Below are 57671 nucleotides of genomic sequence, written 5' to 3'. Positions count from 1 at the left end.
GGATTTCACGATTTACCGACATGGCGCGTCAGGCCGCCGCCTACCGCGACCGGCGCGTCCTGCTCGCCGGTGACGCCGCGCATGTGCACGCGCCGATGGGTGGACAGGGGCTCAATATCGGCGTGCAGGATGCGGTGAACCTGGGGTGGAAACTGGCACAAGTGATCATGGGCATTTCACCTGACGGTCTGCTCGACAGCTATCACGCTGAACGCCATCCGATCGGTGTCCGCGTGCTGCGCAACACGTTGGCGCAGGTCGCGCTTCGCCGCACCGACGACCGCAGCAAGGCGCTGGACGAGTTCGTGTCCGAACTGCTTAGAATGGACGAACCGCGCAAGCGCCACGCCGGCATGATGTCCGGGCTGGACATTCGTTACGGCCTTGCCGAAGGCCATCCGCTGCTCGGACGCCGCATGCCGGATCTCGATCTGATCCTGCCTGACGGTGAGGTTCGGGTCTTCGCCCTACTGCACGAAGCCCGGCCGCTGCTGATCAATTTTGGTGGCCTCGGTACCATCGATAGCACTGGATGGCCCGACCGGATTCAGCGGATCGACGCGACTTACAACGGCGCGTGGGAGCTTCCGGTGCTCGGAACCGTTCCGGCGCCGGCCGCGGTTCTGGTACGGCCCGACGGATATGTGGCGTGGGTTGGCGAGCGAACGCAGGTAGGGCTGACCGAGGCGCTGACCAAATGGTTCGGCGCGACTGCTGCGTGAACAGATGGCGTCTAAGCGGTAGCAGCATCGGGACTGCGTCCCCTCCCCCGCTTGCAGGAGAGGGGAACCGAAACCGCTACCGCCCTACCCCGCCGGCTGGAACGAATCCGCGCGCGCCATCGCCCAGGCGTCGCGGTAGCGGCGGTCCTGGGTGCCTTCGAGCAATTCGCCGGGGCGCAGCGCCGGATAGAGCTGTGCGAAGGTGCGGACGTCGGTGGTCGAAGACCGCTGCGAGAAGTGGATCGGCCGCAGATCCTTGGTGTGCTCGAGGCCGGCGGCCGCGAGCAGCTCGGTCAGCGCATGCAGCGTGTTGTGATGGTAATTGTACACGCGATCGATCTTGTCGGGCACGTAGAGCGCGCGGTTGCGGATCGGGTCCTGCGAGGTGACGCCGGTCGGGCAGCGATCGGTGTGACAGCTCAAGGACTGGATGCAGCCGAGCGAGAACATGAAGCCGCGCGCCGAATTGCACCAGTCGGCCCCGATCGCCATCGCGCGCGCCATGTCGAAGGCGGTCGCGATCTTGCCCGAGGCGCCGATCTTGATGCGGTCGCGCGCGCCGATGCCGACCAGCGCGTTGTGGACGAAATTGACGCCCTCGCGCATCGGCATGCCCAAATGGTCCATGAATTCGAGCGGCGCGGCGCCGGTGCCGCCCTCATTGCCGTCGACCACGATGAAGTCGGGATAGAGCCCGCTCTCCTTCATCGCCTTGCAGATCGCCAGGAATTCCCAGGGATGGCCGATGCACATCTTGAAGCCGGCCGGCTTGCCGCCGGACAGTTTGCGCATTTGGGCAACGAATTCCATCATCTGCAGCGGCGTCGAGAACGCCCTGTGATAGGCCGGCGAGATGCAGTCCTCGCCCATCGGCACGCCCCTGATCTTGGAGATCTCCTCCGACACCTTTGCGGCCGGCAGCACGCCGCCATGGCCGGGCTTGGCGCCCTGGCTGATCTTGAACTCGACCATCTTGATCTGGTCGTCGCCCGCGACGCTTGCGAAGAGCTCCGGATTGAAGGTGCCGTCGCGGTTGCGGCAGCCGAAATAGCCGGAGCCGACCTCCCAGATGATGTCGCCGCCCATCTCGCGGTGATAGGGGCTGACGCCGCCCTCGCCGGTGTCATGGGCGAAGCCGCCCTTCTTGGCGCCGGCATTCAGCGCCCGCACCGCGTTCGGGCTGAGCGCGCCAAAACTCATCGCCGAGATGTTGAAGACCGAGGCCGAGTACGGCCTGGTGCAGTCGGGACCGCCGATAGTAATGCGGAATTTCTGGTCGGCATGCGGCTTCGGCGCCACCGAATGGTGCATCCACTCATAGCCCTCGCGGTAGACGTCCTCCTGGGTGCCGAATGGCCGCTTGTCGAGCACCATCTTGGCGCGCTGATAGACCACCGCGCGGGTGTCGCGCGAGAACGGCATGCCGTCCTTCTCGCTCTCGAAGAAATACTGCCGCATCTCCGGGCGGATTTCCTCGAGCAGGAAGCGGACATGCGCCGAGATCGGATAGTTGCGCAGCACCGCGTGGCCCTTCTGGGTGAGATCGCGGATGCCGAGCAATGTCAGCGCGCCGAAGATGATCAGCGGGATCAGAACGATCTTGAACACTTTTGGATCGAAAATCCCGACCAGCAGCAGGAGCGCGGTGACGACGGCGCAGATTGTCAGCACGATGAAGCGTGGCGAGAACGGAAGCAGTATCGTGTCCATGGAAACCCTCAACCGGTCTGCCTGAAATCCCCTGTCGGCCGCGAGCCTAATCCAACTCGCGGAACAAGTGCTACACGGTTATACGGCCGAGCAGTCACAGATGTGACAACCGCCCGGATGGGCGGGTGTCCTCGTCATGATCGTTCAAGTTGAGCCCATCTGTTGCAGTGCAACGAGGGGGAGCCGCGCGAAGGCTGCACTCCCTCTCCCGCTTGCGGGGGAGGGTTGGGGTGGGGGTGTCTCCACACGCGAGGCTCTTTACGTGGAGAGAGCCCCCACCCGCATTGCATCTACGATGCAATGCGACCTCCCCCGCAAGCGGGAGAGGTGAAGAGGAGAATGCGCCGTTCGCCTAATGGTCGTGCGGCTGTAGCTCGTGCGGGATATGGCCCGCCTTCAGGCCATCGCTCTCCAGCCAGGCGTTGGTGGTGTCGAGGGCGCGTGCGATATGATCCGAGGTCCGGGAGAAATCGTAGGGCGAGCCGACCAGCGGGCAGAGCGGCGGCACGACGAAATACTCGACATCGGGGCCGATGTTCTCGAGCTCGTTGACAAGCTGCCGCGCGATCAGGAGCGTCAGCGCATGCAGCGCATTGGCGAGCGCGCCGACCGGCGGCGCCTGGTTGGCGCAGGCATGCCCGGTCGGCAGCACGATCAGGCGCTTCGCCCCATGCTTCACGGCGACGCGGACCGGCGTGTTGCTGGAGATCGCCCCATCGGCCAGGAAACGATCGCGGTAATGCACCGGCGTGAACGCACCGGGGATCGCGGTCGATGCCACGATCGCCTCCGCCGTCGAGCCTTCCGACAGCACCACGCTGTCGCCACTGATGATGTCGGTGGTGACGATGTGGATCGGAATCCGCGCGTCCTGAAGATTGCGGAACGGGATGTAGTCGTCGATCAGCTTGCGAACGCCGTCATGCGGGATCAGGAAGTCGCGCCGCCACAGGAAACCCACCAGCGTCCGCCAGGTCACCGGAAACACGTCGTTCCGGTTCAGGCCGCGCCAGATCTCGGCGAGCCGCGCGACGCCCGCGACCGTCGGGTCGCCGGCGTAGAACGCACCGTTCAGCGCGCCGACGCTGGAGCCGACCACCATGTCGGCGGCCACACCGTGGGCAGCCAGCGCCTGCAGCATGCCGACCTGGACCGCGCCAAAGCTGCCGCCGCCGGCAAACACAAAGGCGGTCTTCGGGGCATCCGGATCGGTGATGGACAAGGTGCAGCTCCCTCACTCGCCGCGTTCGGGAAACGGCTGCGCGGCGTTGGGGGCGTTATAGCAGCGCGAGAATGAGCGATGCTACTCACACCAGTGTCGTCCTAGCGAAAGCCAGGACCCATAACCACAAATGCAAAAGGCTGGAGCCCGATGGGGCCCCAGCCTTCGTCAAATCAGTTGCGGTGGTAATGGGTCCTGGCATTCGCCAGGACGACAATCTTAACGCTCGACGGCCTTAGCGCTCGACGAACGCCTTCTCGATCACGAAGTGACCGGGGGTATTGCCGCTGCCTTCCTTGAAGCCGCGGGTCTCGAACAGCTGCTTCAGCTCTTCCAGCATGCCCGGGCTGCCGCACATCATGATGCGGTCGGTCTCGATGTCGAGCGGGCCCTGATGCAGGTCGGTGAACAGCTGGCTGGAGGTGATCAGGTCGGTGATGCGGCCGCGGTTGCGGAACGGCTCGCGCGTCACGGTCGGATAGTAGGAGAGCTTCTCGGACAGCAGCGGGCCGAACAGCTCGTCGTCGCGCAGCTTGGCGACCAGCTCCTCGCCATAGGCGAGCTCGGAGACCTGGCGGCAGCCATGGACCAGCAGGATCTGCTCGTAGCGATCATAGACCTCGGGGTCCTTGATCAGGCTCGCGAACGGCGCAAGGCCGGTGCCGGTCGACAGCAGCAGCAGCCGCTTGCCGGGAATCAGATTGTCGGTGATCAGCGTGCCGGTCGCCTTGCGGCCGACCAGGATGGTGTCGCCCTCGCGGATCTTCTGCAGCTTGGAGGTGAGCGGGCCGTCCTGCACCTTGATCGAGAAGAACTCGAGCTCTTCCTCGTGATTGGCGCTCGCCATCGAATAGGCGCGCAGCAGCGGCCGGCCGTCGACCTCGAGGCCGATCATGGCAAACTGGCCATTCTGGAAGCGGAAACCGGAATCGCGGGTCGCCCGGAAGCTGAAAAGCGTATCGGTCCAGTGCTGAACGGAAAGAACTTTCTCTCGATAGAACGCGCTCATGTGTTTTCGTTTTCTCGACTGACCAGATTTAGAATGGTTTGATTTCTAGACTGCTCGCGACGGCGCAGAAGTGGCCGAAATCACTGAAGATCTCGCGTGTCCATTGCGCCTCTGCGTGAGATAGTCAAGATCAACTGGCGTGCAATTGCGATCCCGGAATGGCAGTCGTTCGATTTCGCGCAGAGGTTCAACCACGACATCGTTAACGCGTGGTGCTGCACGTAATTTACTTGCTGATATCCACGCCGATCTGGCAATTAATTGCTACGAAAACTTAGGCCGAAGGGAAAATGATCTCGTGGTCCTGATCAGCCAGCGAATCTTCCTGGAAACCATCAAAAAATATTGTCTGGCGCGCGAAATCGCGGTCGAGGTGCGGTCCGGCGGCTGGCTGGTCATCATGACCAGGGACAACGAGCGGCGGCTCGCGATCGGCTACGACGTCGGGCTGAACAGCGCGGTCGCGCATCAGGTCGCCAACGACAAATCGGCCTGCGCCGAGGTGCTGACATCGGCCGGCGTATCAGCCGTTCCGCACACGCTTTTTCTCGGCGCGAAGCTCAGCAGGCACATCCCGGGATCGGGCTCGCTGGAGGCGATGCAGCGGCTGCTCGACGAGCATCCGCGCGGGCTTGTCGTCAAACCCAATGAGGGGACATCCGGCGAACTCGTCTTCCGCGTCACAACGCGCGGGCAGCTGGAGACCGCGGTCGCGCGCATCCTCGCCGCGCATCCGAGCCTAGCGATCTCGCCCTATGTCGAGATCGAGGACGAGGTGCGCGTCGTGCTGCTCGATGATCGCGCGCTGATCGTCTACGGCAAGACGCGCCCGTCGGTGATTGGCGACGGCATCCACTCACTGCGCGCGCTGGCGCAGGCGGCGGCGACGGCCGAGCAGCTCAAGGCCCTCACCGAGGATTTCGATGCCGCCGCGCTCGACGCCACTCCACCCGCCGGCGAGCGGCGGCTGCTCAACTGGCGGCACAATCTCGATGCCGGCGCCGAGCCCGTGCTGCTCACTGACGACGCGACGCGCGAGGCCTGCGTCGCGCTCGCGATCAAGGCCGCGCAGGCCGTCGGCATCCGCTTCGCCTCGATCGACGTGGTGCGCGCCGACGGCGCGTGGCAAATCCTCGAGGTGAATTCCGGGGTGAAGATGGAAGCACTGGGCCGCCGGCATCCGGCGCTGGTCGAGGCGGCGTATTCGGCGGCGCTGGATCAGGTGTTCGCGTAACTTCGTCGTCCCGGCTCCCGTGCGCAATTGCGCACCAGGCCGGGACGACACTGGTGTTTCCGCTACTGGTTCTCGTCGAGCACCTTGAAGGCCTCTTCGAGCTGCGGCGAGATCGCGACGTTGAGCTTCTCGCCGGTCGGCAGGCGGGCGACGAACCACTTGTTGTAGAGCGGGACGATGTCGCGGTTCGAGGCGAGCCTGCGGAACGCGCGCTCGACCACCTCCTTCATCTGCGGCTCGCCCTTGCGGTACATGATGCCGTAGGGATCGTAGGACAGATAGTCACCGGTGACGCGGAACTTGTCCTGCGACTTGTGCCGCGCGATCAGGCCGTAGAGCAGGATGTCGTCGGTCGCGAACGCATCGGCCTTGCCGTCCACCAGCATCTGGTAGGACTGCTCGTGGTCGGGCGAGGTGACGATGTTGAGGCCGAGCTTCTGCTTGGCGTCGACATTGTGCATCGCCTGCTCGTTGGTGGTGCCCTTGGTCACCACCACCGTCTTGCCCTTCAGGTCGCCGACCTGGGTGACGCTAGATGCCTTCGGCACCATCAGCTTGGTGCCGGCCACGAACATCAGCGGCGAGAACGCGACCAGCTTGCCGCGCTCGGCATTCGCCGTGGTCGATCCGCATTCGAGATCGATCTTCTTGTCGACGACCGCCGGAATGCGGTCGTCGGAAGTGACCTTGACGTAGTCGACCTTGAGGTTGGCGTCGTCGACCTCGGTCCCGATCTCCTCGACGATCGCATCGCACAGCTCGAGGCTGTAGCCGATCGGACGGTTGGAGTGGTCGAGGAACGAGAACGGCGGCGAGCTCTCGCGATAGCCGATCCGCACCGTGTGCGTGGCCTTGATGTTGGCGAGCGTGGGGCTGAGCCCCTCGCCCGCCGGCTGTGCGGACACCGGTGCGGCGAGCAGGCTTGCTGCCAGCAGACATGCCGGCAGCAGTAGCCTCTCAGCCCGTATCGGCCTCCAGCGGGCGCGATGCATGAATGCCTCCCGTCAATGGCCGGCCATCACGGCGCCGGGTACCGCGTCCTGCGGCACCGCGTCGTCGGGCCCGAGCTCGTGCTCGGCCTTCAGCTCGCCCTCCCACTTCGCAACCACCGCCGTCGCCAGCGAGTTGCCGATCACGTTGGTGGCGCTGCGGCCCATGTCGAGGAAGGTGTCGATGCCCATGATCATCAATAGCCCGGCCTCGGGGATGTTGAACTGCGCCAGCGTCGAGGCGATCACCACCAGCGAGGCGCGTGGCACGCCGGCCACGCCCTTCGAGGTGATCATCAAGGTGGCCAGCATCGCGAGCTGCGTGCCGAGCGACATCTCGATGTGGTAGGTCTGCGCGATGAAGATGCTGGCGAAGGTGCAGTACATCATCGTGCCGTCGAGGTTGAAGGAATAACCGAGCGGCAGCACGAAGGCCGAGATGCGTGAGGAGGCGCCGAACCGGTTCAGCCCCTCCAGCGTCTTCGGGTAGGCCGCCTCCGAGGAGGCGGTCGAGAACGCGATCATCAACGGCTCGCGGATCAGCCGCAGCAGATGGCTGTAGCGTGGCCCGATCGCGATGAACCCGACGATGACCAGGATGCTCCACAGGATCAGCAGCGAGAGATAGAAGCCGCCCATGAAGACCATGAGCTTCCAGAGCACGCCGAGGCCGTTCTTCGAGACGGTGGCCATGATCGCGGCCCACACCGCGAGCGGGGCGAACAGCATCACATAGCCCGTGACCTTGAGCATGATGTGCGCGAGGTCGTCGATCAGGCCCATGATCGGCTTGGCCCGCTCAGGCATCGCGCCGAGCGCGACCGCGAAGAACACCGCGAACACCACGATCTGCAGGATCTCGTTCTGCGCCATCGCGTCCGCAATCGAGGTCGGGATCAAATGGGTCAAGAATTTTTCAAAGGAGAAAGCCGACACCGGCAGGCCGGTCGACTGCGCCTTGTCGGGCAGCGTGCCGGGGAAGTTGGCGCCGGGCTGCAGCAAATTGACCATCACGAGGCCGAGCAGCAGCGAGACAAATGATGCGGTGACGAACCAGCCCATGGTCTTGGCGAAGATGCGGCCGAGACGGGCGCCGCTTCCCATATGGGCGATGCCACCGACGAGGGTTGCGAACACCAGCGGCGCGATGATCATCTTGATCAGGCGCAGGAACAGCATCGCAATCAAATTGACGTCTGCTGCGATCTCGGCGCGACTGTCAGGAAAATAGTTGAAGACAATCGTCCCCATCGCGATGCCAAGGACCATCGCAATCAGGATGTACTGCGTAAACCTGTTCGACATTCTCTTACCCCCGTAAGTTCCCGACGAACGGCAAGTGTGGCAGATTTACGCAGCTAAGCAACACGCTTCGCGCCGAGCGGGCCTTTGCCGAAATGTTCCCGTTGTGGAATGCCAGCGCGAGGACTAGCGTTCATGCAGCGCACAATCTGTGCAGAGAGCTGCGCGCACCGCAGTCAAACTGCATGCGAAACGAACAACGCGAGGGGAGACATCGCCAATGAACGACACCGTCAATCGCCAGATCCTGCTTGTTGAAAAGCCCACCGGCAAGCTTGGCCCCGAGCATTTCCGTCTGACCAAGGGTGCGATCCCCGAGCCGAAGGACGGCGAGGCGCTGGTGCGAACGCGCTACATCTCGCTCGACGCCGCCAACCGCGCCTGGATGCACGGCGCCACCTACCGCGCCGCGGTCGAGGCCAACACCGTGATGGCCGGCGGCGGCATCGCCGAGGTGGTGGCGTCGAAGGACCCCGGCCTGAAGCCGGGCGACATCGTGTTCGGCGACACCGGCTGGCAGGATTTTGCCGCGGTGCCCGCGCGGCATCTGACCAAGATGCCGAAGCTCGAGCCGATGACGCATCTGCTCAGCGTGTACGGCATCGCCGGCCTGACCGCCTATTTCGGCCTGCTCCATGTCGGCAAGCCCAAGGAGGGCGAGACCGTGGTGGTGTCGGCCGCCGCGGGCTCGGTCGGCTCGATCGTCGGGCAAATCGCAAAGATCAAGGGCTGCCGTGTCGTCGGCATCGCCGGCGGCAAGGACAAGTGCCACTGGCTGACCTCAGAGCTCGGCTTCGACGCCGCGGTCGACTACAAGGACGGCGCCACTTACAAAGCGCTGCGTGCCGCCGCGCCGAAGGGTATCGACGTCTACTTCGACAATGTCGGTGGCGACATCCTGGAGGCGTGCCTCGCGCAGATGAACAATCGCGGCCGCATCGCCTGCTGCGGCGCGATCTCGCAATATGACGGCGTCCCCTCCGCGCACGGCCCGCGGGGCGTACCCGGCCTGATCGTGGTGAAGCGGCTCGTCATGCAGGGCTTCATCGTGATGGACTACATGGACCAGAGTCAGGCCGCCCTCGCCGACCTGCAGTCCTGGGTCGCCTCGGGCAAGCTCAAGGTGCAGGAGGACGTGATCCACGGGATCGAGAACACCCCGCAGGCGCTGATCGGGCTGTTGGCCGGCGAGAACCGCGGCAAGCGCATGGTGAAGGTGTAAGCGGCAGAGACGCTATTGATCCCGTCATCCTGAGGAGCGCGTAGCGCGTCTCGAAGGATGCACGGCCCCGCTGGTGGCCGTTCGCCCTTCGAGACGGCCGCTTCGCGGCCTCCTCAGGGTGACGGGGAGAGATTTGAGTGCGCTGGCCCTAATGCACCGTGCCCGGCGCCTGCGGTGCGGCTTGCGGCGGGGCGACCTTGCCCTTCTTCGCCTTGCGCCAGTTCTCGAACGTCTGCACCACGACGAAGAATGCCGGCACGAACAGCACGGCGAGGCAGGTCGAGGCGATCATGCCGGAGAACACGGTGATGCCGATCGACTTGCGGGCGTTGGCGCCGGCGCCGGTCGCGAGCACCAGCGGCAGCACGCCTAGGATGAAGGCGAACGACGTCATCAGGATCGGCCGGAAGCGGGCGCGCGCCGCATCGATCGCCGAATCCAACACCGACCGCCCGTCGCGCAGATGGTGCTCGAGCGCGACCTCGACGATCAGGATCGCGTTCTTGGCCGACAGCGCGATCAACAGGATGATGCCGATCTGGGTGTAGAGATTGTTCTCGATCCGCAGGCTGAGCAGCACCAGTGTCGGGCCGAGCAACGACAGCGGCACGGCCAGGATCACCGAGATCGGTGCGTACCAGCTCTCATATTGTCCGGCGAGCACGAGGTAGACCAGCAGCAGCGCCAGCGCGAACACATAGTAGATCTGGCCGCCGACCTCCTTCTCCTGGTACGACATCGCCGTCCATTCGAAGCCCGAACCTGGCGGCAGCGTCTTTGCCGCGATCTCCTCCATCAGCGTCATCGACTGGCCGGACGAATAGCCCTGCGCCGGCAGACCGATGATGGTGGCGGACGGATAGAGGTTGTAGAGGCTGATCAGCGACGGCCCGACCGACGGCGTGATCTTCGCCACCGTGCCGAGCGGGATCATGTCGCCATTGCTGTTGCGCACCATCATGTTCTCGATGTCGCGCAGCGACAGGCGGTATTGTGCCTCGGCCTGGGTATAGACCTGGAACGTGCGGCCGAACTTGGTGAACTGATTGACGTAGCTGGCGCCAAGATAGGTCGACAGCGCTGCGAAGATCTGGTCGGGGGTGACGTGCAGGATCTGCGTCTTGACCCGATCGACCTCGACGTCGAACTGCGGCACCATTGAGCGGAACGACGACTGGACGCGTTGCAGCGCGCTCTGGGTCTGGGCATTGGCGACGATCGCCCCGGTGACCGCCTGCAGCTTGCCGTAATCGGCATTGCCGTCACGCAGCTCGACCTGCATGGCGAAGCCGGCGGCGTTGCCGATGCCCTGGATCGGCGGCGGCGGGATCACCAGGATGCGCGCCTCCGGGATCACCGCGAGCTTGTCGTTGAGCCCGTAGACCAGCGAACGCAGATCCTCGCCCGGCCCGCGCGCGCTCCAGTCCTTCAGGATCAGATAGGCGACGCCGGCATTGGCGAGGCTTGAGGAGTTGTCGAGTGCGGAGATGCCGGCGATCGAGACCACCTGGTCGACACCGGGCGTCTTGCGGGCAATCTCCGTGACCCTGTCGAGCACCTGCTGGGTACGGTCGAGCGCTGCGCCGTCGGGCAATTGCACCGCGGCGAGCAGATAGCCCTGGTCCTCGATCGGGATGAAGCCGGTCGGCACCCGCGACAGGCCGTAGCCGGCGAGCCCGATGATAACAAGCGCGACCGCGACCGAGGTCTTGGCATGCCCGGCAATGCCGCCGACGACGCGTGTATAGCCACGCTCCAGCCGGTCATAGACGGCGTTGAAGCCGCGATAGAAGAAGTTGCGCTGCTCGGGCGGCGCGGGGGGACGCAGCCACAGCGCGCACTGCGTCGGCTTCAACGTCGCGGCATTGACCGCGCTGAGCAGCGCGGTGGCGGCGATCACCAGCGCGAACTGCGCATACATCCGCCCGGTCAGCCCCGGCAGGAACGCCGCCGGCAAAAACACCGAGATCAACACCAGCGTGATGCCGACGATCGGCGCGAACAATTCGTCCATCGCCTTGATCGCCGCGTCGTGGCCCGACATGCCGCGCTCGATATTGTGCGCGGCGCCCTCGACCACGACGATGGCGTCGTCGACCACGATGCCGATCGCCAGCACGATCGCAAACAGCGTCGAGAGGTTGATGGTGAAGCCGAGCGCGGCCATGCCTGCGAACGCGCCGATGATGGTGACCGGCACCGTGGTCGCCGGCACCAGCATCGCTCGCCAGTCCTGCAGGAAGATCAGGATCACGACCAGCACCAGCAAGCCGGCCTCGATCAGGGTCTTGTAGACCTCCTCGATCGAGGCATTGACGAATTTGGTGGTATCGAACGGCGTGTCGTATTGGATGTCCTGCGGGAACTGCTTGGCCAGCTCCGCCATCTTCTTCTCGACCGCCTTCTCGACCTGCAGCGCATTGGCGCCCGGCGACTGGAACACGCCGATGCCGGTCGCCGGCTTCTGGTTCAGCGAGAAGATCTGGCTGTAGGTCTGCGCGCCAAGCTCGACCCAGCCGACGTCGCGGACGCGGGTGACGTCGCCGACAGTGCCGGTCTTGACGATGATGTCCTCGAACTGGCTCTTGTCGTCGAGGCGGCCGTTGACATTCAGCGTGTACTGGAACGCCTGCCCCGCCGGCGTCGGTGGCGCGCCGACCTGGCCGGCGGTGACCTGCTGGCTCTGCTGCTGAATCGCCTGGATGACATCCTGCGGCACCAGCCCGCGGACCTGCAGCTTGTTCGGATCGAGCCAGACCCGCATCGAATACTGCCCGGCGCCGAACACCGTGACGTTGCCGACGCCTGATAGCCGCGACAGCTCGTCCCGGATGTTGATGGTGGCGTAGTTCGACAGAAACAGGCTGTCGTAGGTCCTGTTCGGCGAGGTCAGCGTCACGAACAGCAGGATCGAGGTCGACTTCTTCTGCACCGTGACGCCCTGGTTCTGCACCGCGGACGGCAGCTGCGCCAGCGCCGAGGAGACCCGGTTCTGTACCAGCACCTGCGCGAAATTGAGATCGGTGCCGATCTTGAAGGTCACCGTCAGCGTATAGGTGCCGTCGGCGCCGCTGTAGGACTGCATGTACAGCATGTCCTCGACGCCGTTGACCTGCTGCTCGATCGGCAGCGCCACGGTGTCGACCACCGTCTTGGCCGATGCGCCGGGATAGCGCGTCGTCACCTGCACCGTCGGCGGCACCACGTCGGGATATTGTGCGACCGCGAGATTGTACAGCGCTACGCCGCCAAGCAGGATCATCAGGATCGCGATGACGTTGGAAAGGACCGGGCGCTCGATGAAGAATTTCGAGATCATGGCGCGTCCCTATTTGGCCGGTGCCGGCGCCACGTCACCCTTCTGCACCTGCGGATCGACCTTCTGCCCGGGGATCGCACGCAGCAGCCCGGCGGTCACGACGCGATCGTCCGCCTTCAGCCCGCTCTCGATGACGCGCAGGCCCGCGTCGAGCGGGCCGGTGGTGACCTTGCGCTGCTCGACCACATTGTCGGCGTTGACCACCAGCACGTAGCGGCCGGCCTGATCGCTGCCGATCGCGACGTCAGGCACCAGCAGCGCGTTCTCCTGCTTGTTGAAGGGCACGCGAACCCGGACGTAGAAGCCCGGCAGCAACACGCGATCCGGATTGGGTATCAAGCCACGGACGGGAAGCGTTCCGGTCGACTGATTGACGGTCGGCGAGACGTAGTCGAGCTTGCCCTTGTGCGGATAGCCGGTCTCGGTCTGCAGGCCGACCTCGACCGGCAGCTGTCTGATGTCGTTAACCGTCATGCCGAGGCGGCGTGCTTCGTCGCGGACGCGCTGCACGTCCTGTTCACTGACGTTGAAATTCACATAGATCGGGTCGAGCTGCACGATGGTGGCAAGCTGGGTGGGCGACGCCACGCCGACCAGTTCGCCGACCGAGACCAGATGGTTGCTGACGATGCCGTCGAACGGCGCCGCCACATTGGTGTAGCCGTAATTGACCGCGGCGATCTTGGTGTTGACCTGGGCCTGCTGCAGACCGGCCTGCGCGTTGTCCCGCGTCGCGGTCGAGGTTTCCAGCGTCGCCTGTGAGACCGCCTGGCGCTGCACCAGATCCTGCTGCCGCTTGAAGTCGGACTCAGCCTGCTTCAGCGTCGCCTGCGCACCGACCTCGGCCGCCTGCGCCTGCTCGAGCTTCAGCTTGTAGGTCTCCGGCTCGATCGTGAACAGGGTGGTGCCGTCCTTCACCTGAGCGCCGTCCTGATAGTTGATCGACTGCAGGAAACCTTGCACGCGCGCGACCAGATCGACGGTCTTGATCGGCGCTGTGTTTCCGGTGGCGTCCAGATAGCGCGTGATGGCGCGCTGCACCGGCGGCGCAACCTCGACCTTGGGTGGCGGAGGCGCAACAAAACTGTTTTGCTCGCAGGCACTTAAACTGACAAAGGCGGATATGACGAAAGCTGAGCGCGTCAGTGGCGCGTTTCGCAGCCGCACAAAATTGCTCTGCATGAAATGTGCCGATGCGCGCGCATGCCTCATTTCCGAGCCTCAATTCAAATGACTTAATTGAAAGATAGAGATGTCGAAGCGAACGAAAAAAATCAGCCTGGTTCTTTCATAGCAACAATCCGCTTGCAGCGGAACTCGAAACCGAAAATGATGCCGCTCGCGAAGGTTGTTAGAGCAAGACTTTTCAGAACGCAGTTCAGTTGAGCCGGAGGCTTTCGGCGCGACGAGAGGATTTAGTCAGATGATCAATGCGTTGACACGAGCAACGAAGCTATCCGCATGGCTTGCGCTGGCGGCAATGATGAGCACCGCACCGGCGATGTCGCAGGCACCGAGCCAGGCGCAGCGCGACGCCATCAAGTCACAATGCCGCAACGACTATATTGCACACTGCTCCAGCGTTCCGCCGGGCGGCGAAGCGTCACTGCAATGCTTGCAGAAGAACATGGCAAGCCTCGCACCGGGTTGCGCCAGCGCCGTGAAGGCCGTGGAAGCGCCGGCCGCGGCGCCAAAGGCGGATACCGCGCCCGCGGCGGCCAAGACCGATGCAGCCAAGACCGACGCAGCCCCGGCGACGGCGGCCAAGCCCGCCGCTGAGGCCGCCGCACCGAAGGCGGCCGGGACGCCGTCCAACGCGCAGATTTCCGCGATCCGCAGCGCGTGCCGCTCCGACTATCCCAAGGTCTGCGCGGGTGTGCCGACCGGCGGCGCGCCGGCGCTGCAATGCCTCGAGAAGAACAAGGCAAAACTCTCGCCGGCCTGTGAGAAGGCGGTGGCCGGCGGTGGCGCCGCGCCGGCCGCCGGCGCTGCTGCGACGACGGCTGCGCCGGCCGCGGCACCGGCGGCAGCGCCGGCCGTGATCGTGCTGCGGCCGATGCGCCCGCGCGAAGAACTGTTCGTGCTGCGCTCGGCCTGCGGCGCCGATGTCCGCTCGATCTGCGGCGGCGTCCAACCCGGCGGCGGCCGGATCCTGCAATGCCTGGCGACCAATGCCGGCTCGCTCTCGCCGGAATGCCGCGACGTGCTGGCGCCATTCGCGGCGCGGTAATCCTGTTGTCACGTGACTGACCGCAAAGGGAGCCAACGATGCTGCGTATTGTCCTGACCGCCGCGCTGCTCTGCGGCACGACCGCCGTCTACGCCCAGGAGCTGACCACAGCGCAACGCGACGCCTGCATGGGCGACTACGAGAAGTTCTGCAAGAGCGTGACGCCCGGCGGCGGGCGCATCATCGCCTGCCTCGCCAAGCAGAGCGACAAGCTGACGCCAGCCTGCAAGAAGGTGCTGGCGGAGGCCGAAAAGAAATAGCCGCGCAGGCGGTGAGACGACATGTGCCCGGCGATTGCCGGTCACGGAGCCGCAGCACCTTGTTGATCAATCACAGGCCAATCAAGCCTCACCCCGGGAGAGGGAATATTGTGCGTTCATTATTGCTGATCGCCGCGACCCTGTTGTCCTTTGCCGCGACCATGACCTTTGAATCCTCCGACGCCAACGCGGTGGTTTGCGCCCGCGGCGTCTATCGCGCCGGATGCGCCGGCTATCGCGGCGGCGCCGTCGTCGTCCGCAAGCCCGTCGTCGCCGGCTGCCGCTGGGTATGGGTCGGCGGCGTGAAGGTCCGCCGCTGCTACTGAGCCTTTCAGCGCCAACAGGATAGTCGCCTCGCGCATTTTCCCTCTGGCGTTCCCGCCGGAGGGGGATTAGTGTGGAGCCAAATAGTAAGTACACTGTCAATCTGGGAGGCAGACGTTGCGGATCGCCGTGATCGGCGGAGGGCCCGGCGGGCTCTATTTCGCCTATCTCTGGAAGAAGCGTCACCCTGACGCCGAGATCGATCTGTTCGAGCAGAACGCCGCCGGCGCCACCTGGGGCTTCGGCGTGGTGTTCTCCGAGCAGGCGCTGGACTTCCTGCGCGCCGACGACCCGGAGACGGTCGACGCCATCGCGCCGCGGATGGAGAGCTGGAAGAACATCACCCTCAATCTGCGCGGCGAGAGCGTCGAGATCGACGGTGTCGGGTTTTCATCGATCGGCCGGCTGGAACTGCTGACCATCCTGCAGCAGCGCGTGCGCAGCGTCGGCATCACGCCGCGCTTCGACACCACGGTGCAGTCGGTCGACGAGCTCAGGGGTTACGACCTGATCGTCGCCGCCGACGGGCTGAACTCGATGGTCCGCCGCGGCTTCGAGGCCGCGTTCGGCGCGTCAGTCACGCATTCGACCAACAAATTCGCCTGGTACGGCACCACAAAGCCCTTCGCGACGCTGTCGCAGACCTTCGTGGCGACCGAGCGCGGCAGCTTCAATGCGCATCATTACCGCTACGCAAAGGACATGAGCACCTTCCTGGTCGAGTGCGACGCCGCGACCTGGGCGGCCTACGGCTTTGCCGACAAGAGCATCGAAGACTCGCAGGCGATCTGCGAAGACGTGTTCGCCGCGACGCTGGACGGCCACCGGCTGATCTCGAACAAATCGGTGTGGCGCAATTTTCCGTGGATCTGGAACGAACGCTGGTCGCACGGCAACATGGTCCTGATCGGCGACGCGCTGCATTCCGCGCATTTCTCGATCGGCTCGGGCACGCGGCTTGCGATCGAGGACGCCATCGCGCTGACCAAGGCGCTGGAGACCGAGACCGGCATCGCCGCCGCGCTTGGGCGCTACGAGAGCGAGCGCAAGCCGATCGTGAAGAAGCTGGTCACCGCGGCGCGGACCAGCGCCGACTGGTACGAGCATTTCCCCGCACACATGAAGCGCGATCTGATGGATTTCGCCTACAGCTACATCACCCGCTCCGGCCGGATCGACGACGCGCGGCTGCGCGCGATGTCGCCCGCCTTCATGGCCCGCTATGAAGCCGCAAAGGAACACTCATGACAGGGATCGCCGACCAGGTTCCACTGGACAATCCCGGTGCGCGCGAGATCGGCTTTGCGATACCCAAGCGCTACAATGCGAGCCGGATCCTGTTCGACAATCTCGCCAACGGAAATACTGACCGTCTGGCGTTGATCGGCCCCGCCGGGACGCGGACCTATCGCGAGCTCTGCGCCGATGCGGCGCGCTGGGGCCACGCCTTCCGGTCGCTCGGACTGAAGCGCGGCGACCGCGTGCTGTTGTTCCTCGACGACACGCCGGCCTATCCGGCCGCATTCTTCGGCGCGGTGCGCGCCGGCTTTGTGCCGCTGTTGATCAACACGCTGACGGCATCAGAGCTGCTGCAATTCTACCTGTCCGACGCCGGCGCGCAGGTCGCGGTGACGGATGCCGAATTCTGCACGCGCTTCAACGCGGAGGCCTGCAAGGACACCCCGCTGCGTACGCTGATCGTGGTCAACGGCGCTGCCGGCGAACATGCCGTGCCTGAGATGCGCAACGCCGGCGACTGGCTGCAAGACTTTCCGGGCGAGCTCGACGAGGCCGACACGCACCGCAACGAGATGGCGTTCTGGATGTATTCGTCGGGCTCGACCGGCCGTCCCAAGGGCATCGTGCATCTGCAGCACGACATGGCCTATAGCGAGCTCGCCTTTGCCCGCAACGTGCTGAAGCTAAAGCCCCGCGATATCTGCTTTTCGGTGCCGAAGATCTTCTTCGCCTATGGCTTCGGCAATTCGATCACGTTTCCCTTTTCGGTCGGCGCCGCCACGCTGCTGCTGCCGGGCCAGCCGAAGCCTGCGGCGATCTTCGCGGCGATCGCGCAATACCGGCCGACCGTGTTCTTCGGCCTGCCGACGCTCTACATCTCGCTGACCAAGGCCGAAGGTGCGGACGCGACCGATTTCTCCTCGCTGCGGATGGCGGTCTCGGCCGCGGAGGTGCTGTCGGCCGATGTCTTCAACGGCTGGAAAGAACTGACCGGGCTCGAGATCATCGAGGGCCTCGGCTCGACCGAGGTGCTGCACATCTATCTCTGCAACCGCGCGGAAAAGAAAAAGCTCGGCGCCGCGGGCCTGCGCGTGCCCGGCTACGAGATCATGCTGCGCGACAGCGACGGCCGCGAGGTCGCCGACAATGAGGAAGGCATCTTGTGGGTGCGCGGCGATTCCGCGACCCAGCTGTACTGGAACCGGCCCGACAAGACCGCCGAGACCGTGCGCGAGGACGGCTGGATCTACACCGGCGACCGCTTCGTCCGCGACAGCGACGGCTTCCACTTCTTCCGCGGCCGCGCCGACGATCTGATCAAGATCTCCGGCCAGTGGGTCTATCCGCTCGAGGTCGAGCTCTGCCTCGCCGATCACCCCGACGTCCGCGAATGCGCCGTCTACGCCGCCGAACTGCCGGACCGCCGCATGACGCTGCGCGCGGTGGTGGTGATGAACAAGGGCGGCTTCGATACCGATGAGGCAACGCGGCGGCTGCAGGACTACGTCAAGGCGAAGCTGCTGCCGTACAAATATCCGCGCGAGGTGAAGTTCATCGACGAGCTGCCGAAGACCGGCACCGGCAAGATCGACCGGCAGGCGGTGATGCGGATGTGAGGGCCGCGACGCCACCACTTGCTCGCTGTCGTCCCGGCGAAGGCCGGGACCCATAACCACAAATGTTTGTTATGCGAATGCTGGGTCCCCAGCTCACTGAAACAACAACCATTCGTGGTTATGGGTCCCGGATCGCGCTCGCTCCGCTCGCTTGTCCGGGACGACGGCGGGGGAGCTAGCTGCTGCCCAGCCCCGTCCCGCCATACAGCCACGCGATATCGTCACACCACTCCTCTTGCGACTTCGCGCTCATGATCGCGTTGCGGATGCGGGCGTGCTCGCCGGCGGGATGGTAGACGTGTTCGCCGATCGCGCGTGACATCAGCTGCACGCGCGCGGTGCGCGGGAAGCGCCTGATACGATAGGCATCGAGTGCCGCGGCCTGATCATCGTGATGGGCCAGCATGTGCGACAGGCAGACCGCGTCCTCCATCGCCTGGCAGGCGCCCTGCGCGAAATATTGCAGCATTGGATGCGCGGCGTCGCCGAGCAGCACGACGCGGCCGTCGATCCAGCGCTCATCGGGATCGCGGTCGCACAGCACCCAGAGCTTCCAGTTGGTGCCGTGGCGGATGATGTTCTGCGCGCGCTCATGGACGTGGGTAAAGCCCCTCATCACCTCGTCCTCGGAGACCGGCTTGCCGGCGACCGGCTCCGGTGCATCGTTGTGATAGGTGACGACGAGGTTGAACACTTTCCAGCCCGAGAGGGGATAATGCACGATGTGGCATTTCGGGCCGGCCCACAGCGTGGCGGCGTTCCAGCGCAGATCCTCCGGCATCTGCTCGGTCGGGATCACGGAGCGATAGGTGGTGTGGCCGGAGACGCGCGGCGGGCCGTCTGCCGTGACCTGCTTGCGGATGTTCGACCACAACCCGTCGGCACCGATGAGGAGACGGCCGTCGATGCGCTCGTCGCTGACGAGCTTTGCAGTGACCGATGAACCATCCTGTTCATAGCCGACAACCTCGCTGGAGACCCGGAGCTCGATCAGCTCGTGGTTCTGGCAGGCGCGCAGGAACACGCCATGCAGATCACCGCGATGCACCACCGCATAGGGATTGCCGAACCGCGCCCGAAAACTGTCGCCGAGATCGATATGGGTGATCTCATCGGCGGTCAGCGCATCCATCAGCCGCAGCTGGTCGATATAGACGGCCATGTTGCGCGCGGCCTCGCCGACGCCGAGATAGTCGAAGGCGTGGAACGCGTTCGGCCCGAGCTGGATGCCGGCGCCGATCTCGCCAAGCGCAGCTGCCTTTTCCAGCAGGATCGAGCGGATCCCCTTCTGCGCGAGGCCCAGCGCCACGGCGAGGCCGCCGATGCCGCCGCCTGCGATCAGGACCGGCTTGCTGTCTGCCATCAGCCCGACCTCCCCAAATGTTCGAGCGCGTCCTCGGCGCGCAGCGGCACCCGCGAAGACTCGTTATTGAGGTCGACAAGCTGAGTGAGCAGCCCAAGGAGCGTCTTGCGATCGGCCGGCTTCAGCGGCTGCAGCATCCGCGCCTGCGCCCTGCCGACCGAAGGCATGATGTCGCTGAGCACCGCAGCGCCGGCCCTGGTGAGATAGAGCAGCTTGACGCGCTTGTCCTCGGGCGACGGCTTGCGGGCGATGAATTCCTTGGCCTGCAGCCGCTCGATCACATTGCCGAGCGTAGAGCGGTCGAACGCGATCACCGCGGAGAGCCGGGTGGCGTCGATGCCGGGATGGGTCGAGATCGTGACCAGCGCGGCGTATTGCACCGGCGTCAGGTCGAACGCCTTGCACTCCTCGATGAACAGCGCGACCGCGATCTGCTGCATCCGTCGGAACAGATAGCCGGGCGCGGTGTAGACCGCGTCCATGGTGACGGGCGTTGGCTTGCTATTCGGCATCGGGTTGTTTGTCCGGGGCGGCGTCGGCGAACGCCTTGACCTGCTTCGCCGCGGCCTCTGCCTTGAGCAGGCGCGGATAGGCTGAGAGATCGACGCCGAAGCGCCGCGCATTGGCAAGCTGCGGCACCAGGCAGAGGTCGGCCAGCGTCGGCTGGTCGCCGAAGCAGAACGGTCCCGCCTCCTCCGCGATCAGGGTCTCGCAGGCCGCCAAGCCCTCGCGATTGGCCCAGGCCGCCCACTCCGTCACCTGTTCTTCGGGCAGGCCGAGCTGCCGCAGCCGCGCCAGCACCTTCAAGTTTTGCACCGGGTGGGTGTCGCAGGCGATCGCCTGCGCGAACGCCCGCACCTTGGCGCGCCGCAGCGGATCCTTCGGCAATAGCGGCGGATTGGGATTGGTCTCGTCGAGCCATTCGATGATCGCGAGCGACTGGGTGAGGATCGCGCCGGCGTCGCTTTCCAAGGTCGGCACCAGCCCCTGCGGATTGATCGCGAGATAGGCCGGCGCGCATTGCTCGCCCTTGCGCAGATGATGCGGCAGATGCTCTGAAGTGAGCCCCTTCAGATTGAGGGCGATCCGCACCCGATAGGACGCGCTGCTCCGGAAATAGCCATGCAGCTTCATCGGAACCTCCCTTGCATTTCGTCATTGGCTTGTTTCATTGACGCTAGCCATATTGTGAGTATACTGTCAATTAAATTGAACCGACAAGAATGATGGGAGGCTTGCCATGGAAGCCGTGCAGAAGACCCCGGAGCGCGAGGCGTTCTACAAGAAGATCGACGGCCAAAACCTCTCGGCACTGTGGAACGTGATGAACGATCTGATCACGCCGGAGCCGAAGAGCGCCTGCCGCCCTCACCTCTGGAAATTCGATCAGATCCGCGACTACATGAACGAGGCCGGCAGACTGATCACGGCCAAGGAAGCCGAGCGCCGCGTGCTGGTGCTGGAAAATCCCGGCCTGCGCGGCCAGTCCAAGATCACGACCTCGCTGTTCGCCGGCGTGCAGATGGTGGTACCGGGCGACATCGCTCCTGCCCATCGCCACGCCCAGTCCGCGCTGCGCTTCGTGCTCGAGGGCAAGGGCGCCTTCACCGCCGTTGACGGCGAACGCACCGCGATGGCGCCGGGCGACTTCGTCATCACGCCATCGATGACCTGGCACGACCATTCCAACGAAACCAGCGAGCCGATGTTCTGGCTCGACGGGCTCGACATTCCGATGGTGCAGTTCTTCGACTGCTCGTTCGCCGAAGGCGCCAAGGAGGATCAGCAGTCGATCTCCAAGCCGGCCGGTGCCAGCTTCGCGCGTTACGGCCACAATCTGCTGCCGATCGATCAGAAACGGACGTCGAAGACTTCGCCGATCTTCAACTACCCCTATGACTACACCCGCGAGGCGCTGGAGAAGGCCAAGGTCAGCGACGAGTGGGACGCCTGCCACGGCCTGAAGCTGAAATTCTCCAACCCCGAGACCGGCGATTTCGCGATGCCGACCATCGGAACCTTCATCCAGCTGCTGCCGAAGGGTTTCAAGACCGCGCGCTATCGTGCGACCGACGCGACCGTGTTCGCCGCGATCGAGGGCAAGGGCCGCACCCGGATTGGCGACCAGACCTTCGAGTGGGGTCCGCGCGACCTGTTCGTGGTGCCGAGCTGGCACTGGGTCACCCACGAGGCCGATGCGGACTCGGTGTTGTTCTCGTTCTCCGACCGCCCGGTGCAGCAGAAGCTCGACCTGTTCCGCGAGGACAGGGGGAATGCGTAAATTCGTCGTCCCGGGCAAGCGAAGCGCGGCCCGGGACCCATAACCACAGGGCTCGGTTGTTAAAGGCGCTGGGGCCGCAGCCGTTTCCGACAACCATGCCCTGTGGTTATGGGTCCCGGCCTTCGCCGGGACGACACCTTGTGTGTGGTGAACAGAATGGCCCTCACCGCCAGTGCAGCAGCCGCGTCTCCAGCCAGTTGATCAGCTTCCCGACCGCGAGCCCGAAGAGCGACAGGATCACGACGCCGGCGAGCAGCTGATCGGTCTGCATCAGATTGCCGGCCTGCAGCACGAAGGCGCCGATGCCGTATTGCGCACCGATCATCTCGGCGCTGACGACGAGCAACAGCGCAACCGATGCGGTGATGCGGAAGCCGGCGAGGATCGAGGGCAGCGCGCCCGGCCAGATCACGCGGCGCACGATGGCGTGGAACGGCACGTTGAAGCTTTGCGCCATCCGGATCAGATTGCGCGGCACCGCATCGACGCCGCTATAGACCGAGATCGCGGTCGAGAAGAACACACCGAGCGCAATGGTCGCGATCTTCGGCTCCTCGCCGATCCCGAGCCACAGGATCAGGAGCGGCAGCAGCGCGATCTTCGGAATCGGGAACAACGCCGAGATGAAGGTGATGCCGACGCCGCGCGCCATGGTCGACAGCCCGATCGCAAAGCCGACGACAACGCCGGCAACTGTGCCGAGGATCCAGCCGGTGCCGATCCGCATGATCGACCACGAGAGGTGCTGCCACAGCGCGCCCGACATCGCGAGCTTGGTGATCGCAACCGCGATCGCCGACGGCGCCGGCAGGAACAGCGGATTGACCAATCCTGCGCTGCCCGCGAGCTGCCACACCGCAATGACAAGCGCGAGCGCGATCCAGCCGGCATAGCGGCTGCCGCCGGGGGTAAAGCCGGCGCCGCGGAATGCGACCGGCCGCGTTGCTTCCGCCGACTGGTCGTTCGTCTCCTGCGGCGCGCGGTCAAGCATGCTGAACCTCGCGCTCGGCATCGATCGCCTCTTTCCGGATCAGCGACCACAGCTCCCCTTGAAGCGCGGCCAGCGGCCCGCGCGCGTCCGGCGCACCGCGTTCGGCACGCGTCATCGGAATGGTCACGATCTCCCTGACGCGGCCGGGGCGGCGTGACAGCACAACGACGCGGTCGGCGAGCCGCACCGCTTCCTCAAGGTTATGCGTGACATACACCGCGCCCATCGCGCCATCGGCGAGCAGGCCCACGAAATCCTCCATCAGGAGCTCGCGAGTCTGCGAATCCAGCGCCGATAGCGGCTCGTCCATCAGCAGGATCGCTGGTCGGACAGCGAGCGCACGCGCAATGCCGACGCGCTGACGCATGCCGCCGGACAGCTGTTTTGGGTAGGTCGCACGGAAATCGGAGAGACCGGTGCGGCGCAGCGCATCGTCGATCACGGCGCGGCGCTCGCCGGCGCCGAGGGGCGTGTGCAACAGCGGAAACGCGACGTTCTCCTCGACCGTATTCCACGGCAGCAAGGCAAAATCCTGGAACACGAAGGTCAGCGGATTGAGGCTGCCGGCCGGCGGCGCGCCGCGCAGCTCGGCGGCGCCCGCGGCTGGCCGCAGCAGGCCGCCGAGGATCGACAGCAGCGTGCTCTTGCCGCAGCCGGAGGGACCCACGATCGCGACGATCTCGCCGGCCGAGACCTGGAAGGAGACATCGTCGAGCACGTCGAGCGCGCCGAAGCGATGGCTGATATGGTCGGCGATCAGGTCCATGTCACCCGACTCTCCGCTGTTAGACCGTCATCCTGAGTAGCGCGAAGCGCGTCTCGAAGGATCGACGGCCAGGATGCATAGGGGCCGTGCATCCTTCGAGGCTCGCTTCGCTCGCACCTCAGGGTGACGGGTTGGGTGTTGTGCGCGCGGTCCGACATCAATCCGCCTTCACATGATCCTTGGCGATGATCGCACTGGCGTCAAACCCCTTGTCGACGAAACCCTGCTCCTGCAGCCATTTGATCTGGTTGTCGACGTTCTTCACGTCGAGCTTGCCGTCGGGGTCGATATAGGCGCAGTTGCCGACCACCTGCTCGACCGGCAGGTTGGTGTATTTGGCGATGATCTCGAGCAGCGGTTTTGTCCGCTCGTTGATCGGCGCCACGCCGTCCTTGATCGATGTGAGGATCACGTCGTGATATTCGTGGTCGGCACGGGTGAGCGCGGTGAGCAGCCTGGTCACCAGCGCTGCGTTGGTCACCGTCTTCGGCGAAGCGAAGATGGCGCCGAGCTGCCACGGCGTCTCGTCGCCGACCCAGCCGAGGAATTTCGCACCATTCGTGTCCATCAGCGTCCGCGCGGTCGAGACCGGCAACAGCGCCGCGTCGACCGTCTCGCCCTTCAGCGCCGCCGCCGCGTTCGACAGCGACTGGAGCGGCACGACCTTCACGTCGGACAGTTTGAAGCCGTATTTGTCGGCGAGCAGGCCGAGCGAATAATGGAAGCTGGAGCCGACCTGGGTCACCGCCACGCGCTTGCCAGCCAGATCCTTCGGGGTCTTGAGGCCCGCCGCGTAGGCGTTGTTGCTGGCGAAATAGCCGATCAGGGGATAGCCGGCCTTTTCGCGGCTCATGCCGCCGATCACCTTCAGCGTGCCCTTGCCGGCGAGGTTATAGAGGCCCGCGGTGAAGGCGGTGATGCCGAAATCGATGTCGCCCGAGGTGGTCGCGACCGCGATCGGCTGCGCTGCATCGAAGAATTTCAGCTCGACGTCGAGGCGGGCGTCGCGGAAATAGCCCTTGTCCTGCGCGATGAACACCGGCGCCGAGGATGACAGGCGCAAGACGCCGATCTTCGCTTTCAGGAGATCGTCGGCCCGCGCGATGCCGCTCACAGCCCAGACCAGCAGACCCGCGAGTGCGAGCCGCGCCCATCCCTTCATTGCCTTCCTCCGCCTAAAGTCCCTCGGGCACGGCCTGATCGCGGCCGATGAACGCGCCATGCGTGCTGAGCTGTTGTTGCAACTTTTCGACGGAAATGTCGCGCGGAATCGTGTTGCCCGACAGCGCCAGCGCCGCCGCGGTTCCCGCCGCCTCGCCCATCACAAAACAGGCGCCGGAGACGCGCGCGGCCGACTGCCCTTCATGAGTCATCGAGGCGCAACGGCCGGCGACCAGGAGATTGTCGATGCCCTCCGGCACCAGCATGCGATACGGCAACTCGTTGTAGCCGCGGCTCTCCGGGATCGGCGGAAACTCGAAGATCACGTCACCCGGCACGTGCTGTTCCTTCGGCCAGCCGTTGACGCCGATCGAGTCCTCGAACGAGGCGCAGCCCAGCACGTCCTCGCCTGACAGCATGTAGCCGCCGATCACGCGCCGCGTCTCGCGGATGCCGAGCTGCGGCGGCAGATCGACGATGTAGGAATTCTCGAAGCCGTGCACCGTGCGCAGGAACGCGAAGGCCTCGATCGCCTGGCGGCGGCCCTCGATCTCGCCTCGGGTCATATCGTCGGGGTCGATGCCCGAGATGGCGCCGCCGTCGCTTCGTGTCACCTGCGTGAAATTCACCCGCCACTCGATCTGCGATTTCTGCGGCCGCACGATCGCGGACTTGCGCGGGAATTTATGCGTGCCGGCGGCCTCGGCCTCCGCCATCAGCGCCGGGATGGTGCGCCACGCATCGCCCGCTTTTGCCGGATCGATGCCGTTGAGGCGGAACATCATCGAGGGGTAGAGCATGCCGCCTGCGTTGTCGCCGACTTCATAGGGTGCGCCGGCCCACACCGCGAGATCGCCGTCGCCGGAACAGTCGATGAAGATGCTGGCCACGACTGCCTGCCGGCCGGCCTTGGTTTCCACCATGAGCGCGCGAATCCGCGCGCCGTCCATCACAACGCCGGCACCGAGTGCGTGGAACAGAATGTCGACCTTGTGATGCGCCAGCAGATCGTCCGCCGCGATCTTGTAGGCCGCGGTGTCATACGCCTGCGCAAGGATCTTGCCGAGGATCAGATGCGGCGCGTTCAACCCGCCGAGCCGATCAATCCGTGCCAAGAGATCGGAGGCGATGCCCTGCACCACCCGGTGCATCTCGCCGAAGATGTTGGCGTGCAGTCCGCAGAAGTTGGTCACACCCGCCGCGGTGCCCATGCCGCCGAGGAATCCGTAGCGTTCGATCAGCAGCGTCCGCCGTCCGGCCCGCGCCGCGCCGGCGGCGGCCGCGATCCCGGCGGGTCCGCCGCCGAGCACCACCACGTCATATTCGCCATAGAGGGGGACCTGCCGCGCAGGTTCTTCGATCGTGCTCGCTCGCATCATTTCCGCCCTGAACAACGTTGATTGGGCCAACTATGAATTGATGCGGATTGCAGTACAATCCACTAAATTATGTAATCAGCTTTCTCGAATCGAGAAAGGCAAAGTAAAGGCAAGAGCAGATGGATACGCTGGTCAACCTTGAGGCCTTCCTCGCCACCGCCGACGCCGGCGGCTTCTCCGCCGCCGCGCGCAAGCTCAACGTCGCGACCTCAGTCGTCGCCAAGCGCGTCACCCAGCTCGAGGAACGGATCGGCACCGCGCTGTTCCATCGCTCGACCCGCCAATTGCGGCTGACCGAGGCCGGGCAGCAATATGTCCATCGCGCCCGCGGCGTGGTTGCCGATGTCGGCGATCTCTTGTCGCGGATGGGCGAGAAGCAGCGCGACCTCACTGATCACCTCCGCGTCAAGGCGCCGACCTCGCTGACGGTGGCGCGGCTCGCCGACGCCTTCACGATCTTCCAGAGACAGAACCGCAGCGTGAAGCTCGAGATCGTGATGATCGACCGCCCGGTCGATCCGGTGACTGAGGGTTTTGACATCGCGATCGGCGCATTCCCGCATTCCTTCGGCGGCGTCGTCGACGAGCCGCTGTGCCGGCTGCCGCGGCTCGTGTGCGCCTCGCCTGTGTATCTGAAGAAGCACGGCACACCGAAGCATCCGCGCGACCTGGTCGATCATCGCTGCCTCAGCTTCCTGCCGACCGGACCGGAATGGCCGTTCGAGGGGCCGCGCGGCCGCATCAATATCCAGCTGCGCCCGATTCTCTCTTCGAACGAGGGCCGCGTGCTGACGCAAAGTGCGGTCGCCGGCAACGGCATCGCCCTGCTCTCGCATTATCTGGTCGCGGACGCGCTGCGCGACGGCGCCTTGCAGCCGGTGCTCACTGAATTTCCGATCCCGGAACTATGGGTGAAGGCCGCCGTTCCGGAACGCCGCATCAATGCCGCCGCGGTGCAGGCGCTGCTGAAGACATTGAAAAAATCGCTGGCGCAATCGCTGTGACCCGACGACAGCCTTGCCCCTCGCACGCGGACCTGAGACAAGACCACGAAAGGATCGCCCGCTTGAAGCTCCTGATCTCAGTTTCGCTCGGCCTCATCATTGTCGCGACGCCCGCGGCGGCGATCGAGACCTGCCGCTTCATCGAGGCCAAGGCGGAACGCGAGGCCTGCTACCACCGCCAGGAGCAGGAGCTGGCGGCCCGGCGCAAGCCCGAAGCGCCTGCGACGCAATCGAGCGAATCGAAGACGTTCGATCAGCTGCAACAGATGCGCCGCGACGACGCGGAGGTCTACCGCAGCATCCGCGGCATCTGCAACGGCTGCTGAGCGGCGCGGCGGGTCTTACGCCGTGCCGCCACCCCAGCGGCCGGCGCGCTTCTCGGCGAAGGACGCGAGCCCTTCGGCCGCTTCGGCGGTCTGCCGCTTGGCCGAATGCAGATGGACGAGACGCTTGTAGGCCTCGTCGTCCACCGCCATGCCGCCGAACGAGCTTTCCATCGCGAGCTTCTTCGTCTCGGCCATCGCATCCGGTGCGTTGCCGAGCAGCTGCTCCACGACCTTGGCGCCGGCGCTTTCGAGATCGGCGAGCGGCACCACTTCATGCACGAGGCCGATGCGGCGCGCATCCTCGGCGCCGAAACGTTCGCCGGTCAGCGCATAGCGCCGCACCTGTCGGACGCCGATGGCGTCGCACAGCTGCGGGATGATGATCGCCGCGGTCAGGCCCCAGCGCACCTCGGTGATCGAGAACAGCGCGTTATCCGCCGCAATCACCACATCGCAGGCCGAGATCACGCCGGTGCCGCCGCCGAAGCAGCCGCCCTGCACCAGCGCGACGGTCGGGACCGGCAGCGTGTTGAGGCGCTGCACCGCCTCGAACGTGGCGCGCGACGCTACCTCGTTCTCCTCTGATGATTTCGGCCGCACGCCGTTGATCCATTTCAGGTCGGCACCGGCCTGGAAATGCTTGCCGTTGCCCTTGAGCACCACGACGCGCACCGGCTTGGTCGAGAGATCGTCGATCGCGGCCAGCACGCCCGCAATCAGCGCGCCGTCATAGGCATTGTTGACCTCGGGGCGATTCAGCGTGACGGTCGCGACCCCGCGCGCATCGAGGCTCCACAGGACTGGGCTGGCCGACATAACGTTTCTCCCTGGTTCGGCATTGCTCTTGCCTTGTACTAGCCTTGCACTATGGCGAGCGGAGATGCCTTGATCCATCACTTTCGAGCGCGCGCGACCGCGCCACGTGCATGACGGGTTGCGCGATGCCCCGCGCTTGTGGAAACTGACGCGGCACGTTGCAAGGAATTGTTCCACTCATGCGCATTTGCATTTTCGGCGCGGGCGCCGTCGGCAGCCATTTCGCGGTCCGGCTGGCACGCGCCGGCCACGATGTGTCCTGCGTGATGCGCGGGCCGCATCTCGACGCGGTCAGGACCAACGGATTGACGCTCGAGGTCGGCGGCACCAGGGTCACCGCAAAGGTAAAGGCGTCGGCCGATCCCGCCGAGCTCGGGCCGCAGGACGTCATCATCAGCACGCTGAAGGCCACCGGCATCGGCGCGCTCGCAACCGGGCTGTTGCCGCTGCTTCAGCGCGACACCGCGATCGTGTTCGCGCAGAACGGCATTCCCTGGTGGTACGATCTCGGCCTGCCGCCAAAACATCCCGCCATCCCCGATCTCGGCTTTCTCGATCCCGGCGGGCGTCTGCGCAGCGCCGTCCCGAAGGAACGGATCATCGGCGGCGTGATCTTCTCGTCCAACGAGGTGATCGCGCCCGGCGTGGCGGCGAACCTGTCACCGGATCGCAATCGCCTCCTGATCGGCGAGTGCGACGATCGGCAGAGCAAGCGCATCGCCCAGCTGCGTGCGGCGCTCAATGACGCCTCGATCGAATCGCCCGAGGTCACGGAAATCCGCGAGACGATCTGGTCGAAACTGCTCACCAACATGTCGATGTCGGTGCTCTGCCTGCTGACCGGGCTGACCGCACGTGCCGTCCGCGACGATCCGACACTGCAGGACGTCATCCCGCGCCTGCTCGACGAGGCCAATGCCGTGGCGACGCGCTACATCCCTGCGGTCAAGCGCGTCACCCGCAGCGGGCCGGCGCCCGACCACAAGCCCTCGATCCTGCAGGATTACGAGCTCGGCCGCGCCATGGAGATCGACGTGCTGGTGCGCGCACCGGGGGCGTTTGCCCGCGCTGCTGATCTCTCGACCCCGATGCTCGACCTGATGGCCGCGCTCGCGATCCAGAAGGCGCGTGACAAGGACCTGTATCAGGGCTGACAATCCGCCCCACCACGATAACAAGCAGGGACATCAAACCATGCACGTCAAGGACAAGGTCTGCGTCGTCACCGGCGGCGCGAGCGGGATCGGCGAAGCGGTGGCGCGCGCCTATGCGGAGGCCGGCGCCCGCGGCGTCGTGGTCGCCGATCTCAAGACCTCGCGCGACCGGCTCGCCAGCGTCGCCGGCGATATCGACGGGCTTGCGGTCACCGCCGATGTCGGGCTCGAGGAGGACATCAGGGCGCTGATCGCCGCGGCCGAGGACAAATATGGCCCGGTCGACGTGTTCTTCTCCAATGCCGGATTGTCGCGCAAGGGACAGGAAGGCGCGTCCGATGCCGACTGGGATGTGAGCTGGCGGGTGCATGTGATGAGTCACGTGTTCGCGGCGCGTGTGCTGGTGCCCGGCATGCTGGCACGCGGCTCCGGCTATCTCATCAACACCGCATCGGCCGCGGGGCTACTGGCCTCGCTGAACTCGATGCCTTACGGCGTGACCAAGAGCGCCGCGGTCGCGCTCGCCGAACATCTCGCCATCCAGTATGGCGATCGCGGCATCCGCGTCTCCGTGCTCTGTCCGCAATCGGTGCAAACCGGCATGACGACGCCGGGTCCGAGCGCGGCGCGCGTCGACGGCGTGCTGCAGGCACCAGAGGTGGCGCGGATGGTGATCGAGGCGATGGCCGAGGAGCGCTTCCTGATTCTCTCGCATCCGCAGGTGCAGGAATACATGCAGCGCAAGGCCACCAATCGCGAGCGCTGGCTCGCCGGCATGCGCCGCCTGCGCGACCGGATCTATGGCGGTGCGGTGCCTTAGGCAGTCTCACCGTCATTGCGAGCAAGCGAAGCAATCCATACCGGTGCTTGTAGAGAAGTGGATTGCTTCGTCGCTTCGCTCCTCGCAATGACGAGGTCACTCCTTTGGAGCTAGCGCGAATCCTTCGAGCAATCCGATGTACTTTTTCGCCGCCGGCGAAGCGTAAGCGCCTCGGCGTGACGTCGTGAGCTTGAGACCGGCGAGCGCTTCCGCCTGCTTCACGGCGGCGGCGACGCCATCGACCACGGGAACGCCGAATTGCACCGACAGCTCATGCGCAAGATCGGCCATGCCCGCACAGCCGAGCACGATGGCGTCGGCCCCCTTCTCCAGCGCCCGCGCAATCTCCGCCTGCAGCTTTGGCCTGGCGCCCGAGCCCGGCTTCTCGAGATCGAGCACTGCGACGTCGCAGGCAGTGACCACGGCGCGGTCAGCAAAGCCGTAGCGGCGGACCAGCTCTTCCAGCGGCACGATCGAGCGCGGCAGCGTGGTGACGATGCCGATGCGTTTAGCGATCTGTCCGGCCGTGACCAGCGCCGCTTCGCAGATGCCGACCACCGGGTAGCGCGCTGCCGACCGCGCGGCATCGAGCCCGGTGTCGTCGAAGCAGCCGATGATGCCGGCGGCCGCATCGGGCGTCTTCAACAGCGCCTCGATCAGGCCGGGAACGGCAAACGCCTCGTCGTAGAAGCCCTCGATCGAGGCCGGCCCCATCGACGAGGTGACCGCCACGATCTCGGTGCCGGATGCGGCAACCGCCTGCGCGGCGGTGGCGATGGTCGCGGTCATCGACACGGTGGTGTTGGGATTGACATCAGGATCTTTGTCATGGGTTACGACTCACGAATGCTTGGCCACCCACGCCGCGAACGCATCGAGCAACTCGGCCATCACCTCGCGGTCGTTGCGGCCGGAGCGCTTGAGGACATGGAAGGAGTGATCGGCCTCCTGCACCAGATGCAGCGTCGCACGGCTACCCAGCGCCTTCACCACAGGCTCGAGCAGGTCGAGCTCGGCCAGCGCATCGCGGGTGCCCTGCAGGAACAGCATCGGGACCTTGACCTCGGCGAGATGTTTGGCCCGCTCGCTCGACGGCTGGCCGGCGGGATGCAGGGGGAAGCCGAGAAACACCAGCCCGCGCACGCCGGCGAGCGGCGCTTTCGCCTGCGCCTGCGAGGTCATGCGTCCGCCGAACGACTTGCCGCCGGCGAACAGCGGCAGTTCGCCGCAACGCCGCGCAGTCTCCGCCACCGCGGCGCGCACCGTTGCCTGCGCGACGGCGGGCGGATCGGGCCGCTTGCTGCCCTTCTCCATGTAGGGAAACTGATAGCGCAGCGTCGCGATGCCGCGCTCGGCGAGGCCGACCGCAATCGACTCCATCGAGGCATGCGCCATGCCGGCGCCGGCGCCATGCGCAAACACATAAGCCGCACGCGGCTGCGCCGGGCGCAGCAGCAGCGCGGACACCGTGCTGTCGTCCGAGATCGTGATCGTGAGCGGTTGCGCGCCTGACGCGTTCAAGATGATATCTCGAAGAATTGTTGCGCCGTTAGTTCTAGCCGTAGGCCTTGATGCGCGCAAATGCCGCCGCGACGACGCCGCAAGTGAGATGGCTCACAGCCGATCAACATTTCCTTTGCAACATTGCCTTTGCAACATTTCCGTTGTTAGACCAAGAGCCGCCACTGTAGGATGGCGCGCAGCATGACACACGCAGAACGCGAACTTGTTTTCGGCGATTTTTAACATCTCGTCCATATGACGCGCGGGTACCACGAATTGGGGGACGGGGCATGCCTCGCAAGACGATCTTCTTCATCGGACTGCTGATTGTCGCCGGCGTCCTCTACTTCAAGGACGATATCGAAACGGTGGTGAGCGGCTTCCGCGTCAAGGTCGTCGACTACCAACCGCCGGCAAAGAGCGTGTGGCTGGATCAGAATGTCAGCGCCGAGCGGCTGCGCTGGTTCTATCACGCCGACCAGGGCACCCGGACCTTCGGCATTCCCCATGAATGGTTCATGGCGCTGGAACAGCCGACGGTGTGGCCGCTGTTCACGGCGGCGCCGCGGCTCAGCGAGACCAATTATCTCGGCCGCTTCGGCTTTATTCCCGACACCGTGATCCCGGGCAAGCCCGATGCGCTGCCGATCGGCTTCGCGCAGGGCACTCCGATGACGGATGCCAACGGCGCGCCCTGGCGCAACCCGCACAGCAAGGCCGACATGACCGGGGTCGGACTGACCTGCGCGGCCTGTCACACCGGAAGCTTCACCTATCGCGGTACCGAGATCGTGATCGACGGCGGACCGGCCAACACCAATCTGTTCGAATTCCAGAAGAGCGTCGGCGTCTCGCTGCTCTTGACCCGGTTCTGGCCGGGCCGCTTCTCGCGCTTTGCCGACGAGATCCTCGGCAAGGATGCGAGCCTCGACGAGCGCATGGCGCTGCGCGGCCAGCTCGATCTGGTGCTGAAGCAATACGCCAACATCAATTCGTTGGAGACCAAGGTCGCCGCCAACAGCGTCGAGGAAGGCTATGCGCGGCTCGACGCGCTGAACCGGATCGGCAACCAGGTGTTCTCGATCGACCTGAACAATCCGGACAACTACGCCTCGCATTCGGCGCCGGTGCATTTCCCGCGGATCTGGAACGCGCCATGGTTCAGCTGGGTGCAATATGACGGCTCGATCATGCAGCCGATGGTACGCAACGCCGGCGAGGCGCTCGGCGTCAGCGCCGAGCTCAATCTGCTCGACGAGTCCCGAGGCCTGTTCAAATCGAGCGCGCGGATCGACGTGCTGCACGAGATGGAGCGGATGATCGCCGGCGAGCCGCCCAGCGAGGACAAGGGCTTTGGCGGCCTGGCGTCGCCGAAATGGCCGGAGAAAATCCTGCCGCAGATCGACATGCCTCTCGCGACGATAGGCGGCGGGCTCTACAAGACGCATTGTCAGGGCTGCCATGGCCCGGCGATCAACAGCAAGGCGCTGCCGTCGGGCGAAGCCTTTGCGCTGTTCAAGGACAAGAAGCGCTGGATCAAGAACGACGCCGGCCAGCCGCTGCTCGACGTCGAGATGATTCCGATCAGCCTGATCGGCACCGACAGCGCGCAGGCCGAGGGCCTTGCGAGCCGCATCGTCGAGACGCCGGCCAATCTGAAGATCAAGGACGGCAGTTTCGGACCCGCGCTCGGCGACCTCGTCGAGAAGGCCGTCAACTATTGGTACGACCAGAACAAGACTCCGCCGGAGGATCGCAAGCGCATCAACGGCTACCGGCCGAACGAGATCCAGGCGCCGCTCGCCTACAAGGTCCGGCCGCTCAACGGCATCTGGGCGACGCCGCCCTACCTGCACAACGGATCGGTCCCGACCATCTACGCGCTGCTGTCGCCGGTGAGGGAGCGTCCCTCGACCTTCTATCTCGGCAGCCGCGAGTATGATCCCAAGGATCTCGGCTATGCCTGGAAGGACAAGATCAAGAACGGCTTCGTGCTCGACACCACCAAGCGCGGCAACAGCAATGCCGGACACGAATTCTCGAACGAGAAGCGCACCGGTGTGATCGGGCCGGAGCTGACGGAAAACGAGCGCCGCGCTTTGATCGAGTTCATCAAGACGCTGTAAGCCCCGAAGGGACTGCGCCCCCTCTCCCGCGAGGCAGGGCCACTGCAGATGCGCTCGATCCATCCACAAGCTCGTCATGCCCGGCCTTGTGCCGGGCATCCACGTCTTGGCTTCCGCGTGAGAAAGACGTGGATGGCCGGGACAAGCCCGGCCATGACGAGCTCGCTCGGCTCACTTCTGAGGCTTGCTCTCAACCCGTTCCTCACCCCTTCGGCGCGGGCTGCCGGCGCGCCGGGCGGGTCATGGCTTCGAGCTCGAGCAACTCGTTGAGCTGCGCCTCGGTCAGGAGCTTTTCCTCCAGCACGATATCGGCGACCGAGCGGTTCTCCTTCAGCGCACGGCGCGCCACGCGCGATGAGGCCTCATAGCCGAGCGCCGGCGCCAGCGCCGTGATCAGGCCGATCGAGCCCTGCACCAGGCTGCGGCAACGTTCGCGATCGGCTTCGATGCCGTCGACGCATCGCTTGGTCAGGGTATCGATCGCCGCGGTCAGCATCCGCAGCGAGCTCAGCACGCAGTAGCCGATGGTCGGCTCGAACGCGTTGAGCTGGAGCTGGCCGCCTTCGGCGCACATCGTCACCGTGAGATCGTGCCCGATCACGAGGAAAGCGACCTGGTTGACCACCTCGGGGATCACCGGGTTGACCTTGCCGGGCATGATCGACGAGCCGGCCTGCACCGCAGGCAACCGAATCTCGCCGATGCCGGTGCGCGGCCCCGACGACAGCAGGCGAAGGTCGTTGCAGATCTTCGACACCTTGACCGCGACGCGTTTCAGCACGCCCGAGAACAGCACGAAGGCGCCGAGGTCGGAGGTCGCCTCGATCAGGTTCGAGGCCAGCACCATCGGCTGGCCGGACAGCCGCGACAATTCCTCGACCGCAAGCGCGGCGTAGCGCGGGTCGGCGTTGATCCCGGTGCCGATCGCGGTGGCGCCGAGATTGACCTCGCGGAACAGCGAGGAGATCTCGTTCAGCCGTGCGACGTCTTCCTTCACGGTGGCGTGGAAGGCGTCGAACTCCTGACCGAGCGTCATCGGCACCGCGTCCTGGAGCTGGGTGCGGCCCATCTTCAAAACGTCGGCAAATTCCACCGCCTTGCCCTTGAAGGCGTAGGCGAGGTCATCCAGCGCGCGCACCAGCGGCTGGGTGGCAAAAATCACCGCGAGCCGCAGCGCGGTCGGATAGGCGTCATTGGTCGATTGCGCCATGTTGACGTCGTCGTTCGGATGCAGCGTGTGATAATCGCCAGGCTTCTTGCCCATCAATCGCAGCGCGACGTTGGCGATCACCTCGTTGGCGTTCATGTTGGTCGAGGTGCCGGCGCCGCCCTGGATCGCATCGACGACAAAAGACTCGGCATAGACCTTGTCGGTCGCGATCAGGGTGCAGGCCTTGTCGATCGCATCGGCCTTTTCGGGCGAGAGATAGCCGAGCCGCTTGTTGGCGCGGGCGGCCGCCTGCTTCACCAGCGCCAGCGCGCGGACGAATTCCGGAAAGTGGCCGACCGGCACGCCGGTGATCGGAAAGTTCACCACCGCGCGCTTGGTATGGATGCCCCACAGCGCGTTGGCCGGCACATCGTCCTCGCCGAGCAGATCGTGCTCGGTGCGGGACTGCGCCTGCTCGATCGGCACGGTGCGGACGGTTGCGATCGCAAGCTCGCTCACGCCGCCGCTCTCGCCGGAGGGTGGCGCGGCGCCCGCGGTGTTGGCGGTCTCAACCTTCGATTCGGCCATCGGTCCCTCCGTTACCTCTTGCAAATCCTGTCGTCAGCGACACCGGCCATGATGCGCCCGACAGGCATCGAAAGCCAATGCCTGTCGGCAGAGTGTTGCACACCGGTGAACGGAACGACGCGTGAAAAGCAGCATTGGTGCGCGCCGAACCGGGAATAGAGGACTTGCCTTATCCGTCACGATAACAACAGCTTATAGCTCCATCCCGCGGTTCGCGCCGCGGCAGATGCGGCTGCTTTCTCCGCGGCGCCATCGCGTGCTAGATCAGCATCGACTGGCGCAAGGGCGCTGCCGACATTGAACGAACCAAGGGCCAAAGCCGTGTCCAACAACAACGAAGCGATGACCATCAAATTCCGCTGTCCGGCGGAGCTCGAGGGCAAGATTCCGCCGCCGGTGCCCGCGTCATTAGGCCTTCCCGGATGGCTCAAGGCGATGCCGACGCAGTCCTTCAATGCGATGAGCAATCGCGAGGAGGATACCGTCAAGCGCTGCCCGCCATTCGTCGATGCGATGACATCAGGTTTCCTGTTGCCGCTGGTCTGCGATCTCAAGGTCGAGAATGGCGCGATCACATGGGACAACGACCTTCCGGCCGGGGGCGAGCTCGAATTCCCGCGCTCGCCGGTCGGATTCCACGACGAAAGCCAGGTGGTCGGCTCGCCGCTGTTCGAGGCCGACCGCTTCGTCATCAAGTTTGTCAATCTGTGGACCATCGAGGCGCCGGCGGGCTACTCGCTGTTCTTCACGCATCCGGTCAATCGGTTCGACCTGCCGTTCACCACACTGACCGGCCTGGTCGATTGCGATCTGTTTCACGACAGCTGGATTCATTTCCCAGCACGCTGGCACGACACCAATTTCAACGGCGTGTTGCCCAAGGGCACGCCGATTGCGCAATGCTTCCCGGTGAAGCGCGAAAACTGGGTCCCGCAGACCGCGGCGATGACGCCGGATGAAACATCGCGCGCACAGGAACTGTCCAAGAGGATCGCCCGCGAGTCTGGGCTCTATCGTCGGCAATTCCGGACGTAGATCGGCGGGCGAGACCGCGTCGCAGTCGGCTTCGGTGCAACCTGGCACGACTATCGATTCCGTCATCCTGAGGAGCGCGTAGCGCGTCTCGAAGGATCGACGGCCCCCAGCCGGGCCGCGCATCCTTCGAGGCTCGCCCAGCGGCGCAATTGCGCGCAAAGCTCGCACCTCCAGTGACAAAGGCGAAGCCTTTGCGCGGGGACGACGGGGTGGGTTCGGATTCGAATGTCAAACAGCGTGTTCGGTGTCATCACCCGCGCATGCGGGTGATCCAGTATTCCAGAGACGCTAGTGCTTGAGCCGAGGGGCCGCGGCGTACTGGATCGCCCGGTCGAGCCGGGCGATGACAGTGTGGGTGGGACGCAGGTTCGCATTCTCGCGACATGATTGCCCGAGCTTTGCATCTCGTTCCGCCCTCTCCTTGAACAGAGGGCGCAGGGAAAGCCGGGTGCCGATCGCACCCATGGGCCCCGAGCAAAGGGTAGAAAGCTCGGGGGTAGGATCACAGGTGTAACCGGAAACACTCCGGCTTTCCCTGCGCGATGGGTTACGGCTTATTTCGTGCTCTCCCCGGCGAGACTGGGCTTGTTTGTCACCGCCTTCGCAACCACGCTTTCGCGTCTTGCGAGAGGACACCTGCCGCTAGGGCGTCAGGACCACACGACTTCACCGTCCGCTTCAGTCACGTTCGTCAGTTGTGACATCAGCGTCCACCGCATCTCACCGCAACACCCGTGACGACCGCGAAGCGCCCCTCGATCGGGTGAGACGGCTGTTGCTATAGCATTGAGTTGCACTTCTGATAAAGCGAAATATTTTTGCCGTGGGGACTTGCGCCGTCGGGCAACTCAGTGGCAGGGGTGCCGCGCCCACCCGGCCCCATCTTCGATCAGGGGAGCGTCTCCCGATGGATCGGGCGCGGTCAAGCATTCGTTCTCGCTTAGGTTAGATCATCACGCATCGGTGTCCGCCTGACGACAGCAAGCGATGTAAGATGCCCGGCGCGTCACCTGAAGTTGAAATGACGGCGGCAACAAGGTTGCCGCCGCGGTGTGGGAGCGGAATATGAAGACCTTCGTTCTGCTGGCTTCAGTGCTTGCTATCCTCGCTGCACCGCTCACCGTTCGAGCGGAACAGCCGCCGATCCTCGACAGGACCCTGTTCTTCGGCGACGACGACATCGCCGGCGAGCGGATTTCGCCGGATGGGCAGTTCGTTTCCTTTCTGAAGCCCTATAAGGGCACCCGCAACATTTGGGTGAAACGAACCGGCGAGCCGTTCAGCGCCGCGCGCCCCCTCAGCGCCCAGACCAAACGGCCGGTCAGCGGCTATTTCTGGAGCCAGGATTCGAAATTCATCCTGTTTGTTCAGGATGCCGGCGGCGATGAGAATTTCAACGTGTACGCGATCGATCCGACGCTCGCAGCCGACCCGGCAACCGGCGTGCCGCCGACACGCGCGCTGACCGACCTGCAGCATGTTCGAACCGTGATCTACTCCGTGCCCAAGACCAAGCCTGACATCATCTATATCGGCCTGAACGACCGCGATGCCCGCTGGCATGACCTGTACGAATTGCGTCTGTCGACCGGCGAGAAGACGCTGCTGCGCAAGAACACGGAGCGCATCGGCAACTGGGTGTTCGATCACGACGGCACGATGCGGATGGCCGTGCGCCTGACCGCAACGGGAAACAAGGAGTTCCTGCGCATTGATCCGGATGAATTCAAGCTTATCTACAGCTGCGACGTGCTGGAATCCTGCGGCCAGTCGGGTTTCGACGCGGAGAACAGACTGGTTTACCTGGTGACCAACCGGGGACCACTGAATCTGACTGAACTGGAAATGCTGGATCCGGCGACCGGCGCCACGACGACGGTCGAAAGCGATCCGCAAAAGCGCGTCGATTTCGGTGGTGTCATCCTCTCCGTCGCGGATCATCGCGTTCTTTTCACGAAGTACGAGGACGACGGCGTTCGGCGGTACTTCAAGGATTCCGCATTTGAGACGCAGCTTCGCTGGCTGGAGTCGCAACTTCCCGGCAAGGAAGTGCGCCTTGGCGCTCGAACCACGGACGAGAGCCTGTGGATCGTCAGCGCGCACAGCGACACCGATCCGGGCGACATCTATGTGTGGAATCCGGGAGCGCAGACCCTGGCGCTGCAATACCGCGTCCGCGAGGCAATACCGCGTGCCGCGCTTTCGGAACGCCGGCCCTATCATTACAAATCGTCAGACGGGCTTGATATTCCAGCCTATCTGACACTGCCGAAGGGCTTGCCGGCGACGAACTTGCCCTTGATCGTCAATCCGCACGGCGGTCCCTGGGCGCAGGACATGTTCGGCTACAACGGCTTTGCTCAATTCCTTGCCAACCGCGGCTACGCCGTGCTGCAGCCGAACTTCCGAGGTTCAACCGGATACGGCAAGGCTTACCTCAACGCCGGAAACGGCGAATGGGGCCGAAAAATGCAGGACGACCTGACCTGGGGCGTGAAGGCGTTGGTGGCCGATGGAACGGTGGACCCAAAGCGGGTCGGCATCGTCGGCATCTCCTACGGCGGCTATGCGACGCTCGCCGGCGTGACGTTTACACCCAACCTTTACGCTGCAGCCGTGGATATCGTGGGGCCATCCAATCTCGTCACGCAACTCGACCTGATGCCGGCATATTGGGAAGCCGGCAAGAAGGCGATGTACACGCGCGTCGCAGATCCGACGACCGCGGAGGGCAGATCCCTTCTGATCGCCGCATCGCCGCTCACACGGGCGAGCGATATCGTGACGCCGTTGATGGTGGTCCAGGGCAAGAACGATCCGCGCGTCAATATCCGGGAGAGCAATCAGATCGTCGCCGCCGTCCGCGACAACGGAAAGCCCGTCGAATATCTCGTCGCCCCCGATGAGGGCCACGGCTTTGCACGACCGATCAACAATCTTGCAATGATGTCGGCAATCGAAGCGTTTCTGGCAAAGTATCTCGGCGGCCGTTACCAGGACGATGTCCCGGCCGACGTCGCGGCCAAGCTCAAGGAAATCAGGGTTGATCCGCTGACGGTCAGCGGCGCGGTTACCTCAAAGGAACCCGGCGCCGAACCGTCGAAGTAACAGCCTCAGGTCTGGCGGAGTTGATCTTATCTCCGCCGCTGCCCCAAAGGCCCAGGGCCGACATACATTCATGTCGGGTTCTACATCGCCGTTCGAAAGTGAAGCGGTCGCGAGTTTACGGGTGCAGGCTCCAGCAAAACTACCTGGGCTCGCCGAGGAATTTCGCAAACCCGCTGGGACGGAAGAAGAAGCGGCCATGCGATGACATGGTCAGCGCGGCCGTCGTGCGGCCGATCATTTGCGGCCGGCCGCGCAACGCCAGACGCAGATTGGCTTCGCCGCCGGCGCGGTCGCCCATTTCCAGAAGACAGGCGGAGTAGCTGAGGCGCGTCAGGGGGTCGTCGGGGCGCTGCGCCAGCACCTGACGATAGAGCTCCGCGGCGGCCGCGTAGTCGCCATCGAGCAGCAGCACACGCGCGAGCGCGGGCAGGATTGCGGGATGTCCCGGCGCCACAATGCGCAGCTTCTCCAGAATCTCGCGCGCTCGGTTGCGCTGATTGCAATCAGGCAGCAGCTGCGCGAGCAAGATCTGCAACTCGAGGGTCCCAGGCGCGAGAGCGATCGCGCTTTCGATCACGGCAACCGCCTGGTCGATGCGACCGGCCGCAGCCAATTGCCCTGCCAGTTCCTGAAATGCGGGAAGGAACGGTGGCCGCCGCGCGGTGGTTCGCCGCAACACATCGATCGCCTCGTTGCGGCGGCCGGCGGCGCCGAGCGCCGCGCCGAGCAGCGTCTCGATGCCGGCATCCTCGACGCGGCGGGCGGCTCGCTCGAGCGGCGCGATCGCCTCCTCGTTGCGGTTCTGCGCCATCAGCGCCCGCGCCAGGATCGAGGCCGCGCCGACATCGGTCCGGTTTGCCTTCAACACCTCCCCTGCCAGCCGCTCGGCCTCGACGACCTGCCTCATCTGCAACGCGACCACGGCGCGTTGCAGAACCGGGGATGGGCCGGGCCCACGATTGGCGGAAGGAGGCGGAGGTTTCGGCATGCGGCTCTCGATCAAATGGTCATCTCAGCCGTTACCATTGGCGCCGACGGAGCGTCCAGCGAAAGTCGCGTGAACGGTACCGGCGCCGGTCGAACACGGCACTTGGCACTACCCGGTTCCGCCCGGTTTTTCGACTGCTTAACCTATTCGATCTAGCCTGAATTGCCGTAACAGGGCCCGGCTTGATGTTCGCAACAACCCTCGAAACAATTCAGTCGACCGCGTCGAAGCGAACCGCCTACACACGTGGAATCCTCGCGCTGCTGGCCATCGCCATCGTCCTGAAGGCGGTGTGGTTGTGGCAGGTGGGGCTGGGGCATGGCCGCGAACTTGTCGACTTTGCCGCCTTCTACATCACCGCAAAGCTGGTCTGGCTCGGCGACATGGACCAGGCCTATCAGTTCGCGAAGCTCATCGTCATCCAGCGAGAGGCATCAGGCGGGCACAACGGCTTCATGTCGTGGACCTATCCGCCGCAATTTGGCCTGTTGCTGGCTCCGTTTGCGCTGATCCCGATCGGGCTCGCCTATCTGTTGTTCGCGGGCTCGACATTGGCGCTTTACTTCGCCGTGCTGCGTCGCCTTGCCGGAAGCCAGTTCGTGCTGGTGCTGATTGTCTTCTTTCCGACGATCGGGATCACGCTCGCATGCGGACAGAACGGTTTGCTCACGGCCGCGCTGATCGGGATGGTCTGCCTGTTCTTCGAAGAGCGGCCAGTCGTCGCCGGAGCGGCGCTTGGTCTCATGATCATCAAGCCGCATCTCGCCATAGCGTTAGCGGTCTACGCCATCCTGCGGCGCTCCTGGATCGTCGTGATGACGGCGGCCGCCGTCGTGCTGATCAGCTCGGCAATCTGCACGGCGGTGTTCGGCGTGGAGATCTGGAGCGCGTTCCTGCAAAGCGTACGCGATTCGTCGGTGTTCCTGGAGCAAGGCAACTATCCGATGCATCGCATGATCTCGATCTATGCGGCGTTGCGAACGGCGGGGTTGTCGGCGTCGGGATCGTTTATCGCCCAGGGCATCGTCGCCGTGCTGGCGCTCGCCGTCGTTCTCATTGCGGTCTACCGGACGATGCCCGCGCGTGAGAGCCTCGGCCTGACCGCAATCGTTTCGGTCTGCATCAGCCCTTATGCCTACGACTACGATTTCCTGGTCTTCAGCGTCGGCCTTGCGCTGTTGCTGCCGGCGCTGCTGGCAAACGCGCGGGAGTGGGAACGGGGAATCATCTACGCCTTGCCGATTCCGATCGGGGCGACCGGCTACCTGCAGGCGACGCAGATGGCGGCCTCCCACCAGCGCGCAGACTGGCTCGATGTGCTCTCGATCGGCGGCTTCGCATTCATTCCGCTGATCGCGCTGATTGTCGGAATTGTGCTGCTGCGCAGTTCAAGAACCGAGGCGATCAGCGAGACCAGTGTCAGATGCGCATCCGTTTGAAAATCGACTCCGGCAGCGCGCAGATGATGGTCATCACCAGCCAGAACCGTCTGGCCACATAGATCACATCGCGCGGCTTGGTCACGTCGGCCCGGAAGATATCCTCCGCAACCCGATCCGGATCGACCGTCAAAGGCGCCGGCAGCTTCATATGCGCCGTCATCCTGGTACGCACGAACCCCGGCTTGACGGTGACAACGCGGACCTTGCCGGCGAGCGCCAGACGATTGCGCAGGCCGGACAGGAATTGCGAGAAGCCGGCCTTGGACGCGCCGTAATAGTAGTTCGACGCCCGCCCGCGATCGCCGGCGACCGAGCTGACTCCGACGATGGTGCCCGAGCCCCGCTGCTTGAACGTTTGCGCGAACCGTTCGAGCAGCAGGCTGGGCGCCTCGAAATTCGTGCGCATGATCGTCGTCGCAAGCTCCGGATCGGTCTGGGCGCGCAGCTGGTCGCCGAGCTCGCCGACGACACACACGACGGTATCCGGAAGCAAGGGAAGGCCGGCGACAAAGCCGGCAAGCTGCCCGGTCTGCAAGACGTCCAGCACCTGAACCGACGTTTCGACGCCGCTTCGCGTCCTGATGTCGTCCGCGTTGCGCTTGGCGGCCTCGACATCACGGGCCGCCAGCATCACGCGCCATCCCGCTTTGGCATAGCGCAGCGCGGTCGCGTGCCCGATGTCCGAGCTGCCGCCAATCACCAGAACTGATTTTGTGTCGGTCATCAAATTCCAAGCCGTGCTGAGAGATGGGACGCGAGGCGCGTATTTGCCCCGGTCTGCCGCCGGATGTCCCGCAAGGCCGCGAGGCCGGGATATCCGGATTCGAATGTCGCGCGCGATTGTCGCGCGTCCTTGGCGAGGTACAGCCGGCCGCGGGCATCGACCACCAGCGCGTCGAGCTGGTCAAGAAACGCGAACAGCGTATCGGTGACAGGAAAGTCCATCGTTAGCGTATAGCCGCGAAGCGGAAACGACATCGGCCCTCCGCCATCGCCGAGCTGCTTGAGCACGGCCAGAAACGACGCATCGCCGCGCCGCGATACCCGATCCAGGATTTCGGCAAGGACGCGGCGCGCACGGTCGAGCGGAATCACGCATTGGTATTGCACGAAGCCACGCCGGCCGTAGATCCTGTTCCAATCGGCGATCGCATCGAGCGGAAAGAAATAGGGATCCCAATGCACCAGCCGCGGCTCGCCCTGACGCGCCGCGCCGCGGCGGAAGTACAGCTCGTTGAATGCCCGCATCGATGCGCGATTGAGCAGCCATCCGGGAAATCGCTCCGGCACCGACAGCCGCTGAGTGCGCGGGCCGGGGAACGGCGCGAGGTCGGGTCCCAGCATCTCCTTGTCGCGGCGCGTGGCGTGCTCGGCCAGATAGACCAGCGAGCGTCCGAGCGCCGCGCCGCGCGCAAGGCAATCGATCCAGGCCACCGAATAGGTGGCCGATGCGCTGCTTTCCAGCTGATCGATCGCCGCATCGAGATGGCCGGCGACGCGGGTGTCCTGCCGCAGCCACGCGGTCTCGATCGGGAGCAGCCGCAGCGTCGCATCGAGGATCACGCCGGTCAGGCCCATGCCGCCCACCGTCGCCGCGAACAGCGCGGCGTTCTCCGACCGTGAGCAGCTGACGATCTCGCCGCCCGGCAGCGCGAGGCGGAATGACTCAACGATAGTGCCGAAGCCGCCGTCGCGATGGTGGTTCTTGCCGTGCACGTCGGCGGCGATCGCGCCTCCCACCGTCACGAATTTCGTGCCGGGCACGACCTTTAAGAAGAAGCCGCGCGGCTCGAAGGCGGTGAGGATGTCCGCGATGGTCACGCCGGCTTCAACCGTCAATCGGGCGGTGGCGGCATCGAAGCTGCGCATCCGGTTCAGGCCGCGCGACGAAATCGTGGATTGCACACCGATCGCGGCATCGCCATAGGCCCGCCCTGCCCCGCGCGCCACGACGCCGGAGCGCGCAAGCAGATAGTCGCGCGCGCCTGCTTGGGTCTGCGGCGCCAGCAGCTCGGTCGACACTTTGGGATAGTTGCCCCAACCTGAGAGACGGATCCCGCTGGGATCAGAGGCCGCACTCACACGTTCTGGCAAGGCAACCGCCGGCATCGCTAGATGGCGGCGAGCATGATGACGCCGATCGCGCCGAGGGCGACCCAGCTGGCGCGATCCCTCAGCGCGAACGTCACCGGATCGTCGTCGATCAGGCCGCGCTGCGCGAACAGCATCACGCGGCCGATCCAGTACATCAGGATCGGGCAGCCGACCCAAAGCAGTTGCGGATGGCTGTACATCGCGCGAACCGTATCGGACGAGATGTAGAGCGTGAAGATCACGACGGCGTTGAAGCCCGACGCAGCCGCAAGGATCGCGACCATCGCCTTGTCCTCGATCTGGTAGCCGCGTGCCGCCAGCACGGCGCCGTCCGGCTGGCTGGCGAGCTCGGTGTAGCGCTTCACCAGCGCCAGCGACATGAAGATGAACAGCGAGAACGCAAGCAGCCATTCCGACATCGGCACGTCGATCGCGACCGCGCCGCCGATCACGCGCACGGTGTAAAGCGTGGCAAGCACGACGACGTCGACGGTCGCGATGCGCTTGAGCCAGAGCGAATAGGACGTGGTCAGCGCAAAATAGCCGAGCAGGACGCCGCCGAACTCGATTGATATCGGCATGGCGATCGCGAATGCGGCTGTTAGCGCCAGGGCCATCGCGCGGACGGCCTGCGACGGCGTGATGGCGCCGCTTGCGATCGGACGGTTGCGCTTGCTCGGATGCGCGCGATCGGCCGTGATGTCGAGAAGATCGTTCAGGATGTAGGCGCTCGATGCACAGAGCGAGAATGCGATCACCGCGAGCAGCGACGTCGCGGCCGACCCCAGCGCGAATTTGTGTGCGGTCAACAGCGGCACCAGCACCAGGGCGTTCTTGGCGTATTGATGCACCCTGAACAGCTTCAGCCAGCCGCGCACATCGGCGCGCGGAGGCGCGGCCAGCTCGGATGCGGCGGGGCGCGCCACGGACGACGCGAAATCGGGCAGTGCGGCCGTCGCGCCGCCGATGTAGTCGAAACCTTGAAGGAGCGCGGAAGGAAAGTCGTCGCTCTGTGCGGCCGGCGACTGGCTTCCCGGCGCGGCCGCCCAAGCGGTGAAGACGCCGAGATGCTCGGCAACCGCACTGACGAACGGCTCGGGATAGGTTTCCGAGCAGAGATAGACCGGACGGCCTTCGCCCAAGACCTGCAACAGGAACGTCACGGTGTCGCGGTCGAATTGCGCGCGGGACGGATCGAAGCGAGAGGCACCAGCGGCATGCGCCGATCGCGCTTCCGGTTCGAAGGCGGTGGCAATCGCCGCAGCGATGGCGCGAAAGCGGCCGGCAATCCCGGAGGGGAAATCCGCCGGGAAAGAGCTTTCCCCGATCATGACCTCGTCGACATCGACGACGAGCGGCCGGCTCCTTGACGGCAACGGATCGCGGAGGGCGTCGCGATCGCCCTGCTCAACCCGTTCTGGAAAACTAGCTCGCATGCGCGCGGTGTTCCGATGCCCCCTCCCCATTGTCCCGGGCTTTCCCTAACGCCGGGTGAACTTGTCGGGTGAACTTGGGCGCGGAATGGCAGGCGCGGCCAGGGCGGCTTCGCGGCCAATTCCCGGCCGCGACCAAACGGCGGCCGGTCACCGGCCTGCCGACCGCCTCCGCGACGACCGCCCGAAACGCCTATCGGCGGCTGAGCAGGATGCCACGCTGCTGCAGATCCCTGACGGTTTCGGACGGGATATCGAGCTCATCGAGGATGGCTTCATTATGCTCGCCCTGATATGCGGGCACGCCGGGGGACGGCAGCTCCGAGCCGCTGAAGATCCAGGGGTTGCCCGGCATGCGCACCAGACCGCCGGCGCGGTCGTCGACCCCGACCACCGCATTCCACTCCTTGACCCAGTCGGAGCTTGCGAATTCGTTGACGGTTCTCACCTGCCCGACCGCAAGCCCCGCCTCGCTCACCTGCGCCTGCAATTGCTCGAGATTTTCGAATGTCGTGAGCCAGGCACGAATTTCGGCGAGCAGACTTGCGAGGTTGTCCCTGCGCAGCCTGGCGGTGGCGTAGCGCGGATCGGCCAGCAGATCGCTACGCCGCATCATCGCGCAGTAGCGCGTGAACATCGGCGAATAGATCGGGCTGGCGGCGATCGTCAGCCGCGTGCCGTCGGACATTTCGAAGATATGGGATTCGTTGGCCGAGAGCGCGATCGGCTCACCGTCGGTATCGACCTCCGACAGCATCGCGCCGGCGCGCTCGTTGACCGACAGCATGGTCGCGGCCATCGACACGTCGACATGCTGGCCCTCGCCGGTCCGGTTGCGATGCTGGAGCGCGGCGAGCACGGCAATCACGCCCTGCAGTCCGGTATAGACATCGGCATGACTGCAGGAATCGCCGCGCGGTTCGGACAACGCCGCGCCGAAATGATCCTGCACGATCGAGGTGAGGCCGGTCTCGGCCTGCACCGTCGGTGCGAAGGCCGGCCGGTTTCGCCAGGAGGTGGACTGCCCGTAGCCGCTGAGCGACACGTAGATGACGCCGGGGTTGAACGCGCGGACGTCGTCATAGCCGAAGCCGAACCGCGCCAGGGTGCCGGGCCGAAAATTCTCGACGACGACGTCGGCGTCGCGGCACAGGCTGGCGACGATCTCGCGCGCCTCGGCGTAGTTCAAGTCGATGCTGAGATTTCGCTTCCCGGCATTCTGTTGCACGAAATACAGACCCATGCCGTTCACAAAAGGCAGCCCGGCGCGGCCGATATCGCCGGATGGCGGCTCGATCTTGGTGACCTCGGCGCCGAGGTCGCGCAGCGCCTTGGTGCAATGCGGGCCGGCCAGCACGCGGGTGAAATCGACCACCCGCAGGCCCTGCAGCGGTGCAGCAGACATCGTCAGTCTCCCTCGAAGACGGCAGTTGCAGGACCGGATGCAAAGAAGGCATCGGCACCGCGCTGACGATCCCTGGCCTGCCAGATCATGTCGTTGATCTCGACCTGCCGCGCATCGGCGGCGGCGATGCCGCCGCGCGCCTCGAGGTTCGCCTGCATCTTGATGCCGTTGATGACCTTGGTCGGGCCCGCGGCGAGTTGCCGGGCCAGGATCATCGACGACGCCGCAAGCTCCGCTTCCGGGACGACGAGATTGATGATGTTCCAGCGCTCGAATGTCTGGGGCGTGTGACGCCGACCGAGCATCGAGATCTCCTTGGCGCGCGCGATCCCGGCGCGCTGGGCGATCCGCTGGGTACCGCCGAGCAGCGGCAGCAAGCCGACCGCCACCTCGACCTGGCCGAAGAAGGCGGTGTCGGCAGCGACGATCATGTCGCAGGTCAACGCGAGTTCGAGGCCACCGCCGAGCGCGCCGCCGTTGACGGCGGCGACCGTGGGCACCGGCACATCCTCGAGGCTGCGCCAGACCTTTTCGAGCCCGGCCTGATCGGTATGCAGCTTGGTGCCCGTTCCCCAGGACGCCATCTCCGCACCGGCGCAGAAATGCCGCATCGCGCTGCGCAGCAGGATGGCGCGGCAGCCGGCCGCGACCACTGTGTGGTAGGCGCCGACCACTGCATTGATGAGTTGATCGTCGAGCAGATTATGCGGCGGTTTGGCCAGCGTGACCACGCCGACCTTGCCGTCGATCTCGTGAGTTACAATCGTCATGCCGTTCCCTCGCTCGATCCTGGGCCAACAGCCGGCTTCCGCCGCAGAACCGCGGCTGGCTGGCGTTTCCCCATCGCGGGCTGCTTTGCACAGTTCCCGCCGTTCTCAACGGTTTGAATGTCGCTCGTCATAACAAGCGTGACAACGTCAAGCTCTGCCAATTATGATGTCGAAAATTGCCAAGCGGCCGGGAGAGCCGATTCATCCGCCTGTCAAACTGTGCCAGGTGGACGCGGAGGAAGCCATGAAGCCGATCAAGATCGTGATGCCGATCTCGAGCGATCCCGATGCACCGACGCAGAGCCTGCTCGGCCTCGGTGCGCTCGCCGCTGAGCTCGCAGCACAGGGCGTCTCGGTTCGCGAGCTGTTCGCGCGCACCGGTCTCGATGCCACACAACTGGAAGATCCGCACGCGCGGATCTCGCATCGCCAGCGGCTGGCGATCTACCGCAACGCCATCAGGCTGGCGAAACGATCCGACATCGGACTGCTCGCCGGCGCGCGGCAGCGCATCAGCGATTACGGCATCTACGGCTATGCGCTGGTGTCGAGCCGGACATTTGGCGAGGCGCTGTTGTTCTCGCTCGATCACATCACCATGGCCGGACCTGCCGTGCGGCAGATCAGCTTCCGGATCGAGCACGGCACCACCGCGATCCTGCGCAGCCATGGGCTCGATCCGCTCGGCGAGCTCTTGCCATTTGCCGCGGAATTCTGGCGCAGCTCGATGACGGCGGTGTTCAGCCGCGTGCTTGAAGCACCCTTCCCGAGCAAGCGGATGATCTTTCCGTTCGCGCCGCCTGTGCATTGGCGCAACTACGAACGGATGTTCAACTGCCCGATCGACTTTGCTGCCGATCGCATGGAGTGGCACTTCGACGCCAAGGTCCTCGATCTGCCGTGCCCGAACGCAAATCCGATCACGGCCAAGATCTGCCAGCAGCTCTGCGACGTCGTGATGACCGAGCGTCCCGGCGAATCCGAGCTTGCCAGGCGGATTCGCGCCGCGTGCCTCAACAGTCCCAACCGGTTTCCGGCCGCACCGGAGATTGCTGCCCAGCTCGGGCTCTCGTTGCGAACCTTTCACCGCAGGCTGGCGGAGGACGGCCAGTCCTACCAGACGATCGTCGATGGGATGCGGCGGTCGGTGGCGACCGAGCTGCTCGAGAACACCCATCTGGCAATCGATCAGGTCGCCGAGCGCGTGGGCTTTGCCGACGCGACCAGTTTTCGAAAGGCCTTCAAGAAATGGACCAACCGCTCGCCCTCGGATTTTCGCCATCCGGAGCCACGGGAGCAAACCTAATGCGCGGTGATCGCGCTAGAACGCCCCGACCAGCATGATTGCCAAGCGCACGATCAGCAACAGGGACAGTCCGACCACCAGCGCCAGGAACTGTCCGAAGCGAACCTCGTCCGGATCGAGTGGAGAAGCCGACAGGTAGGCGCCGAAGAGCAAAGATTGACATTCCATGACGGCCCTCCATCAAGCATGCGTGCTTGCGGCGATGACGGTCTCAGCCGGCTCGATCCTGCCGGCGCACGATCCGAACCCGATGCTGGCATAGCCGTCCCTCATGCATTTGCCGCGAAGGATTATCTCGTCGCCATCCTGCAGGAAGCCGCGGCTCTCGCCATTCGAAAGCATTGCCGGTTGCGTCCCTGCGGCCGTGAGCTCAAGCATGCTCGAGAGCTGCGCCGGGCTTGGTCCCGAAATGGTGCCGGTGCCGATCAGATCGCCCGGCTGCAGGTTGCAGCCGTTGATCGAGTGGTGCGCCACCATCTGCGCCGGCGTCCAGTACAGGTATTTGGCATTCGAGGTGAGAATCGCTGCGGCGGGCTGGTGCGCGGCCCGCATCTGCGCAGTCGCGAGCAGCGCCTCGAGATGGACATCGAGCCCGCCATGGGACTGGTCGGCCGTATCGAACAGGTAATCGAGCGGACGCGGATCGGTCTGCGGGCGCACCAGCGCCGGGACGCGGAACGGAGCCAGCGCATCTGCGGTGACAACCCAAGGTGAGACCGACGTGGCAAAGCTCTTGCTGAGGAACGGTCCTAGCGGAAACATCTCCCAGCGCTGGATATCGCGTGCCGACCAGTCGTTCAGCAGCGAATAACCGATGACCTGCTGCGATGCCTCGGAGATCGGGACAGGCCGGCCGAGCTGGTTTCCGGCGGCGAGGTAGAAGCCCATCTCGAGCTCGAAATCCAGTCGCTCGCAGGCCCCGAACGTCGGCGCTCCGCCGGCCGCGGCGGGCGGGCGCTGTCCGAGCGGCCGCCGTACCGCGCCCCGCCCGACCTGCACGGACGATGCCCGTCCGTGATAGGCGATCGGGACCCATTTGTAGTTCGCCGGAAGCGGATTTTCCGGCGTCAGCAGCGCACCGGCCGCTTGCGCGTGATAGATGCCGGCATAGAAATCCGTGTAGTTCGACACCCGCGTCGGCAGATGGAGGGTCACGTCCGCCATCGGCGTCAGCACATCCGAGGCACGGCGCCTGATCTCGTTGGCCGCGCTGCCCTGGCCGAGCAGTTCCGCCGCGCGGCGCCGCACCACCCGCGTCGCGGCCGGTCCGAGCGAGAACAACGCATTGAACGTGCTGTCCTGCAAGGCCCGCCGGATCGACTCGCCGAGATCCTCGTCCGAACCGAGTGCCCGCTTCAGGTCAAACACCCTATCCCCGATCGCCGTACCTACCCTCGGCTGCGGCTCGGCCGCGGTGGAGAAAATGCCGAGTGGCAGATTCTGAATCGGGAAATCGGTCTCGTTGCCGTTTGCAGTCTCGACAAAGCTTCGCCGTGCCGGATCGTGCGTCTCGTCGAGCAGATTGGTCATGCTGTCCTTCTGGCTCGGCGGTCAGTGCAGTCTGCGCCGGATTTCACGAGGCTGCCGCCGCCAGGCCGGGGCGTTCAACGGCCAAAGCCGTTCCGATCTCGGACTGGATGAATTGCGCTGCGAACGCCTCGCGTTCGCGCGACGCACGCGCGCTGCGATCCGTCACCGAGAACAGCCACACGAACAGGAAGGCGAGTGGCATCGAGAACAGCGCGGGATTATCGTAAGGGAACAGCGCCGATGGAAAGCCCAGGACGGCAACCCAGACCGTCTTGCTCAGCACGACGAGGACGACCGATGCGGCCAGCCCGGCGAGACCACCGGCGACGGCGCCGCGCGTCGTCGTGCCGCGCCAGAACATCGCCATGACAAGCACCGGGAAATTGCAGCTTGCGGCAACCGACAGCGCGAGTCCCGCCATGAACGCAACGTTCTGGTTCTCGAAGACATAGGCCAGAAGAACCGCAGCGACGCCGATTGCCATCGCCGCGATCTTCGAGATCAGGACCTCGCGCGCCTCCGGCGCTTTTCCGCCGCACATCACCTGGCCGTAGATGTCGTGACTGACGGCCGAGGCACCGGCGAGCGTCAGTCCGGCGACGACCGCAAGAATGGTTGCAAAGGCGACCGCTGAAATGAAGCCCAGCAGGACCGGGCCACCCATCGCATGGGCGAGGTGGATCGACGCCATGTTCGGTCCGCCAATCAGATCGACGATCTTGTTGAACTGGCCGGATGCCGCGACGTTGAAATAACTGGGATCCGCCATCAGGATCGCCGCGGCGGCAAATCCCAGCACGGGAATCACCCAGCAGAAGTACGCCACACAAGTGGTCGCATAGAACACGGATTTGCGGGCAGCCGCAGCATCCTTCACGGTAAAGAACCGCATCAGGATGTGCGGCAGGCCGGCCGTGCCGAACACCAGCGCCAATCCGAGAGAGACCGCCGAGACCGGTTCGGCAAACAATCCGCCAGGCGCAAGGATCGCAGCCCCCTTGGGATGGATCCGGCTTGTGGCCTCGAGCAACCGCCCGAGGCTGAAATCGAAGTGCCACAACGCGGCAAGCGCGAGCAGCGTTCCGCCGCAGATCAACAGCACCGCCTTCGTGATCTGAACCCACGTGGTCGCCTGCATGCCGCCGACGATGACGTAGAGCATCATCAGAACACCGACACCGACGACCGCCAGGATGTAGTTGATGCCGAACAGGAGCTGGATCACCTTGCCCGCTCCGATCAGTTGCGCGATCAGATAGAACAGGACGACGACGAGGCTTCCAGTCGCGGCGACGAGCCGGACCGACGTGCGGTCGAGACGAAACGCGGCCGCATCCGCGAACGTGTAGCTTCCCAGGTTGCGCATGCGTTCCGACATCAGGAACAGCACGATCGGCCAACCCGTGAGAAATCCGAGCGCATAGATGAAGCCGTCGAATCCGTTGGCGTAGACCAGCGCCGAGATGCCGAGAAATGCGGCCGCCGACAGAAAGTCGCCGGCGGTCGCCAGCCCGTTCTGCAGCGGCGTGATCGAATGTCCGGCGGTATAGAAGCCGGCCTTCGAGCGCGTGCTGCCTGCCGAACGGTAGGTGATGACGAGCGTGATGGCGACGATCAGGGCGAACATCCCGATCGCGATCCAGTCGGTTCCACGCCCGCCCGTCACGGAGGCGCTTTGCGCCATCGCCGCGAACGGAACGGCCACAACGAGCGCTGCGGCCAGCAAACATCTGAAGATCATCGGCCAAGCTCCCGGTTGACAGTGCGGGTGAGTTCGTCGAACCGCGCATTCGACCGCTGCACATAGATGCCCGTGAAAATCACGACCGCCGCGACCATGGCGAGCGCGAGCGCGAGCGCGAAGCCCAGCGGCATGGCACTTCCCGCGATGCTCGCACCAAGTGCGGCTCTCACGGTCGAAATCAGCGCGATGAAGCCGAAGAACATCACCAGCGTCAGGATGGACAGGCTCCATCGCAGCCTGGCGCGTCCCGAGACAAGCTCCTTGAATGCCGCATCGGCAAGAATCTGCTGCGTCCGCTCACGGGTCAGTTGCGACATCCGGCTCCTCCCTCGGAGACATTGCGGACTGCCGTTCCCCGCCTGCGCGCGGTGCGTAGCAGAAGATCAAGGCTCCGGAGGCGTCTCCCTCGTTATGTTGCGAGCATCGGAATCCCGACCGCATCGGGCAAGGTGATATCCTGCCAAACTCCGCGTGATTTCATGCCACGCCGCGGTCCTGACGCTATTGGAGGAAGCGACGATGGCAGACCGGCGCGACAGGCACGAGCTCCGTGGCCTGCCCGCGCGCGCAAGCTTCAGCGTCGGGGCGGCAGCATTCGCCCGAGAACCTCGTCTTTCTTGACGAAGTGGTGCCAAGCGACGGCTGCGACGTGCGCGGCGAGAACCGCATAGATCACGTAGGCTCCTAGACCATGCAAGGTCTGGCCAACATGGGCTAAAGCGTCATCTCGGGGTAGCAACCGAGGCCATTGAAACAAACCGAACCACGGTAGCGAGTAGCCGCCCGCGCCGGAGAACATATAACCCGTCAGCGGCATGAACAGCATAAGCACGTAGAGAACGAGATGGGCGGCTTCGGCGGCGATATGGGTCAGTCGTCCGAGCGGGCGCGCATAGCCTGGCGCGCCCACCGCGAGTCGATAGGCGACGCGGAAGGCAAGCAGCACCAGGGCGCTCATGCCGAGCGACTTGTGGACCTCAAGCAAGGCCCTTCGCGACGGCGTGCCGGGGGTCTGTAGCCAGCAATAAAAACCGATGACGATGGCGAGGAGGATGATGGCCGCCATCACCCAGTGAAAGCTACGCTGAACGCGGTCGAAGCGCGGCAGCTGATTGTCTTCGTGGTCGGTTATGTTCACATCTGTAGTCACGATAACCACCAACCTTTGCGCGCCCGTGTTTGACTTTCGGAATGAATTGGCCTGCGCAATCACTGTAACAGGACCGGATGCTACAATAGCGGATCCTGCCGGACAGTTCGTCGAGCGGCTGTGCTCGAGCTGTGCAAGGATCCCTGCAGAATTTGGCAGCACTGCGCCTCATCGTTAAGAAGGGCTCTTCCGCGCTCATTCAAAAACTTCCGGGAGCTTGACGCTGAGATTGACCGAATCTTATCCGTCTGATCCGGGGCTTCCAGGCCAACAGGATCAGCATCAGTGAAGACACCGCCGCCGGCATGGCCACCGCAAAGAATAAATCCGCATTGGACCAGTTCATGCGGATCAATTCGCCGCCGATCACCGGGCCAAGAATGGAGCCGATTCGCCCAACGCCCAGACTCCAACCCACGCCCGTTGAACGCAGCGCTGTCGGGTAGTAGATGGCCGCCATCGCGTTCACGGCGGGCTGGCCGCCGACGATGCACAACCCTGTAATGCTCACCACCATGACGAGCATTGCCAGTGAAAGACCCGGTTGCCCGATAGTGGCGATAGTAACCGTCGCCACGAGGAAGACCGGCACAAGAACCTTGAGAAAGCCTATGCGGTCGATGATCGGGCCCATCAGCAGAGTCCCCGCGACACCGCCGATCTGTAGCGCTGTGCCGAGAAGCACGGCGGTCGACGTTGAAAAGCCCGCGCTCTTGGCAATGGTGGGGAGCCAGTTGGACAGGAAATACAGGTTCAGCAAATTCATGAAGTTGATGATCCACAGCAGCAGCGTCGTTCGCGCGCGTCCACCGCGGAACAGCTCGACGACGGGTACGGACTTGTGATCAGGTTCGGACATAATGAAGCGTGTGTTCGCCGTCACCACGAGGGCGGGGTCTATGCGCCGCAGACAGGCCGCCACCTGGTCCAGCCCTTTCCCGTGCAGCACCGAAAAGAGCAGGGATTCAGGAATCTGCGCAAATATCGCTATCGCAAGCAGCAGGGGAATTACGCCGCCAACGACAAAGATGGATTGCCAGCCCCAGATCGGTATCAATGCCGCTGAAATGATGCCCCCGAGAACGGCGCCAATCGTGAAACCGCAGGACACCAGCATCATCAGCGTCACGCGGTTACGTTTGGGGCTGAATTCGCCGGCCAGCGCCATTGCATTGGGCATGATGGCGCCAAGACCAAAGCCGGTCAGGAGCCGTATCCATCGCAGATCTTCGATGGTGGTGACAAATGGCGTCGCAAGCATGCAGAGAGCAAAGGCCAGTGTGGCCCAGATCAACACCGGGCGCCGACCCAATCGGTCAGCGAGCAGGCTGAAGAGCAGCGACCCGAGCAACATCCCAAGGAGGCCAGCGCCGAATACCGGCCCGAGCGAGGCCTTGTCCACGCCCCATGCCTCAATGATTGCTGGAGCAACAAAGCCCATCGCCTGAACGTCGAACCCGTCAATGATGACGGTAAGACCGAGCAGCACGAGAACCCATGCTTGAAATGCGCCAACCGGCTTCGCATCGATGACGGCTGGAATATCGATCACATCATCCGGACGAAGTTCCCCCGTCACTCCGAAACGAGAACTCGGCAAGGTCGCATCGTTCTGAATATTGAACACGTTTCACTCCACGATGCTGCGGCATGAATCCAGGCTGGCGCACTGTATGAGTAGATCGCAGTTGACAGAAAGGCATTGCGCGGCAAATCATTTATGCCATCGCGGCACAAATCGGCTGGAGCTGGATATGCGCGATGTTGATTGGGCAACTGCTATGCGGGTGCCGAACCGGTGAAAGGGCCGATTGCATGAACAAGCTTGGTCCAGGCAACCTGAGCACCGTGGAATTGTTTTGCGCGGCTGCCGAAGCCCGAAGCTTCACCGCGGCAGCGGCCAAGCTCGGCACCACGCCTTCCGCTGTCAGCAAGGCGGTGCAGCGGCTGGAAAATCGGTTGAGTACCAAACTATTCCAACGGAACACGCGGGCCATCCGTCTGACCGATGACGGCCGAACCTACTATGCCGCTTGTCGTGATTCATTGGAGAACATTCAAAATGCCGAGAGGATACTCGCGCGTCACCGCAGCACGCCGCGCGGCGTACTGCGCTTAAGCTTGCCCGACAGTTATGGCGTCAAGCGCGTGATCCCGTTGGTCCCACGATATGTCGAACGGTATCTGGGCCAGGTCAAAGTTGTGGTCTCGTTGAGCAATTCGCTGATCGGCTTTGTAGAGCAGGATTTTGACATGTCGATTCGATTGGGGGGAGCGAGCGACTCGAGGCTCGTCGCTCGCAAATTGCACGAAGCTCACTACTGCATCGCGGCTTCGCCGGCCTATCTTCGTCGAAACGGTATTCCAAGCCGACCTGAAGACCTGCAGCAGCACAGCTGCATCGGGCTCCTTTTGCCCGACACCGGGCAGGTTATGCCTTGGGCGTTTTCGGAAGAAGGCGGTGGTAGTCACCATGTCACCGTTCATCCGACCATGACGTTTGACAACCCATTCGGCGCTGTTGCCGCCGCACTCAGCGACGGTGGATTCGTGCGGTTGCTCGATTTCACCATTCAGGATTATCTCCTTAACGGTCGTTTGGTCGAAGTATTGACGGAATTCCGCCCCCCGCCTCAAACCGTCTCGGCCGTTTACCCGAGCAATCGTCACGTGCCGGCGAAAGTCCGGACCTTTCTGGATTTTCTCGTCGAATCAATTTGATGCGCCAATACTGCGTCCTTCAACTTCCGATCTGCGTGTGACGGAGCACGGGCAGCGCTTCACCATCGGCGAAGGCGCCGAACAACGAGTGCGGAATGATGGGCGAGGCGAGGCCGGACGCAGCCGCCTGTTTGGCGTATTTCGCGGCCACTGATGGGTCCAACGTGTTCACCGAAACGCGTATGCCCACGCCCGGCTGGACCAGCGTCACGGTGACCAGGCCGGCAGGCACGCGGGGAGCAATTGCAACCCACGTAATGTGTTCGAAGGCGTGACGCTGTGGGGCGGTGACGGTCGATTAAATGGCGATCCCGGGAAGACTCGAACTTCCGACCTACGGTTTAGGAAACCGTCGCTCTATCCGGCTGAGCTACGGGACCGCGAACCCGCAGCGAAGCATGCGGGCATGGCATCCCATAGCAGAGGCGGAGGCCTTTCGGAAGCCTCCGAAGCGAGCGTCTGATGCGGGCTCCCGATCGAAAAACTGACTCCTGTCACCGCGGCTGCCGGTCCGGCGGGCTTTGCTCGAGGAACTGGTCGACGGCGCCAAACACCTGCCAGCGATTGCTTTCCAGGAACAGGGAATGGGTGGCTTCGCCGATCTCGACCCAGCGCCGGTAGGGCGCGGCGGTCAATTGGCCGAACACGGCGCGCGACATCTCGAGCGGACAGTCGCGATCCCACTCGCCGTGGACGATCAGGACCGGCACGGTGAGCCGGGCCGGATCGTAGAGCGGCTTGCCCGCGGCCCAGAACTGGCGGCTATCGATCACCGTGCCGTTCGGCGCCATCAACTGCGACGGGCCGGGTCCGGCCTGGCCGCAGGCAAACGTCGCATCGGCCCAGGCGTTGAACCAGTGATCCGGCAGCAGCGCTGCCGCCTTGTCCGCAGGGACCCCGTTCAGCCAACGGTCCTTCGCGGCGGACCGATCGACGATGCGGAAGGCCCCGAGCGGGCCGCCGGCGTCGGCGAGACTCGGCGTGTCACGCAGCCATTGCGGCGCGATCAGGATGAGCCTGGCGACGGCATCGGGGTTCTCATTGGTGTAGCGCGACATTAATGTCGTACCCCATGACCAGCCGATCAGATTGATCCTCGCCAGATTACGGCGTGCGCGG

Annotated in this window: 51 protein-coding genes and 1 tRNA gene (2 of these 52 cut by a window edge); 19 read left to right on the top strand and 33 right to left on the bottom strand. The window is 64.5% G+C overall.

All coding sequences use genetic code 11. From position 1 onward, the window contains the following. A protein-coding gene (locus HAP48_RS18385) for an FAD-dependent monooxygenase (protein ID WP_166211724.1) crosses the window boundary here: on the top strand, positions 1-722 show its end. The gene continues 739 nt to the left of window position 1, outside the view; only the last 722 of its 1461 coding nucleotides appear in the window; its start codon lies off the left edge, out of view; its stop codon occupies positions 720-722. An 84-nt stretch (positions 723-806) separates the two neighbouring features. On the opposite strand, the gene HAP48_RS18380 is transcribed toward HAP48_RS18385, so the two are convergent. From HAP48_RS18380 to HAP48_RS18370, 3 genes are all read right to left on the bottom strand, one after another. Then, positions 807-2432, bottom strand: a complete 1626-nt coding sequence (locus HAP48_RS18380; protein WP_166211727.1) for an FMN-binding glutamate synthase family protein — start codon at positions 2430-2432, stop codon at positions 807-809. A gap of 352 nt (positions 2433-2784) precedes the next feature. Beyond that, on the bottom strand, positions 2785-3654 hold the full coding sequence (locus tag HAP48_RS18375) for a patatin-like phospholipase family protein (protein ID WP_175612317.1): 870 nt from the start codon (positions 3652-3654) through the stop codon (positions 2785-2787). Between the two features lie 235 nt (positions 3655-3889). Then, on the bottom strand, positions 3890-4663 hold the full coding sequence (locus tag HAP48_RS18370) for a ferredoxin--NADP reductase (protein WP_166211730.1): 774 nt from the start codon (positions 4661-4663) through the stop codon (positions 3890-3892). Between the two features lie 298 nt (positions 4664-4961). Here HAP48_RS18370 and HAP48_RS18365 point away from each other — a divergent pair, with 298 nt between their 5' ends. Next, complete coding sequence (locus tag HAP48_RS18365) at positions 4962-5897, top strand: ATP-grasp domain-containing protein (RefSeq protein ID WP_166211733.1); 936 nt, start codon at positions 4962-4964, stop codon at positions 5895-5897. A 62-nt stretch (positions 5898-5959) separates the two neighbouring features. Here HAP48_RS18365 and HAP48_RS18360 read toward each other — a convergent pair whose 3' ends face one another. Then, positions 5960-6889, bottom strand: coding sequence for an amino acid ABC transporter substrate-binding protein (locus tag HAP48_RS18360; protein WP_166211736.1), 930 nt, complete (start codon positions 6887-6889; stop codon positions 5960-5962). A 12-nt stretch (positions 6890-6901) separates the two neighbouring features. Continuing rightward, entirely contained in the window at positions 6902-8191 is a 1290-nt protein-coding gene (locus HAP48_RS18355; protein ID WP_166211739.1) for a dicarboxylate/amino acid:cation symporter, read from the bottom strand. 217 nt (positions 8192-8408) lie between these two features. On the opposite strand from HAP48_RS18355, the gene HAP48_RS18350 reads away from it, so the two are divergent. Next, positions 8409-9410 carry an NADP-dependent oxidoreductase gene (locus HAP48_RS18350; protein WP_166211743.1) on the top strand — a complete coding sequence of 334 codons (1002 nt, stop codon included), beginning with the start codon at positions 8409-8411 and terminating at the stop codon, positions 9408-9410. A 148-nt stretch (positions 9411-9558) separates the two neighbouring features. Here the strand turns inward: HAP48_RS18350 and HAP48_RS18345 are convergent, their stop codons facing one another. Further along, a complete protein-coding gene (locus HAP48_RS18345) occupies positions 9559-12729 on the bottom strand; it encodes an efflux RND transporter permease subunit (RefSeq protein WP_166211746.1) in 3171 nt (1056 codons plus the stop codon). 9 nt (positions 12730-12738) lie between these two features. After that, a complete protein-coding gene (locus HAP48_RS18340; RefSeq protein WP_210292657.1) occupies positions 12739-13911 on the bottom strand; it encodes an efflux RND transporter periplasmic adaptor subunit in 1173 nt (390 codons plus the stop codon). Positions 13912-14152: 241 nt separating this feature from the next. Between HAP48_RS18340 and HAP48_RS18335 the strand changes: the two genes are divergently transcribed. The 5 genes from HAP48_RS18335 to HAP48_RS18315 all read left to right on the top strand — a co-directional run bounded on the left by HAP48_RS18335 (position 14153) and on the right by HAP48_RS18315 (position 18398). After that, entirely contained in the window at positions 14153-14959 is an 807-nt protein-coding gene (locus HAP48_RS18335; protein ID WP_166211749.1) for a cysteine rich repeat-containing protein, read from the top strand. Between the two features lie 38 nt (positions 14960-14997). Further along, the gene (locus HAP48_RS18330) at positions 14998-15219 is read left to right on the top strand and encodes a cysteine rich repeat-containing protein (RefSeq protein WP_166211752.1); all 222 of its coding nucleotides are present in this window, start codon (positions 14998-15000) and stop codon (positions 15217-15219) included. Between the two features lie 110 nt (positions 15220-15329). Next, positions 15330-15545 (top strand): hypothetical protein, encoded by a 216-nt coding sequence (locus HAP48_RS18325; RefSeq protein ID WP_166211755.1) that lies wholly within the window; start codon positions 15330-15332, stop codon positions 15543-15545. 115 nt (positions 15546-15660) lie between these two features. Beyond that, positions 15661-16791 (top strand): FAD-dependent monooxygenase, encoded by a 1131-nt coding sequence (locus tag HAP48_RS18320; protein ID WP_166211758.1) that lies wholly within the window; start codon positions 15661-15663, stop codon positions 16789-16791. Then, on the top strand, positions 16788-18398 hold the full coding sequence (locus HAP48_RS18315) for a benzoate-CoA ligase family protein (protein ID WP_166211761.1): 1611 nt from the start codon (positions 16788-16790) through the stop codon (positions 18396-18398). The genes HAP48_RS18320 and HAP48_RS18315 overlap by 4 nt, the downstream gene beginning before the upstream one ends. Before the next feature lie 175 nt (positions 18399-18573). Here HAP48_RS18315 and HAP48_RS18310 read toward each other — a convergent pair whose 3' ends face one another. From HAP48_RS18310 to maiA, 3 genes are read right to left on the bottom strand one after another with little or no spacing between them, the layout of a single operon-like run. Beyond that, positions 18574-19761 (bottom strand): 3-hydroxybenzoate 6-monooxygenase, encoded by a 1188-nt coding sequence (locus HAP48_RS18310; protein ID WP_166211764.1) that lies wholly within the window; start codon positions 19759-19761, stop codon positions 18574-18576. Then, complete coding sequence (locus tag HAP48_RS18305; protein ID WP_166211767.1) at positions 19761-20273, bottom strand: MarR family winged helix-turn-helix transcriptional regulator; 513 nt, start codon at positions 20271-20273, stop codon at positions 19761-19763. The genes HAP48_RS18310 and HAP48_RS18305 overlap by 1 nt, the downstream gene beginning before the upstream one ends. Beyond that, positions 20263-20895 carry a maleylacetoacetate isomerase gene (maiA, locus tag HAP48_RS18300; RefSeq protein WP_166211770.1) on the bottom strand — a complete coding sequence of 211 codons (633 nt, stop codon included), beginning with the start codon at positions 20893-20895 and terminating at the stop codon, positions 20263-20265. Before maiA ends, HAP48_RS18305 begins: the two co-directional genes overlap by 11 nt. A 106-nt stretch (positions 20896-21001) precedes the next feature. Between maiA and gtdA the strand changes: the two genes are divergently transcribed. Next, the gene (gene gtdA, locus HAP48_RS18295; protein WP_166211773.1) at positions 21002-22042 is read left to right on the top strand and encodes a gentisate 1,2-dioxygenase; all 1041 of its coding nucleotides are present in this window, start codon (positions 21002-21004) and stop codon (positions 22040-22042) included. 163 nt (positions 22043-22205) lie between these two features. Here gtdA and HAP48_RS18290 read toward each other — a convergent pair whose 3' ends face one another. The 4 genes from HAP48_RS18290 to HAP48_RS18275 all read right to left on the bottom strand — a co-directional run bounded on the left by HAP48_RS18290 (position 22206) and on the right by HAP48_RS18275 (position 26336). Further along, positions 22206-23033, bottom strand: coding sequence for an ABC transporter permease (locus tag HAP48_RS18290; RefSeq protein ID WP_166211776.1), 828 nt, complete (start codon positions 23031-23033; stop codon positions 22206-22208). Beyond that, a complete protein-coding gene (locus HAP48_RS18285; RefSeq protein WP_166211779.1) occupies positions 23026-23799 on the bottom strand; it encodes an ABC transporter ATP-binding protein in 774 nt (257 codons plus the stop codon). The genes HAP48_RS18290 and HAP48_RS18285 overlap by 8 nt, the downstream gene beginning before the upstream one ends. A gap of 157 nt (positions 23800-23956) precedes the next feature. Beyond that, entirely contained in the window at positions 23957-24961 is a 1005-nt protein-coding gene (locus HAP48_RS18280) for an ABC transporter substrate-binding protein (protein WP_166211782.1), read from the bottom strand. A 13-nt stretch (positions 24962-24974) separates the two neighbouring features. After that, positions 24975-26336, bottom strand: coding sequence for an FAD-dependent oxidoreductase (locus tag HAP48_RS18275; RefSeq protein WP_166211785.1), 1362 nt, complete (start codon positions 26334-26336; stop codon positions 24975-24977). Between the two features lie 122 nt (positions 26337-26458). Here HAP48_RS18275 and HAP48_RS18270 point away from each other — a divergent pair, with 122 nt between their 5' ends. Next, positions 26459-27343 carry a LysR family transcriptional regulator gene (locus HAP48_RS18270; RefSeq protein WP_166211788.1) on the top strand — a complete coding sequence of 295 codons (885 nt, stop codon included), beginning with the start codon at positions 26459-26461 and terminating at the stop codon, positions 27341-27343. 62 nt (positions 27344-27405) lie between these two features. Next, a complete protein-coding gene (locus HAP48_RS18265; protein WP_166211791.1) occupies positions 27406-27669 on the top strand; it encodes a hypothetical protein in 264 nt (87 codons plus the stop codon). 15 nt (positions 27670-27684) lie between these two features. On the opposite strand, the gene HAP48_RS18260 is transcribed toward HAP48_RS18265, so the two are convergent. Further along, positions 27685-28485 carry an enoyl-CoA hydratase-related protein gene (locus HAP48_RS18260; RefSeq protein ID WP_166211794.1) on the bottom strand — a complete coding sequence of 267 codons (801 nt, stop codon included), beginning with the start codon at positions 28483-28485 and terminating at the stop codon, positions 27685-27687. Positions 28486-28664: 179 nt separating this feature from the next. On the opposite strand from HAP48_RS18260, the gene HAP48_RS18255 reads away from it, so the two are divergent. Together HAP48_RS18255 and HAP48_RS18250 are read left to right on the top strand one after the other, a co-directional pair. Further along, on the top strand, positions 28665-29639 hold the full coding sequence (locus HAP48_RS18255; RefSeq protein WP_166211797.1) for a ketopantoate reductase family protein: 975 nt from the start codon (positions 28665-28667) through the stop codon (positions 29637-29639). A 40-nt stretch (positions 29640-29679) separates the two neighbouring features. Continuing rightward, positions 29680-30459: an SDR family oxidoreductase gene (locus HAP48_RS18250; RefSeq protein ID WP_166211801.1), complete on the top strand. Its 780-nt coding sequence runs from the start codon at positions 29680-29682 to the stop codon at positions 30457-30459. Between the two features lie 96 nt (positions 30460-30555). Here the strand turns inward: HAP48_RS18250 and HAP48_RS18245 are convergent, their stop codons facing one another. Beyond that, positions 30556-31248: an aspartate/glutamate racemase family protein gene (locus HAP48_RS18245; protein WP_166211804.1), complete on the bottom strand. Its 693-nt coding sequence runs from the start codon at positions 31246-31248 to the stop codon at positions 30556-30558. A gap of 51 nt (positions 31249-31299) precedes the next feature. Then, complete coding sequence (locus HAP48_RS18240) at positions 31300-31980, bottom strand: alpha/beta hydrolase family protein (protein ID WP_166211807.1); 681 nt, start codon at positions 31978-31980, stop codon at positions 31300-31302. A 272-nt stretch (positions 31981-32252) separates the two neighbouring features. On the opposite strand from HAP48_RS18240, the gene HAP48_RS18235 reads away from it, so the two are divergent. Further along, complete coding sequence (locus HAP48_RS18235) at positions 32253-34088, top strand: di-heme-cytochrome C peroxidase (RefSeq protein ID WP_166211810.1); 1836 nt, start codon at positions 32253-32255, stop codon at positions 34086-34088. 202 nt (positions 34089-34290) lie between these two features. On the opposite strand, the gene HAP48_RS18230 is transcribed toward HAP48_RS18235, so the two are convergent. Further along, entirely contained in the window at positions 34291-35826 is a 1536-nt protein-coding gene (locus HAP48_RS18230) for an aspartate ammonia-lyase (RefSeq protein WP_166211813.1), read from the bottom strand. A 342-nt stretch (positions 35827-36168) separates the two neighbouring features. Between HAP48_RS18230 and HAP48_RS18225 the strand changes: the two genes are divergently transcribed. Both HAP48_RS18225 and HAP48_RS18220 read left to right on the top strand, forming a co-directional pair. Then, complete coding sequence (locus HAP48_RS18225; protein WP_166216271.1) at positions 36169-36861, top strand: hypothetical protein; 693 nt, start codon at positions 36169-36171, stop codon at positions 36859-36861. A gap of 1065 nt (positions 36862-37926) precedes the next feature. Next, entirely contained in the window at positions 37927-39969 is a 2043-nt protein-coding gene (locus HAP48_RS18220; RefSeq protein WP_166211816.1) for a S9 family peptidase, read from the top strand. Positions 39970-40108: 139 nt separating this feature from the next. Here HAP48_RS18220 and HAP48_RS18215 read toward each other — a convergent pair whose 3' ends face one another. Continuing rightward, a complete protein-coding gene (locus tag HAP48_RS18215; protein WP_166211819.1) occupies positions 40109-40957 on the bottom strand; it encodes a tetratricopeptide repeat protein in 849 nt (282 codons plus the stop codon). A 185-nt stretch (positions 40958-41142) separates the two neighbouring features. Here HAP48_RS18215 and HAP48_RS18210 point away from each other — a divergent pair, with 185 nt between their 5' ends. Further along, entirely contained in the window at positions 41143-42396 is a 1254-nt protein-coding gene (locus tag HAP48_RS18210) for a glycosyltransferase family 87 protein (protein ID WP_166211822.1), read from the top strand. Here HAP48_RS18210 and HAP48_RS18205 read toward each other — a convergent pair. The 5 genes from HAP48_RS18205 to HAP48_RS18185 form a co-directional block, all read right to left on the bottom strand. Next, positions 42377-43123: an SDR family oxidoreductase gene (locus HAP48_RS18205; protein WP_166211825.1), complete on the bottom strand. Its 747-nt coding sequence runs from the start codon at positions 43121-43123 to the stop codon at positions 42377-42379. The two genes, HAP48_RS18210 and HAP48_RS18205, sit on opposite strands and share 20 nt — an antisense overlap. Next, the gene (locus HAP48_RS18200; protein ID WP_166211828.1) at positions 43123-44508 is read right to left on the bottom strand and encodes an FAD-binding oxidoreductase; all 1386 of its coding nucleotides are present in this window, start codon (positions 44506-44508) and stop codon (positions 43123-43125) included. Before HAP48_RS18200 ends, HAP48_RS18205 begins: the two co-directional genes overlap by 1 nt. A 2-nt stretch (positions 44509-44510) precedes the next feature. Next, the gene (locus HAP48_RS18195) at positions 44511-45929 is read right to left on the bottom strand and encodes a UbiA family prenyltransferase (protein WP_166211831.1); all 1419 of its coding nucleotides are present in this window, start codon (positions 45927-45929) and stop codon (positions 44511-44513) included. 190 nt (positions 45930-46119) lie between these two features. After that, complete coding sequence (locus HAP48_RS18190) at positions 46120-47331, bottom strand: CaiB/BaiF CoA transferase family protein (RefSeq protein WP_166211834.1); 1212 nt, start codon at positions 47329-47331, stop codon at positions 46120-46122. Positions 47332-47333: 2 nt separating this feature from the next. Beyond that, entirely contained in the window at positions 47334-48101 is a 768-nt protein-coding gene (locus HAP48_RS18185) for an enoyl-CoA hydratase/isomerase family protein (protein ID WP_166211837.1), read from the bottom strand. A 244-nt stretch (positions 48102-48345) separates the two neighbouring features. Between HAP48_RS18185 and HAP48_RS18180 the strand changes: the two genes are divergently transcribed. Beyond that, positions 48346-49407 (top strand): AraC family transcriptional regulator, encoded by a 1062-nt coding sequence (locus HAP48_RS18180; RefSeq protein ID WP_166211840.1) that lies wholly within the window; start codon positions 48346-48348, stop codon positions 49405-49407. 15 nt (positions 49408-49422) lie between these two features. On the opposite strand, the gene HAP48_RS18175 is transcribed toward HAP48_RS18180, so the two are convergent. The 6 genes from HAP48_RS18175 to HAP48_RS18150 form a co-directional block, all read right to left on the bottom strand. Then, positions 49423-49575: a hypothetical protein gene (locus HAP48_RS18175; RefSeq protein ID WP_166211843.1), complete on the bottom strand. Its 153-nt coding sequence runs from the start codon at positions 49573-49575 to the stop codon at positions 49423-49425. 12 nt (positions 49576-49587) lie between these two features. Next, complete coding sequence (gene fahA, locus HAP48_RS18170; protein WP_166211846.1) at positions 49588-50937, bottom strand: fumarylacetoacetase; 1350 nt, start codon at positions 50935-50937, stop codon at positions 49588-49590. Between the two features lie 43 nt (positions 50938-50980). Continuing rightward, entirely contained in the window at positions 50981-52678 is a 1698-nt protein-coding gene (gene actP / locus HAP48_RS18165) for a cation/acetate symporter ActP (RefSeq protein WP_166211849.1), read from the bottom strand. Further along, positions 52675-52998, bottom strand: coding sequence for a DUF485 domain-containing protein (locus HAP48_RS18160; protein WP_166211853.1), 324 nt, complete (start codon positions 52996-52998; stop codon positions 52675-52677). Before HAP48_RS18160 ends, actP begins: the two co-directional genes overlap by 4 nt. Before the next feature lie 257 nt (positions 52999-53255). Beyond that, positions 53256-53831 (bottom strand): cytochrome b, encoded by a 576-nt coding sequence (locus HAP48_RS18155; RefSeq protein ID WP_224496502.1) that lies wholly within the window; start codon positions 53829-53831, stop codon positions 53256-53258. A 199-nt stretch (positions 53832-54030) separates the two neighbouring features. Next, positions 54031-55458 carry an MFS transporter gene (locus HAP48_RS18150; protein ID WP_210292656.1) on the bottom strand — a complete coding sequence of 476 codons (1428 nt, stop codon included), beginning with the start codon at positions 55456-55458 and terminating at the stop codon, positions 54031-54033. Positions 55459-55646: 188 nt separating this feature from the next. Here HAP48_RS18150 and HAP48_RS18145 point away from each other — a divergent pair, with 188 nt between their 5' ends. After that, positions 55647-56552 carry a LysR family transcriptional regulator gene (locus HAP48_RS18145; protein ID WP_166211856.1) on the top strand — a complete coding sequence of 302 codons (906 nt, stop codon included), beginning with the start codon at positions 55647-55649 and terminating at the stop codon, positions 56550-56552. Between the two features lie 19 nt (positions 56553-56571). Here the strand turns inward: HAP48_RS18145 and HAP48_RS50040 are convergent, their stop codons facing one another. From HAP48_RS50040 to HAP48_RS18135, 3 genes are all read right to left on the bottom strand, one after another. Then, positions 56572-56703: a hypothetical protein gene (locus tag HAP48_RS50040; protein ID WP_275949048.1), complete on the bottom strand. Its 132-nt coding sequence runs from the start codon at positions 56701-56703 to the stop codon at positions 56572-56574. Positions 56704-56855: 152 nt separating this feature from the next. Next, positions 56856-56932 (bottom strand) — tRNA-Arg (locus HAP48_RS18140). Positions 56933-57046: 114 nt separating this feature from the next. Beyond that, positions 57047-57671, bottom strand: the 3' portion of a protein-coding gene (locus tag HAP48_RS18135) for an alpha/beta hydrolase (protein ID WP_166211860.1). Its footprint extends 356 nt past the window's final position; 625 of the gene's 981 nt are visible here — the last part of the coding sequence; the start codon falls outside the window, past its right edge — the gene reads right to left on this strand; its stop codon occupies positions 57047-57049.

The sequence above is a fragment of the Bradyrhizobium septentrionale genome, from assembly GCF_011516645.4.
Taxonomy (GTDB): Bacteria; Pseudomonadota; Alphaproteobacteria; order Rhizobiales; family Xanthobacteraceae; genus Bradyrhizobium; species Bradyrhizobium septentrionale.
This window is presented reverse-complemented; position numbering and strand designations above follow the sequence as displayed.

Coding starts and splice junctions, on each gene's coding strand:
- HAP48_RS18200 (WP_166211828.1), bottom strand. CDS start 44,508: ATGCCGGCGGTTGCCTTGCCAGAACGTGTGAGTGCGGCCTCTGATCCC.
- HAP48_RS18230 (WP_166211813.1), bottom strand. CDS start 35,826: ATGGCCGAATCGAAGGTTGAGACCGCCAACACCGCGGGCGCCGCGCCA.
- HAP48_RS18380 (WP_166211727.1), bottom strand. CDS start 2,432: ATGGACACGATACTGCTTCCGTTCTCGCCACGCTTCATCGTGCTGACA.
- HAP48_RS18190 (WP_166211834.1), bottom strand. CDS start 47,331: ATGTCTGCTGCACCGCTGCAGGGCCTGCGGGTGGTCGATTTCACCCGC.
- actP (WP_166211849.1), bottom strand. CDS start 52,678: ATGATCTTCAGATGTTTGCTGGCCGCAGCGCTCGTTGTGGCCGTTCCG.
- HAP48_RS18290 (WP_166211776.1), bottom strand. CDS start 23,033: ATGCTTGACCGCGCGCCGCAGGAGACGAACGACCAGTCGGCGGAAGCA.
- HAP48_RS18315 (WP_166211761.1), top strand. CDS start 16,788: ATGACAGGGATCGCCGACCAGGTTCCACTGGACAATCCCGGTGCGCGC.
- fahA (WP_166211846.1), bottom strand. CDS start 50,937: ATGACCAATCTGCTCGACGAGACGCACGATCCGGCACGGCGAAGCTTT.
- HAP48_RS18370 (WP_166211730.1), bottom strand. CDS start 4,663: ATGAGCGCGTTCTATCGAGAGAAAGTTCTTTCCGTTCAGCACTGGACC.
- gtdA (WP_166211773.1), top strand. CDS start 21,002: ATGGAAGCCGTGCAGAAGACCCCGGAGCGCGAGGCGTTCTACAAGAAG.
- HAP48_RS18345 (WP_166211746.1), bottom strand. CDS start 12,729: ATGATCTCGAAATTCTTCATCGAGCGCCCGGTCCTTTCCAACGTCATC.
- HAP48_RS18330 (WP_166211752.1), top strand. CDS start 14,998: ATGCTGCGTATTGTCCTGACCGCCGCGCTGCTCTGCGGCACGACCGCC.
- HAP48_RS18180 (WP_166211840.1), top strand. CDS start 48,346: ATGAAGCCGATCAAGATCGTGATGCCGATCTCGAGCGATCCCGATGCA.
- HAP48_RS18255 (WP_166211797.1), top strand. CDS start 28,665: ATGCGCATTTGCATTTTCGGCGCGGGCGCCGTCGGCAGCCATTTCGCG.
- HAP48_RS18220 (WP_166211816.1), top strand. CDS start 37,927: ATGAAGACCTTCGTTCTGCTGGCTTCAGTGCTTGCTATCCTCGCTGCA.
- HAP48_RS18225 (WP_166216271.1), top strand. CDS start 36,169: ATGACCATCAAATTCCGCTGTCCGGCGGAGCTCGAGGGCAAGATTCCG.
- HAP48_RS18280 (WP_166211782.1), bottom strand. CDS start 24,961: ATGAAGGGATGGGCGCGGCTCGCACTCGCGGGTCTGCTGGTCTGGGCT.
- HAP48_RS18360 (WP_166211736.1), bottom strand. CDS start 6,889: ATGCATCGCGCCCGCTGGAGGCCGATACGGGCTGAGAGGCTACTGCTG.
- HAP48_RS18340 (WP_210292657.1), bottom strand. CDS start 13,911: ATGCAGAGCAATTTTGTGCGGCTGCGAAACGCGCCACTGACGCGCTCA.
- HAP48_RS18310 (WP_166211764.1), bottom strand. CDS start 19,761: ATGGCAGACAGCAAGCCGGTCCTGATCGCAGGCGGCGGCATCGGCGGC.
- HAP48_RS18195 (WP_166211831.1), bottom strand. CDS start 45,929: ATGCGAGCTAGTTTTCCAGAACGGGTTGAGCAGGGCGATCGCGACGCC.
- HAP48_RS18285 (WP_166211779.1), bottom strand. CDS start 23,799: ATGGACCTGATCGCCGACCATATCAGCCATCGCTTCGGCGCGCTCGAC.
- HAP48_RS18160 (WP_166211853.1), bottom strand. CDS start 52,998: ATGTCGCAACTGACCCGTGAGCGGACGCAGCAGATTCTTGCCGATGCG.
- HAP48_RS18175 (WP_166211843.1), bottom strand. CDS start 49,575: ATGGAATGTCAATCTTTGCTCTTCGGCGCCTACCTGTCGGCTTCTCCA.
- HAP48_RS18235 (WP_166211810.1), top strand. CDS start 32,253: ATGCCTCGCAAGACGATCTTCTTCATCGGACTGCTGATTGTCGCCGGC.
- HAP48_RS18185 (WP_166211837.1), bottom strand. CDS start 48,101: ATGACGATTGTAACTCACGAGATCGACGGCAAGGTCGGCGTGGTCACG.
- HAP48_RS18210 (WP_166211822.1), top strand. CDS start 41,143: ATGTTCGCAACAACCCTCGAAACAATTCAGTCGACCGCGTCGAAGCGA.
- HAP48_RS18245 (WP_166211804.1), bottom strand. CDS start 31,248: ATGACCGCGACCATCGCCACCGCCGCGCAGGCGGTTGCCGCATCCGGC.
- HAP48_RS18145 (WP_166211856.1), top strand. CDS start 55,647: ATGAACAAGCTTGGTCCAGGCAACCTGAGCACCGTGGAATTGTTTTGC.
- HAP48_RS18355 (WP_166211739.1), bottom strand. CDS start 8,191: ATGTCGAACAGGTTTACGCAGTACATCCTGATTGCGATGGTCCTTGGC.
- HAP48_RS18260 (WP_166211794.1), bottom strand. CDS start 28,485: ATGTCGGCCAGCCCAGTCCTGTGGAGCCTCGATGCGCGCGGGGTCGCG.
- HAP48_RS18275 (WP_166211785.1), bottom strand. CDS start 26,336: ATGCGAGCGAGCACGATCGAAGAACCTGCGCGGCAGGTCCCCCTCTAT.
- HAP48_RS18305 (WP_166211767.1), bottom strand. CDS start 20,273: ATGCCGAATAGCAAGCCAACGCCCGTCACCATGGACGCGGTCTACACC.
- HAP48_RS18335 (WP_166211749.1), top strand. CDS start 14,153: ATGATCAATGCGTTGACACGAGCAACGAAGCTATCCGCATGGCTTGCG.
- HAP48_RS18350 (WP_166211743.1), top strand. CDS start 8,409: ATGAACGACACCGTCAATCGCCAGATCCTGCTTGTTGAAAAGCCCACC.
- maiA (WP_166211770.1), bottom strand. CDS start 20,895: ATGAAGCTGCATGGCTATTTCCGGAGCAGCGCGTCCTATCGGGTGCGG.
- HAP48_RS18215 (WP_166211819.1), bottom strand. CDS start 40,957: ATGCCGAAACCTCCGCCTCCTTCCGCCAATCGTGGGCCCGGCCCATCC.
- HAP48_RS18250 (WP_166211801.1), top strand. CDS start 29,680: ATGCACGTCAAGGACAAGGTCTGCGTCGTCACCGGCGGCGCGAGCGGG.
- HAP48_RS18270 (WP_166211788.1), top strand. CDS start 26,459: ATGGATACGCTGGTCAACCTTGAGGCCTTCCTCGCCACCGCCGACGCC.
- HAP48_RS18205 (WP_166211825.1), bottom strand. CDS start 43,123: ATGACCGACACAAAATCAGTTCTGGTGATTGGCGGCAGCTCGGACATC.